This is a genomic window from Cupriavidus sp. FW305-26, from assembly GCF_058787975.1.
Window position 1 is genome coordinate 1 of record NZ_JBYTAH010000029.1, and the last position, 54,967, is coordinate 54,967.

A 54,967-nucleotide genomic window follows, 5' to 3' on the forward strand; every position below is an offset into this window, starting at 1 on the left:
CCCCACTTCTCCTCCCCCACCCCTTGCCAGCAACCCCGACGCGCTGCTGCCGCTGTACCAGGCGATGGTGCTGACGCGCCAGTTCGACCTGAAAGCGATTGCGCTGCAGCGCACCGGCAAGATCGGCACCTTTGCCTCGGCCCTCGGCCAGGAAGCCATCGGCGTGGGCGTGGCCTTTGCGATGCGGCCCGAAGACGTGCTGGTGCCCTCGTACCGCGACCACGCGGCGCAGTTTGTGCGGGGCGTCACGATGGCCGAGAGCCTGCTCTACTGGGGCGGCGACGAACGCGGCAGCGGCTTTGCGGCGGCGCCGCATGACTTTGCCAACTGCGTGCCGATCGGCACCCAGGTCTGCCACGCGGCCGGCGCCGCCTATGCGTTCCAGCTGCGCGGCGAGCCGCGCGTGGCGGTCTGCCTGCTGGGCGACGGCGGCACCTCCAAGGGCGATTTCTATGAGGGCATGAACATGGCCGGCGCGTGGCACGCGCCGCTGGTGATCGTGATCAACAACAACCAGTGGGCAATCTCGATGCCGCGCAGCGGCCAGACCGCGGCGCAGACGCTGGCGCAGAAGGCCATTGCCGCCGGCATCCCCGGTGAGCAGGTCGACGGCAACGACGTGGTCGCGGTGCGGCACCGCGTCGGCGAGGCCATCGCGCGCGCGCGCGACGGCGGCGGCCCGGCGCTGATCGAGGCCATCACCTATCGCCTGGGCGACCACACCACCGCCGACGACGCCTCGCGCTACCGCGACGAGGCCAGCGTCAAGGCGCACTGGCAGGAAGAGCCGCTGCTGCGGCTGCGCACGCACCTGCTGGCGCTGCACGCGTGGGACGCGGCGCGCGAGGAAGCGCTGGTCAAGGCCTGCTCACAGCAGGTGGCGCAGGCCGTGGAGACTTACCTGGCCGTGCCGCAGCCGGACCCGGCCGCGATGTTCGACTGCCTGTACGCAACCATGCCGGCCGAATTGCAGGCGCAGCTGGAGATTGCCCGGCGCTTCCTGGCGCCGCACGTATAACCAGCAAACCCTGCGCCTTCACCTGGCGACCACAGCGAGCGAACCATGGCGGAAATCAATCTGGTCGAAGCAGTCAACCTGGCGCTGGCCCATGCGCTCGAGCACGATCCCGATGTGCTGCTGCTGGGCGAGGATATCGGCGTCAATGGCGGCGTGTTCCGCGCCACCGCAGGCCTGCAGGCGCGCTTTGGCGCGGCGCGCGTCATGGATACGCCGCTGGCCGAAGGCGGCATCGTCGGCGCGGCGATCGGCATGGCGGCAATGGGGCTCAAGCCGGTGGCCGAGATCCAGTTCACCGGCTTTATCTACCCCGCGGTCGACCACATCATCAACCACGCCGCACGCATGCGGCATCGCACGCGCGGGCGCTTGTCATGTCCGATGGTGGTGCGCTCGCCGTGCGGTGCCGGCATCCATGCACCCGAGCATCATTCCGAAAGCCCGGAGGCGATGTTCGCGCATATGCCCGGCATCCGCGTGGTGGTGCCTTCATCGCCCGCGCGCGCGTACGGGCTGCTGCTGGCGGCCATCGCCGATCCGGACCCGGTCATCTTCCTCGAACCCACGCGGCTGTACCGCCTGTTCCGCCAGGAAGTGGCCGACGACGGCGCCGCGCTGCCGCTGGACACCTGCTTCACGCTGCGCGAAGGCAGCGACATCACGCTGGTGAGCTGGGGCGCGATGGTGCAGGAGACGCTCGCCGCCGCGGACGCACTGGCAGGCGAAGGCGTGACGGCCACGGTCATCGACGTGGCCACGCTCAAGCCGCTGGACATGCAGACCATCCTGGAATCGGTGACGCGCACGGGCCGCTGCGTGATCGTGCACGAGGCCCCGCGCACCGCCGGCTTCGGCGCCGAGATCGCGGCGCAGCTGGCCGACGCGGGCCTCTACTCACTGGCCGCGCCGGTGCAGCGCGTGACCGGCTTCGACACCGTGGTGCCGCTGGCGCGGCTGGAATACACCTACCTGCCTGGCGTCGCCCGCATCGTCGACGCGGCGCGCAAGGCGATGGCAGCGTAATGCGAGAGTTGCCGACGATAGGCAAGGAGTGCCGATGAGAGTCTTCAAGCTGCCCGACCTGGGCGAAGGCCTGCAGGAGGCCGAGATCGTGACCTGGCACGTCAAGACCGGCGACACCGTGGCCGCTGACCAGCCGCTGCTGTCGGTGGAGACGGCCAAGGCCATCGTGGAAATCCCGTCGCCCTATGCAGGCACCATCGCCAAGCTGTTTGCCCAGCCCGGCGATATCGTCCACCTGGGCGCGCCGCTGGTCGGCGTCGAGGGTGCGGGCGAGGATGCCGACGCCGGCACCGTGGTGGGCTCGGTCCAGGTCGGCACGCACGTGGTCAATGAAGCCGCGCCCGCGGGCTCCGCGGCACCCGCCGCGGCCATGGCCGCCCGCGTCAAGGCCACGCCGGCGGTGCGCGCGCTGGCGCGCCGGCTCGGGGTGGACCTGGCAATGGCCACGGCATCGGGCCCCGAGGGCGTCGTCACCGCCGCCGACGTGGAACGGGTAGCCAGCACGCTGGCCGAACTGGGCGCGCCGGAACAGCTGCGCGGCGTGCGCCGGGCGATGGCGCAGAACATGGCGCGTGCACAAGCCGAAGTGGCCGCCGCCACCGTGATGGACGACGCCGACATCCACGCCTGGCAGCCCGGCGCCGATGTCACCATCCGGCTGGTGCGCGCCCTGGTGGCCGGCTGCCGCGCCGAACCCGGCCTCAATGCCTGGTACGAAGGCCAGACCGCCCGCCGCCACGTACTGAAGAAGATCGACGTCGGCATCGCGGCCGACCTGCCCGAAGGCCTGTTCGTGCCGGTGCTGCGCGACGTCGGCAACCGCGATGCCGCAGACCTGCGCCACGGCCTGGACCGCATGCGCGCCGACATCCGCGCGCGCACCATCGCGCCGGAGGAGATGCGCGGCAACACCATCACGCTGTCCAACTTCGGCATGATCGCGGGGCGCTATGCCGCGCCAATCGTGGTGCCGCCGACCGTGGCAATCCTGGGTGCGGGGCGCGTGCGCGAGGAAGTGGTAGCAGCCGGCGGCGTGCCGGCGGTGCACCGGGTGATGCCGCTGAGCCTGACCTTTGACCATCGCGTGGTGACGGGTGGGGAGGCGGCGCGGTTTCTGGCGGCGGTGATTGCGGATCTGGAGATGGCGGTGTAGCGGTCGAAGACAACAGGGAGCCGACGAGCAAATAGCCTCGGAGAATACTGCCGCCCCTCGTGTACGCTCCCCTCTCCCGCAAGCGGAAGAGGGGAGCAAACCGCCGGTGTGCTGGCACCGATCGGGAATCGGGCGCTGCGGTGGCCCTGTATATAATGCGTTTCCGATCGCCGCTGCCGTCAAGCCGGACCTATCCGGACAGCCGGACCCCCCCTCATGGAATCCAAGACCGCCCGCCTTACCATCCTGATCGATCCGGTCAAGAAGAAGGCCTTTGAAACCCTGTGCGCCTCACAGGACCTGACACCGTCGCAGGTCGTGCGCCAGCTGATCCGCGAATACCTGGCCCAGCATGGCGTGGAATACGCCACCACGGCCAAGCCTGCGGGCAGCACGCGGCAGAAGAAGTAACTCAGCGCGGGGCGTCGCCCTCGCCTGCACCTTCGCCTGCCAGCTCGCCGCAGCGCTGCACCACCTGCGCCAGCGAATCCACGTAGTTGCCCTCCCCCAGCGCCGCCAGCACGCCTGCGCGCGCCAGCTTTTCCCTGACCCGCTCGTTGGCTTCGGCCAGCACCACCGGCACGCCGCGCTTCTGCAGCGTCACGATCACGGCCTCCAGCGTCTGCAGTCCGGTCATGTCCATGAAGGGCACGCGGCCCAGGCGGATCAGCAGCACGCGCGGCTCGGTATGGGTCTGCACCAGTGCGCGCTCGCACGCTTCCACGGCACCGAAGAAGAACGGTCCGTCGATGGCATAGACCAGCACGCCCGGCGGCATCCGCGCGGGCAGGCCGGCGCCGGTATCGCCCAGTTCGCGCTCTACGTCCACGACATCCTGGCGCGCCACCTCCACTGACGCCGACATGCGCCGCAGGAACTGCAGCATGGCCAGGATCACCCCGATATTGACCGCCACCACCAGGTCGGTCAGCACGGTCAGGGTGAAGGTGATCAGCAGGATGGCCACGTCGGCGCGCGGCGCGCGGCGGGCCATGCGCGCGAACTGGCGCCCCTCGCTCATGTTGTAGGCCACCACGAACAGGATCGCGGCCAGCGTCGCCAGCGGCACGCTGGCCGCGAGCGGCGCCAGGAACAGCAGCACCATTACCAGCGTGAGCGCATGCACCACGCCGGCCAGCGGGCTGTTGCCGCCATTGCGGATATTGGTGGCGGTGCGGGCGATGGCGCCGGTGGCGGCAAACCCGCCGAACAGCGGCGCCAGGATATTGGCGATGCCCTGGCCGACCAGCTCCTGGTTGGAATCGTGCCGCGTGCCAGCCATGCCGTCGGCCACCACCGAGGACAGCAATGACTCGATCGCGCCCAGCATGGCGATGGTGAATGCCGGCCCGGCCAGCTCCAGCACGCGTGCCAGCGTGATGTCCGGCAGCGCGGGCACGGGCAGCCCGCGCGGCAGGCCGCCAAAGGCGGTGCCGATGGTGGCGACGCCGTCAAAGCGGAACAGCGCCTGCACCGCGGTGGCAACCAGCAGCGCCACCAGCGGCCCGGGGATGCGCCGCAGCCAGCGCACGCGCGGCGCGCCCACTACCAGCGCCAGGCTGCCCAGCGCCAGCGCGGTGGTGGCCGGGTGCCATTGCGGCAGCGCCTGCAGCAGGTGCCAGAGTTTTTCGTGGAAATGCTCGCCGGCGACCGGCGGCAGACCGAAGAAATCGCGCCACTGGCCGACAAAGATGATCACGCCGATGCCAGCCGTGAAGCCGACGATCACCGGCGCGGGAACGAACCGGATCACGCTGCCCAGCCGCGTCAGCCCCATCGCCAGCAGGATCAGCCCCGCCATCAGGGTGGCGATCTGCAAGCCGTCGATGCCATGGCGCGCGGTCACGGCGGACAGCACCACGATAAACGCGCCGGTGGGCCCCGCGATCTGCAGCCGGCTGCCGCCGAACAGCGACACCGCCAGCCCGGCGACGATGGCCGTGTACAGGCCCTGCTCCGGCTTGGCGCCTGACGCGATCGCAAACGCCATGGCCAGCGGCAGCGCCACCACCCCGACGATCACGCCCGACACGATGTTCGGCAGCCAGTTGCCGCGTCGGAACAGTCCGGCCAGCCAAGCTTCGCGCAGCGCGATCATGCGTCAATCCCTCGGGTTCGTGCAGGATGATGATGGTGAATTGGATGATAACAGCATGTTAATGCCCGCCGGCTTGCGGCTCGCGCCGTGATATTCGCCACGCCTGCACTGTCGCTTATGCCACTCAATTCCTATACTGGATTGGCTCGCCCGGGCGTACGGGGTATGGGCCAGGGCGGACGCGGCAATCTTCTGCAATCGGAGGCCCATCATGTTCAAGCACCTCCTTGTGCCTACCGACGGCTCCGCACGCGCCGACGCGATGGCGGCCCGCGCCATGGCCTTTGCCAGCCGCATCGGCGCCCGCGTGACCGGGCTGCATGTGATTCCCGAGTACCACGTACTGACCTACCGGCTGACCAGCCTGCAGGACACCAAGGACACCTTTGCCGCAGAAGCAGCGCGCCACGCGGATACCTTCCTGGCCGCGCTCAGCCACACCGCGGCGCAGGCCGGCGTGGCCTGCGAGACCGTTACGGCCACCGACGACCATCCCTGGCAGGCCATCATCCAGTGCGCGCAGCAGCGCGACTGCGACCTGATCGTGATGTCGTCGCATGGCAAGCGCGGGCTGCAGGCGCTGCTGATCGGCAGCGAAACCCACAAGGTCCTGACCCACAGCACGATCCCGGTGCTGGTCTTCCGCTAGGCGGCCGGGCGAACAACGAGACAGCGCGATAGCGGGCAACAGTGCGCGGCGACGCGCGTTTCCAAACCACGCCAACTGCAAGGAGCGCAACCATGGCGATTCGACTGGGCGAGCAAGCCCCTGATTTCACCGCCGACACCACGGAAGGCAAGATCAGCTTCCATGAATGGATCGGCGACAACTGGGCCATCCTGTTCTCGCATCCCAAGGACTTCACGCCGGTGTGCACCACCGAACTGGGCTATATGGCCCGGCTCAAGCCCGAATTCGACAAGCGCAACACCAAGATCATCGGCCTGAGCATCGACCCGGTCGGCGACCACCAGCGCTGGGTCAAGGACATCGAGGAAACGCAGAACTGCACCATCAACTATCCGATGATCGGCGACGCAGACCTGAAGGTGGCCAAGCTCTACGACATGATCCACCCCGAGGCCAGTGGCAGCGGCCCGCGCACGGCGGTAGACAACGCCACCATCCGCTCGGTGTTCATCATCGGCCCGGACAAGAAGGTCAAGGCCATGCTGGTGTACCCGATGAGCGCCGGGCGCAATTTCGACGAGGTGCTGCGCCTGCTGGATTCGCTGCAGCTCAATGCCAAGCACACCGTGGCCACGCCGGTGAACTGGAAGCCGGGCGAGGACGTCATCATCCCGACATCGGTCTCGGACGAGGAGGCCAAGAAGAAGTACCCGCAGGGCTTCAAGACCCTGAAGCCCTACCTGCGCACGGTGGAGCAGCCCAAGTAAGGGGAGCGAGAAGCGCCAGCACCAGGGAGTGCGGGCGGGGGGGGGGGGGGCGCCCGCCGCCTCCCGGGCAGTCACGGCCGGGAGGCCCGACTTGTCCACAGGAACTATCCACAGCTTCAGTGGATATCCCCCCTCTTGACAACCGCAAAGGGCGCGCCGGTGCTGGAATTCACTGGAGTGCCCGTTTTATAGGCAACCCTCCGGGCTACGGGAATGGTTGCGGGCGTTCGAATTTTGTGCCTGTTGCGATTCTTCCGCCACCGGGCGCTCAGCGCGTCAGCACCTCGCGGATGGTGTCGGCCAGTTCCTTGGCCACGAATTTCGCTACATAAGCGTCCGCGCCCACCTTGCGCACATGCTCCTCGCTGGCCTCTCCCGACAGTGACGAGTGAATCACCACCGGCAGCGACTTCAGCCGGCTGTCCGCCTTGATCTTGCGGGTCAGGGTGAAACCGTCCATCTCCGGCATCTCCAGGTCGGTCAGCACCAGCGCCACCTCGTCCTGCACTGACCTGCCATGGCTGGCCGCCTCGGCGGCGATGCGGTCGAGCAGCTCCCACGCCTCCTTGCCGGACTTGGTCATCACCACCGGCGCGCCCAGCGCCTTCAGCCCCTGCTCGATCAGGCCGCGCGCCAGTGCCGAATCGTCGGCGGCAATGACCTTGGCGCCGGGGCGCAGGCTCAACTGCGGGCCGACCGTGCCCGGGTCCACGTCCGGCTGCCGCGTCGGCAGCACATCGCGCAGGATCTGCTCGACGTCCAGCACCTGCACCAGCCGCGACGGGTCCGCGCCCCCGGCGGTGTCCCCGTCCAGCTTGGCGATGCTGGTGACGTGGCCGGTCCGCACGCTGGCCTCGGCCGAATGCACCTGGTTCCACTCCAGGCGCACAATTTCCTCCACTGCCTCTACCGCGAAGCCCTGCGTCGAACGTGCATATTCCGTCACCAGCAGGATGCCCAGGCCGCTGCGCGGCTTGCAGCCCACCAGCCGGGGCAGGTCGATCACCGGGATCACCTGGCCGCGGATATCCGCCATGCCCAGGATCGACGGGTCGGCCCCCACCACGGTCGTCACGTGCGGCATCACCAGGATCTCGCGCACCTTGAAGACATTGATCCCGAACAGCTCCGTCTGGCCGGAATGCTCGGCTTCGCCAAGCCGGAACAGCAGCAGCTCGAACTGGTTGTTGTTGGTCAGGTTGGTCCGTTCGTCGATGTCCCTCATGGAACTGCTCATGCTGCGCTCCCGTGCCGTGCGTGTGGTTTTTACCGCCGTCGTTGTCATCAGCCTGCGGCCGCGGCGGATGGCGGACGGCAGGGTTCATGACTGGATATCGGCGCGGGGCAACGGGAGTTGAGAGGCGCACGCAGCGCGTGTTCGGATTTCATCCTTGCATATCCGGATTGCTTCGTTCCTCCGGCGCAGCGTCGTCCATATAGTGGTTCCCAACTTGTCATAACACGCTATGTCGATCCCCATGACGACCCGGACCAACGTGGTACCCGTCCCCGCCGCCGCAGCCATGCCGGCACCGATCCCGCTGCCGCTCTATACGCAAATCAAGGACGCCTTGCGCGCCAGCATCCTGGACGGCACCTATCCGCCGCACCACCAGATGCCGTCGGAAAGCGAGCTGGGCGAGCGCTTTCGCGCCAGCCGCATCACCGTGCGCCAGGCGCTGGGCGACCTGCAGAAGGAGGGGCTGATCTTCAAGATCCATGGCAAGGGCACCTTCGTCTCCAAGCCCCGCGCCTTCCAGAACGTGACTTCGCTGCAAGGCTTTGCCGAGGCCATGTCGAGCATGGGCTACGAGATCCTGAACCAGATACGCAACTGCAAATGCGTACCTGCCAGCCGTCACGTTGCCACGCAACTGCGGCTGCGCGAAGGCGATCCGGTGGTGGAGATCCGGCGCGTGCGCCTGCTCAACCGCGAGCCGGTGTCGCTGGAGCTGACCTGGGTGTCCGAGGCCGTCGGCCGCCGCCTGCTCACTGCCGACCTGGCCACGCGCGACATCTTCCTGATCCTGGAAAACGACTGTGGCGTGAAGCTCGGCCATGCCGACCTGAGTGTCGACGCCATCCTCGCCGACGACGAGCTGACCCAGGCCCTGCGCATCGAGGAAGGCGCGCCGGTGCTGCGCATCGAACGCCTGACCCATGACGCGCAAGGCACGCCTATCGATTACGAGTTCCTCTACTTCCGCGGCGACGCGTTCCAGTACCGGCTGCGCGCAGACCGGCACAAGACCGCGCCAGCCGCCAGCGTCACCAGCCCAGCCGGCCATGCACGGCCCCGCAAACCAGCCAGCAAGGGGAAGCCCTCCGCATGAATACCCTGACTCACGAATACGACATCGTTGTCGTCGGCGGCGGCACCGCCGGCCCGATGGCCGCGATCAAGGCCAAGGAACGCAACCCCGCGCTGCGCGTGCTGCTGCTCGACAAGGCGCACGTCAAGCGCAGCGGCGCCATCTCGATGGGCATGGACGGGCTGAACAATGCCGTGATCCCCGGCCACGCCACGCCCGAGCAGTACACCCGCGAGATCACCGTGGCCAACGACGGCATCGTCGACCAGTCCACCGTTTATGCCTACGCGCGCCACAGCTTTGCCACCATCGAGCAGCTGGATCGCTGGGGCGTCAGGTTCGAGAAGGACGAGACCGGCGACTACGCAGTGAAGAAGGTCCATCACATGGGCTCCTATGTGCTGCCGATGCCGGAAGGACACAACGTCAAGAAGGTGCTGTACCGCCAGCTCAAGCGCGCGCGGGTAGAGATCACCAACCGCATCGTCGCCACGCGCGTGCTGACCGACGCCAGCGGCGCCGCCGGCGGCGTGATGGGCTTCGACTGCCGCAGCGCGGACTTCCACGTGATCCGCGCGCGCGCCGTGATCCTGTGCTGCGGCGCGGCCGGCCGCCTGGGCCTGCCCGCTTCCGGCTACCTGATGGGCACCTACGAGAACCCGACCAATGCCGGCGACGGCTATGCCATGGCCTATCACGCCGGCGCCGCGCTGGCCAACCTGGAGTGCTTCCAGATCAATCCGCTGATCAAGGACTACAACGGCCCGGCCTGCGCCTACGTGACCGGCCCGCTGGGCGGCTATACCGCCAACGGCAAGGGCGAGCGCTTTATCGAATGCGACTACTGGAGCGGCCAGATGATGTGGGAGTTCTACCAGGAGCTCCAGGGCGGCAACGGCCCGGTGTTTCTGAAGCTTGACCACCTGGCGGAAGAAACCATCCAGACCATCGAGACGATCCTGCACACCAACGAACGGCCCAGCCGCGGCCAGTTCCACGCCGGGCGCGGCACCGACTACCGCAGGCAGATGGTGGAGATGCATATCTCGGAGATCGGCTTCTGCAGCGGCCACAGCGCTTCCGGCGTGCATGTGAACGAGCGCGCCGAGACTACCGTGCCGGGCCTGTACGCGGCCGGAGACATGGCCGCCGTGCCGCACAACTACATGCTGGGCGCCTTCACCTATGGCTGGTTTGCCGGGCACAACGCGGCCGACTACGTCGCCGGCCGCGGCCTGCCTGAAGCCGATGCGGCCCAGGTCGAGGCGGAGCGCGCGCGCGTGTTCGCACCGCTGGCGCGCGAGAGTGGGCTGCCGCCCGCCCAGGTGGAATACAAGCTGCGCCGCATGGTCAACGACTACCTGCAGCCGCCCAAGGTCACGCGCAAGATGGAAATCGGCCTGCAGCGCTTTGACGCCATCGCCGAGGACATCGGCCAGATCCGCGCCGCCAATCCGCACGAGCTGATGCGCGCGGTCGAGGTGATGGCAATCCGCGACTGCGCCGAGATGGCGGCACGCGCCTCCCTGTTCCGCACCGAGAGCCGCTGGGGTCTCTACCACCATCGCGTCGACTATCCGCAGCGCAATGATGCGGACTGGTTCTGCCATACGCACCTGAGCAAGGATGAAGCCGGGCGCATGGTCAGCCACAAGCGCGCGATCGAGCCGTACATCGTCCCGGTGGCAGGCGACGACGCCACCGCCTACCAGCGGCTGCGCGTCAGCCGCGGCCAGGCCGCCGCCACGGCCGCCACTGCCGAACCCGCCACCCTGGCTGCCGCCTGAAGGAACCCACGCCATGGCCTACACCCCGCATGAGATCGCCCAGCGCAGCAGCGCGCCGGTCACCATCGATGAAGACAAGTGCATTGCCGACAAGGGCTGCACGGTCTGCGTCGATGTCTGCCCGATGGACCTGCTGGCCATCGACCTGACCAAAGGCAAGGCATTCATGCAGTTCGACGAGTGCTGGTACTGCATGCCCTGCGAGAAGGATTGCCCGACGGGCGCGGTCAGGGTCGAGATCCCGTACCTGCTGCGTTGATTGCCCCGCTTCATGACAACAGCACCACAGAGATAACCCCATGAAAGCCTCCACCAGCATCCACCTGCTCCTGGCACTGGCCGCCGCCAGCCTGGCCGGCACGGCCAGTGCCGAAACCATCCGCGTTGCCATCGGCACGCAGGACACCACCATCAACTGCGCCACCGGCGGCCTGCTGATCCGCGAACTGAAGCTGCTCGACAAGTACCTGCCGCGCACCGGCAAGTACAAGGACGTCACCTACGACGTGCAATGGAAGAACTTCACCTCCGGCCCGCCGCTGACCAACGAGATGGTGGCCGACAAGCTGGATATCGGCGCCATGGCGGACTTCCCCGGCTCGCTCAATGCCGCGGCCTTCCAGAAGGCCGGCAAGAAGAGCCTGTTCATCGCGCCGCTGTCGGGCAACGCGATCGGCACCGGCAACGGCATCGTGGTGCCGGCGGATTCGCCGGTCCAGTCGCTGGCGGAACTCAGGGGCAAGACCATCTCGGTGCCGTTCGGCTCCACCGCGCACGGCATGCTGCTGCGCGCGATCAAGCGCCAGGGCTGGGACCCGGACAAGGACGTGACCCTGGTGTCGCAGTCGCCCGAGGTCGGCGGCTCGGCGCTGCAGGCACACAAGGTGGACGGCCATGCCAACTTCGTGCCCTTCCCCGAGCTCCTTGTCTTCCGCGGCTTTGCCCGCAAGATCTATGACGGCGCCCAGGCCGAGGCCCCCACCTTCCACGGCGCGCTGGTGAACGCGGAATACGCGCAGAAGTACCCGGAGATCGTGGTGGCCTACCTGCGCGCCGCGATCGAGGCCGACCGCCTGATGGCGGCGGAGCCCGAGAAATACAGCGAGCTGATTGCCCGGGTGACCGGCATCGACGCCGAGGTGGACTACCTGTTCCATGGCCCGCTCGGCCTGCAGAACCGCGACTACACCTGGAAGCCGGAGTACCGCCAGGCGCTGCAGACCTCGATCGAGACGCTGAAGCTGCTCAAGCGCACCGATGCCGACCTCAGCGCCGACACCGTGATCGACGAGCGCTACATCCGCGAAGCCTTCAGGCTGGAGGGGCTGGACTATGAAGCGCGCCTGAAGTCCTACGACAAACAGCCCCTCGCGGCGAAGGACGCGGGCAGCGGCAAACCCATCGCCGAACCGAAGCTGGCCGCGCAGCTGTGGCTGCGGGGCGAGTCCAGGGTGCGCGCCTATGCCTCGCCGGCTGCAGCATTCGCCGCGCTCAGGCAGGCTGCAAAAGAGGGCAAGCAGGCGCGCGTGCTGTATGTGCATGACCGCAATACCGGCCTGAAGCTGCTGGCCAGCAAGGCGTGGTACGTGCAGGACGGCAAGGGGCAGGTGAGCGCCTTCCTGCTCAAGGGCTCAGCGGATGGCTGGGCAAAGGCCAATGGTGGCAATGTGCGGGACTTTGCCGCAGTCAGCGGCGCCGCGGTCGCCGTGGCCAGCAACTGACGCGGAGCGCGCCCATGACCTCGATCAGCCTTGAAGCGGGGGCGCCCCCGGTGGCACCGGCCGCGCCGGGCGCGGCACGCGTGCGGCTGGTACGCTGGCTGGTGCGCCTGGCCGCGCTGGCCAGCTGCATCGTGCTGTGGCAGCTGGCCTCGTCCCACCGGGCCCACCTCGGCCTCGTCACCTTCGCCAACGTGCCCGCGCCCAGCGACGTGGTTCCGGCGGCCTGGCAACTGCTGCAGTCACCCAAGCTGGTGCTGCACCTGAGCAACAGCCTGTACCGCGTGTTTGCCGGCTTTGGCGCGGCGGCCGTGGCTGGCATCGTGCTCGGCATGGCGATCGGCCGCTCGCGCTGGCTGGAAGACCTGCTGCTGCCACCGCTGGAGGTGCTGCGCCCGATCCCCGGCGTGGCGTGGATTCCGCTGGCAATCCTGATGTTCCCGTCTTCGGAGCTGAGCATGATCTTCATCACCTTCATCGGGGCGCTGTTCCCGATCCTGCTCAACACCATCCACGGCGTGGAGCGCACCGACCCGCGCCTGGTCGCCACGGCGCGCAGCCTGGGCGCGCGCCGCTGGACCGTGTTCCCCGAGGTGCTGCTGCCCGCGGCGCTGCCGAGTATCGTCACCGGGCTGGCGATCGGCATGGGCACGTCCTGGTTCTGCCTGGTCACCGCCGAGATGATCGCCGGCCAGTACGGCATCGGCTACTACACGTGGGAGGCCTACAACCTGCAGAACTATGCAGACATCGTCGTCGGCATGCTCCTGATCGGTGCCTTCGGCATGGGCAGCAGCGCGCTGATCAAGCGCCTCGGCGCGTGGCTGATGCCGTGGACCCGCCTGCAGCAGGTGCGCGCATGACGAGCCAACCGATCCGCGCGGGCCGCCTGCAGGTGCGCGGCCTGGATGTGGCGCTGGGCCAGGGCGATGCCGCCTTCACCGCCGTGCACCAGCTATCCATCGACATTCCCGCCGGGCAGTTCGTCTGCATCCTGGGGCCGTCGGGCTGCGGCAAGTCCACGCTGCTGGGCGCCATCGCCGGACACCTGCCGGCGGCGGCGGGCGAGATCCTGCTCGACGGGGCGCCGGTGCGCGGCCCCGCGCCGGAGCGCGGGCTGGTGTTCCAGCAGCACTCGCTGTTCCCGTGGAAGCGCGTGCTCGACAACGTCGCCTTCGGCCTGAAGATGCAGGGCGTGCCCACCGCCGAGCGCAAGCGCGAGGCGCAGGCCCTGCTGGACCTGGTCGGCCTGAGCGGCTTCGCGCAGCGCTACCCCGCCCAGCTTTCCGGCGGCATGCAGCAGCGCGCGGAGATTGCGCGCGTGCTGATCAACCGGCCGCGCGTGCTGCTGATGGACGAGCCCTTCGGTGCGCTCGACGCGCAGACCCGCGCCCATATGCAAGCCCTGCTGCTCGAGGTCTGGGCGCGGATGCGCACCACCGTGGTCTTCGTCACCCATGACATCGACGAGGCGCTGTTCCTGGCCGACCGCGTGCTGGTGATGTCGCCACGGCCCGGACGCATCCTTGAAGATATCGCTATCCCCTTCGAGCGGCCCCGCCGCGCCGAGTTGATGACCGATGACGATTTCATCCGGCTCAAGCGCCGCTGCCGCGACCTGCTGCACGACCACACCCAGGCCAGCGCGCTCGCGACCGCCGCCTGACCGCTATCGACCTGACTGCCATCCATGCCGCAAGCTTCCACCCTGCCTGACGAATCCCTGTTTGATCTCGATCCCTCCATCGGCGCGCTGACGCTGCGCCTGGCCGACCCCGACCCCGCGGTGCGACGCGTGGCCGTGCTGCAACTTGCCGACCTGGAGGATGAAGACGGCGTGCCGCTGCTGCTGCAGCGCCTGCAATCGGACCCTGCCGAATCCGTGCGCGCGGAAGCCGCGCGCACGCTGGCCAGCTGGGAACAGGAAGCGGTCGTCCCGGCGCTGGCCGCGGCACTGGCCGACCCCAGCCGCGAAGTGGCCGAAGCGGCAGCACAGGGATTGTCGGAACTGAAGGCGCCCGCCTCCGGTGCCGCCTTGCTGCCGTGGGTCACGCACGGCGATCCCTTTGTCCGGGCGGCCGCGTGGCGCGGCCTGCGCGAGCTGCGCTATGCGGCCGGCTTCGATGCGGCCATGGCGGCCCTGTCCGACGCGGCCGCCCCGGTGCGCCGCGAAGCCGTGGCCGTGCTGGGCTGGCTCAGGCGCAGCGAAGCCCTGCCCGCGCTGGCACAAGCTGCGACCAGCGATGCCGATACCGACGTCAGGCGCGCCGCCGCCGGCGCGCTCGGCCTGGCTGCCGACCCGTCGGCGCGCGATGCGTTGCTGGCGGCCCTGCGCGACGGCGCCTGGCAGGTGCGGGAAGAAGCCGCGCAGACGCTGGGAAAACTGAAATTCCCTGAAGCCGTGGGCCCGTTGATCGACGCGCTGGAGGACCGCTACTGGCAGGTCCGCCTGCAGGCCGCCAGGGCTCTCGGCAAGCTGCGCGACCGCGCGGCGCTGGTGCCGCTGACGATGCAGCTGGCCCACGCCATCAGCAACCTGCGCAAGGAGGCCGCGCTGTCGCTGGGGAGCCTGCGGGATGCAGCAGCCGTGCCGGCCCTTGCCTCGGCCGCCGACGATGCCGATCCGGAGGTACGCAAGGCCGTGCGCATTGCGCTGGCGCAGATCGGCGCGCCGGAGGCTCATGCATGAGCGGCGGCATGGTCGTACCCACGCGCCTGGAGCTCTCCCGCGCCAACGGCGCGCTGCGCGTCTACTGGCCAGACGGCCAGTGCCAGTCGCTGGACCCGGGCCGCTTGCGCGCAGCCTGCCGTTGCGCCGCCTGCCGCGGCAAGCCCTCGGAGGCCGGGCCGGGCGACACGCAAATCGTCGCCCTCGGCGAAATGGGCTATGGTGTGCAGATCGTGTTCAGCGACGGGCACGACCGCGGCATCTACCCGTGGCCGTACCTGCAGGCGCTGTAGCCGGGCGCTTACCCGCCCGCCAGCGCCTGCAGGATATGCACCTCGTCGGTTTCCTTCAACGGCGCGTCCAGCCGCATCAGCTGCGTGCGGTTGACGAAGACGCGGATATACGGCCGCAGCTTGCCCTGCTCATCGACGATGCGAAAGCGCATGCCGGGGAACTGGCGGTCAAGGTCGTCGAGCAGCTCGGCGATGCTGGCGCCACGGGCCTCGACGTATTCGCGCTGTCCGGTATAGGAGAAGAGCGGCGTCGCGATACGGACCTGCATGGAAGTTCTCCGGTCGGCTGATGGCATTCAGGCAGGGCGCGCCACGGTAACCGCGTAGACCTGCGGCAGGTTGCGGGCGATGCATTGCCAGCCCTCGCCTTCATCGGCACTGGCCCAGATCTCGCCGCCGGTGGTGCCGAAGTACACGCCCACCGGCGCGTGGCCGTCGGTGGCCATGGCCTGGCGCTTGACCGTGAACCAGCCTTGTTCGGCGGGCAGGCCGCGGTCCTGGCGCTGCCAGGTTTCGCCGGCATCGCGCGTGACATACGCTGCCGGGCGGCCGCCCGGGCTGACGCGCGGCCAGACGTCGCTGCCATCCATCGGGAACACCCAGACCGTGCGCGGATCGCGGCGGTGGGCGACGATGGGGAAGCCGATATCGCCCACTTCCGCCGGCATGGCTTCGCCGATGCGTTTCCACACGCCTTCGCGGCGGTCCATGCGGTAGATGCCGCAATGGTTCTGCTGGTACAGGATGTCCGGGTCGGCGGGATGCTGCAGCATGCAGTGCGGATCCTGGCCGTACTCGGGATTGGGATCGGGCAGGAAGGTGGCGAGGCTGCCGCGGTTCAGCGGCTTCCAGTCCGCGCCGCCGTCGGTGCTCTCGAACACGCCGCCGCTGGACATGCCGATATACAGGTGGCGCGCGTCGCGCGGATCGACCAGCACGGAATGCATCTTGGGGCCGTCGGGCGTGCCGTCCTGCTCGCCGCCGGTCCAGGTGCGCCAGTTCGGGTGGTCGTTGAAGCCTGATACCGGCTCCCAGGTCACGCCGTGGTCGGCGCTGCGGAACAGGCCCTGCGGCGAGGTGCCGGCATACCAGGTGCCGGGCTCGCTGGCATGGCCGGGCGTGAGCCAGAACACGTGGTCGACGACGCGGCCGGTCTCGCCCTCCGGGGCCTTGTCGAAGGCGGGCGGGCGCGCGGCTTCGGTCCAGTTGCGGCCGCCGTCGGTGGAGCGGAACACGGTCGGGCCCAGGTGGCCGGTGCGCGCCGCCATCAGCATGCGCGACGGGTCGCGCGGGTCCTGCACGATATGGTGGATGGTATGGCCGAGGAACGTCGGGCCCTCGATCTGCCAGCTGCGGCGCGCGGCGTCGCTGGTCAGGAACCAGGCGCCCTTGGTGGTGGCCACCAGCAGCCTGACGGGGCCGGTGTCGGTTTCGGGTGTGGGGGAAGTCGTCATCTTGGCTCCTGCAAGAAGGCCGGTGAACGATGCTTTCTGAGTCTAGTACATGTAGACAGTGTTCACAATTAAAGATGGCGGAGCTGTGGCCGGCAGGCCGGCCACAGCCACCATGATTACGAAGTAGCACGGAGTTAAAAGCGGAAGCCCGCAACTTGCCTGGACATTGCGCGCGAAGTGTGGCATAAGCAATGTTCCCCCGATGCTTTCGCGCCCCGACACCCATGCTTCGCACTGTCCGCTTCGCCACCCTGAACCGCCCGGCCCTGCCGGCGGCAGGCGTGCGCGCCGCGCAGCGCCCGGGCGCCGCCATCGACCTGGCCGACCGCTTCCACGCGTACGCCCAGGTCCGCCGCGCCGTGCTTTTCCTGGCCGTGCGGGCAGCTCGGGGCGCCACCCTCCAGTCCTGAGCTTTCCCGCACGGCCCATGTCGCGGATGCCATCCGGCACCCGCTTGATCATGCAGCCAGGAGAAAGCCAGACATGTCCCCGCTCTACCGCCATACCTTCTGCGCCATGGTGGCGCTTGCCGCCCTCTACCTGATCCTCAATCCCTGAGCCCCAGTGGAGTCTTGCCATGGTGCATTTCCATGCCCTGCGCCTGCCGGCGCCGGCCCTGCCGCGCGCGCTCGAACTGCGCATCGACGTTGAGCTCGCGCCGGGCGATATCGAGCGCGAGCTGGGTGCCCTGCACGACCGCATCGGCCAACCCGGCGACTGCCTGCATGCGATGCCGGCGCTGCCCGCGGGCGCGCCAGGCCTGCGCCTGCGCTATCGCGAGGCCGACGGCGAGTACTACGTGTATGTGGAAGATGTGATGCAGCGCCGGCTGGCCGGTTATACCGTCTTCAACCGGCTGATCGAGGTCGGCCGCCGGGCCGACCCATGGGTACGGGCGCCGCACACAAAGTTTGCGCCCGCTTACCAGCGCCGCGGCCTGGCTCGGGCGCTGTACCGCTGGGCGCTGGATGGCGGGCTGTGCCTGCTGAGCGGGGCGCGCCAGTCAGCCGGCGCCAACGCCCTATGGCAGGCGCTGGCCGCCGATTACCCGATGGGCTATGTGGACTTGCGCCACAAGACGCTGACCTGGCTGGGCCAGGCCGTCGACGCGCCAGTGCGTGAGGGCCTGCATACGCGCATGCTGCTGCTCGGGCGCGGCTGGACCCTGGACGCGTTCATGGCCCGCACCGGCATGTACTGAGGCAGCGCGCCCGCTTACAGCCAGCGGATCGGCGCGGCCCCGCGTGCGTTGGCTACGTACAGGGTCCAGCCCTGGGCAAAGTAGGCGCGCACCCGCGCGGCCAGCGATTGGCCGCCGCCCACGCGGGCGTAGTAGGCAACATCGCGTGCCGGCTGGGCGGCGGGCTTCGATGCCTTGGCTTGGGCGGGCTGGCGATAGAGGGTGTCGGCGAGTACTTGCATGGCGAATATCCTTTCCGGTTGGATGGAAGTTGGTGCGCCTCACGAGGCACATCCAGCCGTGGTTCGGCCCGGATCGGGAGGCAGTTCAGGGTTATCCCTAGTATAGAGAAGTTGCGCCTGAATCATCCGGGTCTGTACCTATAGGCCGTATATTGGGTGCGTGATAATGACCGCCTGCCGCACGCGCCACCTGATGCCAATCCGCCAATCCAAGGTGTCCAATCGTCACATTCGATATTCCTCGATGCACATGCCGCGCATTGCCTGCCGGTGATGATGCATGGCGCGTGGTCACCTAGCCTTCAGCCTTGCCCGGATCGCGCCCGCAGAGGCACCGACAAGCGGCACACCGATAACAGCGGGTTGGCCAGGTTTGCGCCTCCAGCCCAGACCAGAACCACGTGAGACACGCCTGACGACAGTCCGTACGACGGACGTTGCCGCGCCCGCAAGGAGACAGCTCATCATGATCGAACAGCCCTATCCGTCGTCCGCGACGGAAGCCGATGCTGCACGCCCCCAAGTCCCCGAAGTCCGGAGCCGGATCGACGCGTTTTTCGAGATCACCGCGCGCGGCAGCACCCAGCGCAAGGAAGTGGTCGCCGGGGTGACCACCTTCATGGCGATGGTCTACGCCGTCTTTGTCGTTCCCGGCATGCTGGGCAAGGCCGGCTTCGACACCAGCGCGGTCTTTGTCGCGGTGTGCCTGACCACCGCCTTCGGCTCCCTGCTGATGGGCCTGTGGGCCAAGCTGCCGATCGCCATCGGCTGCGCCATCTCGCTGACCGCATTCATGGCCTTCGGGCTGGTGCTGGGGCAGGGCCTGTCGCCGGCGGTCGCGCTCGGCGCCGTGTTCCTGATGGGCGTGATCTTCACCGCGATCTCCGTCACCGGCGTGCGCTCCTGGATCCTGCGCAACCTGCCCGCCGGCGTGGCGCACGGCACCGGCATCGGCATCGGCCTGTTCCTGCTGTTGATCGCCTCGAATGAAGTCGGCCTGGTGGTCAAGAACGCTCACCCCGGCCTGCCGGTGTCACTGGGCAAGATCACCTCGTTCCCGGTGGTGATGTCGGTGCTGGGCCTGGCCGCGATCTTCGGCCTGGAGCGCCGCAAGGTGCCGGGCGGCATCCTGCTGGTGATCATCGCGATCTCCGCGCTGGGCCTGGCCTTCGACCCGGCGGTGAAGTTCACCGGCGTGTTCGCGCTGCCGTCGCTGAGCGCACCCGGCCATGAATCGCTGATCGGCGCCATGGACGTGCGCGGCGCGCTGACGGCAGCAGTGCTGCCGAGCGTGCTGGCCCTGGTGATGACCGCGGTGTTCGATGCCACCGGCACGATCCGCGCGGTCGCCGGACAAGCCGGCCAGCTCAACGCTGCCGGCCATATCCACAATGGCGGGCGCGCGCTGGCCGCGGATTCGGTCAGCTCGATCTTCTCGGGGATGTTCGGCGGCGCTCCGGCTGCAGCCTACATCGAGTCGACCGTCGGCGTTGCGGCCGGCGCCAAGACCGGCCTGACCGCCGTGGTGGTGGGCCTGCTGTTCGTTGCGGTGATGTTCTTCTCGCCGCTGGCCGGGCTGGTGCCGTCGTACGCCACCGCGCCCGCGCTGATGTACGTGGGCCTGCTGATGCTGTCGAGCGTGAGCCGCCTGCACATGGACGACCTGGTCGACGCGATGGCTGGCCTGGTCTGCGCCGTGTTCATCGTGCTGACCTGCAATATCGTGACCGGCATCATGCTGGGCTTCTGCACCCTGGTGGTGGGCCGCGTGGTGGCTGGCGAATGGCGCAAGCTCAATGTCGGCACGGTGGCCATCGCGGTCGTGCTGGCTGCGTTCTATGCCGGGGGCTGGGCCATCTGATCCTGCCGAAAGCTACTGCCGCGTCCCGGGCGCCACGCCCGGGACGCTGACAACCAGATGTCTCCTCCACCGTGATCCAGGTGGATTTCAAGCCCGGGCTTCCTGCTTTCCCGGGCTGTTTTTTTGGTGGCTTGCCTGAAAGGTCCCGCGCTTGGCGAATAGCGTTTCGCTAAATCGCCTTCATTGCCCGGCCTGCATTGCCGCCACATCCATGTACACCAGTTCCCAGACATGGCCATCGGGATCCTGGAATCCATGCCCGTACATGAATCCCAAATCCATCGGCGGCTTGTAGGTATTGCCACCCGCCGCGACCGCGGCATTGACCATTTCATCCACGCGCGCGCGGGTTTCCATCGACAGGCAAACCAGCACCTCAGTCGATTTCCGTGCATCGCAGATTTCATTGGGCGAGAAGCTGCGGAACTTGGCTTCGGTCAGCAGCATCACGAAAATGTTTTCGCCGACGATCATGCAGGTGGCAGTGTCGTCGGTAAATTGCGGATTGAAGGAAAAACCCAACTGCGTAAAGAAGGCAATCGACTTTTGCAGGTCGCGGACGGGCAAATTGACAAAAATCTGCTGGCTCATCAGGGGCTCCGGTAGTCGTGTCAGAGGGGGCTGCGCCGGGCGCAGACAAGCAGTCTAGGCGCTAAAGGCCGGGGGCGTGCGTATTTTCATTGTCCTTAAATGCGGGCAATACGGGCGATGCTCAGCCCAATACCGGCTGCATCGTGGGCTGTGCGACCGTCAATTCAGGCCGGCAAACAATCAGTCCGTGCAATCTCCGTTATTTTTTGTAAAATTTTTTTAGGTGAACCGACACCACACTTCTAGTACCATGCAGCGGCCTATTTGCAGAAAGGGGATATAAATGGCGACATACAAGCAACTCCTGGCTGAGAAGGAAGCGCTGGAAGCCAAGCTGAATGAAGTGCGTGCGACGGAAGTCGCCGGCGTGATCGACAAAATCCGGGACCTGATGACTGAATACGGCCTGACCGCCGAAGACATCCTGCCGCGCCGCAAGCGTGGCCGCCCGGCTGGTTCGAGTGCCAAGAAGCCCGCATCCGCCTTGCCGCCGAAGTACATGGACCCCAAGACCGGCAAGACCTGGTCGGGCCGCGGCCGCGCGCCGGCATGGTTGGGCAAGCGCCCGGAGCGTTTCCTGATCGAGCAGTAAGCCGCCAGCGCGGCCAGCGCGCGCCCGTCTCACGCGCCCGCTTCAATCGATGGTGCCATCGGCCTGCCGGGCGCGTCACTGCGCCTGGCAGACATACTCCTTGCGCAGCGCCCTGAAGCCCTGCTGGGTCGGCTCCGCCGTCAGGCGCGCGCCGCCACCGGCCAGCGGCTGCATGCGCAATACCTGCGCCGAGCACTGGCTCGCGGTTTCGTCCCGCTGGTAGCGGATCTCATACTGGCCGCCGGCAACCGGCACGAATGACACGCCCGCCGCGCAACGCAGCTCGGGCAGCGGCGGCGCCGCGGCCGAGGTCACCGCCACGTAGATGCGCCGGCCCGCCTCCACCAGCCGCTCGCGCGTGCGCGCCGGCGGCTCGGGCGAGCGCCCGGCCATGTCCAGGCTCCGGTCCCGACCCATCGCAGACAACTGCCTGCCGGTTCCCGCCAGCACCAGCGGCCGCGCGGGCACCGGGCATTTGGCCGGATCGACCACGGTGAACGAAGTGTTGTCGTCGGTGCTGGTCAGCAGCCGCACGCTGGCGGCCGGGGCGCCGGCAGGCACCCGGTATTGCGCCACGCAGCCGGACAGCGCCACGGCGGCGGCAAGCATCGGCAACAAGGCAAGACGAGGCAGGACTGCGGACGACCGGTCATGGCGCATGGCGGCGGGCAGGTAGAACGATTGGGCCAACAGCGGACGTTGGCGGCACGATGGCGGCAAATCCGGCAGGGATGCCGCACGATGACGGCGCGGCCAGGCAACACGCCGCGCCCTCAAACCAACCAGCATACCTGCATCCGGCGCTTGGCGGCAGCCGCATAAACCCATGTTGAAAACCTGCGTGTGATATCCACAGAATCTGTGGATATCCTGGCCCTACATTCCCCGAAAGCCCCGGTCTGTGCGGCAACCCACCGGAGCGCCCAAATTTTAGGCAACGGGTTGCAGGCGCCCCGGAACCCGGCAACGGTGCGGCACCCCCGCCGCCAGCACGCCGTTGCGCTGCCCAGGCCACACTTCATCCCCCCGCACTCCCTTGAAGGGGGCACCGGCACCGCGTAATCTCAGTGTTACCGGGGGCTGCACTGGCGCACTTGCGCCAACTTGCCAGCCAGATAATGACAATGACACAACAAGAGCCTATCCAGGCCGGGCCGTTGCCTCGTGACCTGCTGCACGCACTGCGTGACGGCGGCTACGACGTATCGGGACTCGCGCCTGCCCCGGAATCCGACACCGACTCCGACCCCAGCGACCTCAGGCCCGCCATGCCGGCGGCCGGCCCGCAACAGGCCTGCCACGTGCTCTGCGCGGTCTACCGTGCCACCGGCGATCCAACCATCGGCCTGTGGCTGGGCAGCCGGATGCAGACCGACCTGCTCGGGCTGGCGGGCCTGACGGCCATGGCCGGGCCGTCGCTGGGCACCGCGCTGCGGCGCATCGCGCGCTACCAGAAGCTGCTCGCCGGCGACCGCATCGAACTGCGCCGCCAGGGCGACGAAGCCTGGGTCTGTATCCGCCCGAGCGATCCCGAGGCGCCCGACACCCGACCGCGCATCGACATGGAGCTGTGCTCGCTGCTGGCCTTCGGGCGCCAGTTCACGCGCAAGCCGCTGCATCCGCTGCGGGTGTCGCTGCGCATCGGCCAGCCGGACTGGCACCTGCGCTATACCGAGGCATTCGACTGCCCGGTGCGCTTTGGCGAGCCCGAAGACGCCATCGTGTTCGGCCGCCGCGACCTGGCCTTGCGCCTGGCTGCCCGCGTGCGCAGCGGACCGGCCGGCGCGGGCGCGGGCCATGCCGCGCGCGAAGCGCGGCCGGCGTCCGCGTCGCTGGACGACGTGCGCGCGGCCCTGCAGGCGCTGGCCGGCGACCGCGCCCTCAGCCTGGCCGCGGTGGCACGCCACCTGGACATCAGCGAGCGCACGCTGCAGCGCCGGCTGATGGCGGCGGGCACGAGTTTCCGCACGCTGTGTGAAGAGGCGCGCCGCGAGCTGGCTGGCGGCTACCTGGCCGGAGGCGCGATGTCGCTCGGAGAAATCGCGTTCCGGCTCGGCTTTGACGATGCCAACTCGTTCTTCCGCGCCTTCCGCCGCTGGACCGGCATGACCCCGGGCGACTACCGGCGCGCGGCGGCGCCTCCACCCGCGTAGGGCAGGCCGGCTCACCCGCCGTGGGGTTGCTCCCACGGCGGGGTGTCGCCGAAGCGCCCGGCCAGGAAATCGACAAAGGCGCGCACGCGCGGGGGCACCAGCCGCCGCTGCGGCATCACGGCGTAGATGCCGGTGTCGGCGAGCGGGTAATCGGGCAGCACCTGCACCAGCCGCCCGGCGCGCAGGTCGGCGCAGACATGCCAGGTGGAATGCAGGGCGATGCCAAAGCCCGCCAGCGCCGCATCGGACAACAGCTCGCCGGTATTGGCCTCGATCCGGCCGCGCACGCGCACGGCAATCTCCCCGCCGGCGCCGTCGCCCAGGCGCCAGACATCCTGCCGGCCCTGGCTGCCCACCAGCACCAGGCAATCGTGCCGCGCCAGGTCCTGCGGGGTGCGCGGCGTGCCGCGCCGGCGCAGGTAGTCCGGCGCGGCACACAGCAGCCGCCGGTTGTTGGCCAGCCGCCGCGCGACCAGCGTCGAATCGTCCAGCACACCGATGCGGATGGCCAGGTCGAAACCCGCGCTGACCAGGTCCAGCACGTTGTCGGTCAGGTTGACGCTGAGCGTCAGGCCGGGATGCAGCGCCAGGAATTCCGGCAACAGCGGCGAGATATAGAGCCGCCCGAACGAGGACGACGTGGTCACCCGCAGCGTGCCCGATACCCCGGTGCCGGCCTGCCGCAACGAGGTGCCCAGCGCTTCCAGGTCGTCCACCAGCGCACGCCCCTGCTCGGCCAGCACCACGCCTTCCGGGGTGGCGTGCAGCCGCCGCGTGGTGCGATGCAGCAGGCGCACGCCCAGTTCACGCTCCAGCCGCTGCAGCCGCTGGCTGGCCACCGCCACCGACAGGTCCAGGCTGCGTGCCGCGGCGCTGATCGAACCCAGGTCGAGCACGCGCAGGAACAGGCCGATATCGCCGATCCGGTCCATGATTTTCAAGATTCCATTGAAACTGATTATGGATCATGCCGGTTTTTACTGAAGACGGAAAGGCACAGACTGCGGGCTTCCTTCCTTTTGCCGACGCATCCCCCGAACATGGCCCCCCCAGTCTCCACCAACTCCACACCCGGCGCTGCATCCGCCCGCGGCCGGCTGCCGGTTGCGCTCTACGCGCTCACCGCCGGTTCCTTCGGCATCGGCTGCGCCGAATTCGTGATCATGGGCCTGCTGCTTCAGGTTGCCGCCGACCTGCGGGTGACCATCGCCGCCGCCGGCATGCTGGTGTCCGGCTACGCGCTGGGCGTCTTCGCCGGCGCGCCGGTGCTGACCCTGCTGACGCGGCGCATGCCGCGCAAGGCCGTGCTGCTGGCGCTGATGGTGATCTACACCGTCGGCAATGCCGCCTGCGCGCTGGCGCCCGACTACACCACGCTGATGATCGCGCGCGTGCTGACCTCGCTCACGCATGGCACCTTCTTCGGCGTCGGCGCGGTGGTGGCCACCGGGCTGGTGCCGGAGGACCGCCGCGCCTCCGCGATCTCGGTGATGTTCTCCGGCCTGACGCTGGCCACGCTGCTGGGCATGCCCGCCGGCGCCTGGCTGGGCCTGCACCTGGGCTGGCGCTCGACCTTCTGGGCGATGACCGTGATCGGGCTGCTGTCGCTGGCGGTGATCGCGCTGCTGGTGCAGAAGAGCCAGGACCACGGCGCCCCCGTGGCCCTGCGCGACGAACTGGCCACCATCGGCCGCCCGCAGGTGCTGCTGGGCCTGTTGATGACGGTGCTGCAGTCGATGGGCATCTTTGCCGTGATCACCTACGTGCAGCCGCTGCTGACGCGCGTGTCCGGCTTTGGCGAAGCGGCGGTGTCACCGATCCTGCTGCTGTTCGGCGCCGGCATGATCCTTGGCAACGTGCTCGGCGGCCGCTTTGCCGACCGCACCCCGACGCGCGCGGTGCTGGCCACGCTGACCACGCTGACGCTGGTGCTGGCGGCGATGACGCTGGCCATCCACAGCCAGGTGCTGGTGGTGGCCTTCGTCGGCATCCTTGGCATCGCAGCCTTTGCCACGGTCTCGCCGCTGCAGCTGCGCGTGCTGCGCCACGCCCAGGGCGCGGGACAGAACCTGGCCTCGAGCTTCAATATCGCGGCATTCAACCTGGGCAACGGCCTGGGTGCGTGGATGGGCGGCGTGGTGGTCGATCACGGACCGGGTCTGGCGGCATTGCCGTGGGTTGCGGCACTGGCGCCGATGGCTGCGCTGGGGGTGGCGCTATTCAGTGTGCGGCTGGAACTGGGGTCAGCGAAAGTAGCGCCGATTCCGGAATCGATTTGACGTTTCGCGGAACTTAGACCACAAGTCGCAGCGTCATGTCATCGGCCCGTTGGTTGGCGCCCGCGCGGTAATGCTCATTCATCCTCCGGCGAGGATTCCAGCTGTTCTAACGTTGGCAGCGCCCCGTGCAAATCTTCGGGCAGCGTTTCCGTCATTCGCACAATGTAGTCGAGGCAATAGTGCAACAACCTGTTGCACTATTGCCTCGTCTGGCCAAGCTGCAGCGAACGTCCGAATGTATTTCAGGCTTCGCGATGAAAAACCAGCCATCTCGGGGAACGATTGACGCAAATCGCCCGCAAGCCTGTCGATCACCTTTGTCCCCCAGCCTGCTGCTGTCTGCTGCGGGAGAATCGAACGCCCAAGCCTCCAGTAGAGCAGGATCAGTTCGCGGTTTACTGAAAGCGACGCGGCAAGGCGAGTACGGTGGACTTCTTCCTTGAGACGGCCCAGCCAAGCAGCATATTCGGCAGCGCCGGGCATGGCATTGCGCTGCGATGCGAGACGTTTCGACATGGCGGCCATTCTTTCATGGCGCCACAGCGGCCTGTAGGGCAAGACGCAGAAATCAGACTACTCCACTCACTCAGCCGGGCTTGCCATCGACCCGCCGCCGAATCAGGCGCGGCGCATACGCCAGCGCATAGAGGCCGAACCCGGTCACCCAGCACGCCCCGGCTCCCCACACCCAGTGCAGGTAGCCACCCGGCCAGGCCATCGGCCCGAACACCCGCAACACCGCCGCCGTGGCCACCAGCCAGTACGCCGCGGTTTCCGCGCGGCCGGCCACCAGCATGCGGCCGGTGTGACCCAGTGCGGTGCGCGTGATCATGGCGATGATCGCCACGCCAAGCACGCCGACAGTGAAGGCATGCGTCGCCAGCCCCGCCATCACCAGCCCCAGCGCACCCAGCGCCTGCAGCAGCAGCGCCACCGGCAGCCACGCATAGGCCAGGTGCAGCACCCACAGGATCGGCCGGTTGCCTACCGCATGGCTGCGCCAGCCAGCCACGCGCACGGCCAGCACCGCCGCGGCCAGCAATGACAGCGCCACCGCCAGCCAGACCGGCAAGGGCAGCACCCCCGCAGCCAGTCCCAGCACCGCGGCCGGCACCACCATGCGCTCCACCTGCCGGTATTGCCGCAGGCGGAACCCCGGGATCGCGTTGGTCGTGAACATCGGGATGACGCGCCCGCCGATCACCACCACGAACAGCGTGACCAGCGCCACGCCCGCGCGGCAGGCCAGCATCGCACCGGCGTCATGGCCGCGCGCCTGCAGCCACAGGCTGGCGACATCGGCCGCGCCCAGCAGCCACAGCGCCAGGGCCAGCGGATAGTTGCGGCGGTTGCCGGCGCGGGCCAGCGTGCGCGTGAAGGCCAGCGCGGCCAGCGGCAGGAACGCGCCCTCGATCACGAAGGCCGCCGTTCCCGGCGCCACCCACATGCCCACGCGCCCGGCCAGCCACAGCAGGAACAGCGCGGCAAGCGCGGCGCCAGTGGGCGTCGGCTGGCCGGTCCAGGCCCGCCCCGCGGTGAACAGGAAGCCCACCACGATGGCCGCGGCAAAGCCGAACACCATCTCGTGCGCGTGCCAGAACATCGCCGGCATCACCGGCGCCGGGCCGACTGCGGCGGCGCCCGCCAGCATCGCCGACCACGCCGCGATGGCCAGCGCGGCGAACACCGCCCCGCCCAGGTAGAACGGCCGGAAGCCCAGTGCAAACAAGGCAAAGCCGCGCGGCGGCGGTCCGGCGGGCGCCTTGCCAGGCGGTGGCGAGCGCCGCGCGGGAAGAATGGGAATGGTGTCCATGGCTGGCTACGGGAATCGGGTGGTGCGGCGCGCGCCGGCTTCTTGATCCGGCGCACGGTCTGCCGCAGGTGCGCAAACGGATGCCATTCACGCTGACTGCACGATAGCACCGCCGCCGCGCCGGCGACCTCCGCCGGTAGAACTACCTCCAAAGGCAGGCTGCGCGCCCGCGTGCGCTGTACGGCCGGCGAATAGGCAGCACCAGTGGCGGCCCCTACTCTGGCATCACCCCCGCCAAAGTTGACACAGGAGCATGGCCATGGCCACCCACCCACGCGCGCCGGAGCCCATTGCGCCCGGCGCCGCAATCACGCTGGCGTCCAGCACTTTCGCCTTCACCATCTGCTTTGCCGTCTGGATGCTGTTCGCGGTCCTCGGCATCCCGCTCAAGCAGGAGCTTGGCCTGAGCGACACTGAATTCGGCCTGCTGGCCGCCACGCCGGTCCTCAGCGGCTCGCTGATCCGGGTGCCGCTGGGCATCTGGACCGACCGCTACGGCGGGCGCATCGTCTTCTTCGTGCTGATGCTGGCCACCGTGATCCCGATCTGGCTGATCTCGTATGCGCACACGCTGTGGCAGCTGCTGGTGCTGGGCTTGTTCGTCGGCCTGGCGGGCGGCTCGTTCTCGGTCGGCACGCCGTATGTGGCGCGCTGGTTCCCGCGCTCGCGCCAGGGCCTGGCGATGGGCATCTTCGGCGCCGGCAACTCGGGCGCGGCGCTGACCAAGTTCGTCGCGCCGGCGATGATCCTGGCCGCCGGCACCTGGACCGTGGTGCCGCGCGTGTATTCGGTGGCGATGCTGGTCACAGCGCTGCTGTTCTGGGTGTTCTCGCGCAGCAACCCGGCGCACCTGGTCAAGTCCAGCGTCGGCTGGCGCGAGCAGCTCGCCGTGATGCGCGACCCGCGCGTGTGGCGCTACTCGCAGTACTACTCGGTGGTGTTCGGCGGCTATGTCGGCCTGTCGCTGTGGATGACCAAGTACTACATCGGCGAATACGGCTTCGACATCAAGACCGCCGCCTTCCTGGCCGCGTGCTTCTCGCTGCCCGGCGGCGTGCTGCGCGCCATCGGCGGCTGGATCTCCGACCGCTACGGCGCGCACCGCACCACCTGGTGGGTGATGTGGGTGAGCTGGGTCGGCTTCTTCCTGCTGAGCTACCCGCAGACCGATTTCATCGTCCAGACCACCAGCGGCCCGCAGGGTTTTCGCATCGCGCTGACGCCCACGGTCTTCACCTTCCTGCTGTTCGTGGTCGGCATCGCCTTTGCCATCGGCAAGGCCTCGGTATTCAAGTTCATCTCCAACGACTTCACGCACAACATCGGCGCGGTTTCCGGTGTGGTCGGCTTGGCTGGCGGGCTGGGCGGCTTCGTGCTGCCGGTGCTGTTCGGCATGCTGGCCGACCTGACCGGCGTGCGCAGCAGCTGCTTCATGCTGATGTACGGCACCGTGTGCGTGAGCCTGGTGTGGATGCACTACAGCCAGCGCGCTGAACGCCAGCGCAAGGCACAGGCCGTCGGCCTCACGCAGGCCGCCTGAGCGACGGCCCCTGTTACGCACAACAACCAAGGCACACTGTCATGTCCTCTTCCGTACTGACCCGCTGGGAGCCCGAGAATAAGGTCTTCTGGAAAAGCCAGGGCGAGCGCATCGCCTACCGCAACCTGTGGATCTCGATCCCGGCGCTGATGCTGGCCTTCGTGGTCTGGATGCTGTGGAGCGTGGTCGCGGTCAACCTCGACCGCGCCGGCTTCCAGTTCACCAAGAACCAGCTGTTCTGGCTGACCGCGCTGCCGGCGCTGTCCGGCGCCACGCTGCGCATCTTCTATTCGTTCCTGGTGCCGGTGTTCGGCGGGCGGCGCTTCACCGCGATCTCCACCGCACTGCTGCTGATCCCGGCGCTGGGCATGGGCTTCGCGCTGCGCGACCCGTCCACCGGCTATCCGACGCTGCTGGTGCTGGCGCTGCTGTGCGGGCTGGGCGGCGCCAACTTCAGCTCCTCAATGGCCAATATCAGCTTCTTCTTCCCCAAGGCGAAGAAGGGGCTGGCCACCGGGCTGAACGCGGGCATCGGCAACCTCGGCGTGTCGGTGGTGCAGTTCGTCACGCCGCTGGTGGTGTCGATCGCAGTGTTCGGCGCGCTCGGCGGCGAGCCGCAGCAGTACACGGCCAACGGCGCCACGCATGACCTGTGGCTGCAGAACGCGGGCTTTGTCTGGGTGCCGTTCATCATCGTGTCGGCACTGGCGGCGTGGTTCGGCATGCATGACATCGCGGATGCCAAGGCATCGTTTGCCGAGCAGGCGGTGATCTTCAAGCGCAAGCACAACTGGCTGATGTGCTGGCTGTACGTGGGCACCTTCGGTTCGTTCATCGGCTTCTCGGCGGGGCTGGCGCTGCTGACCAAGTCGCAGTTCCCCGGCGTCAATCCCACCGCTTATGCCTTCCTGGGGCCGCTGGTAGGCGCGCTGACGCGTCCCGTGGGTGGCTGGATCTCCGACAAGCTGGGCGGCGCGCGGGTCACGCTGTGGACCTTCGTCGGCATGATCGCCGCGGTGTTCGCGGTGCTGGCGGCGCTGCCGCATGACGGCGCCGGCGGCAACTTCACATTCTTCCTGGCCGCCTTTATCGCGTTGTTCGCGCTGACCGGCATCGGCAACGGTTCGACCTTCCGCATGATTCCGGTGATCTTCCTGACCGAGCGCCAGCGCGCTGCCGCGGGCAAGGGCGACGCGGCACAGAAGCAGGCATTGCAGGACGCCGGCAAGGAATCCGCCGCGGTGCTGGGCTTCTCCGGTGCGATCGGCGCCTACGGCGGCTTCTTTATCCCCAAGAGCTTCGGCACCTCGCTGGAGTTGACCGGCGCCGCCGACGCCGCGCTGTATTGCTTTATCGCCTTCTACCTCAGCTGCGTGCTGGTGACTTGGTGGCACTACGCGCGCCGCAACGCGCCCATGCCCTGCTGACCCTGTCACCAGTCCCGCCGGCCGGGCTAGTTCTTCCGAACTAGTCCCGTGCCCGGCGCCTAGCCCGATCGCCATGCGGCGGCTGTTCCACCAGCGAATTGGCTGCCGCCCGCCTCCCCCATAAGCTGAGAGTGTCCCTGCAAAGCTCCTGAAACCACCGGAGCGCCCGCAGCAAAGCACTCGCGGAGAACAAAGCAATGAGTCATTTCCTGGATCGACTGAAGTTCATGTCGCGCGTCAAGTCCACCTATGCGGATGGCCACGGCGCGGTGGTGAACGAAGACCGCAAGTGGGAAGACGGCTATCGCAGCCGCTGGCAGCACGACAAGATCGTGCGCTCGACCCACGGCGTGAACTGCACCGGCTCCTGCTCGTGGAAGGTCTACGTGAAGAATGGCCTGATCACGTGGGAAACCCAGCAGACCGACTACCCGCGCACGCGCCCGGACCTGCCCAACCATGAGCCGCGCGGCTGCCCGCGCGGGGCCTCGTACAGCTGGTACGTCTACTCCGCGCAGCGCGTCAAGTACCCGATGATCCGCGGCCGCCTGATGGAGATGTGGCGCGAGGCCCGCAAGACCATGGACCCGATCGCCGCGTGGGAATCGATCAGCCAGGATCCGAAGAAGGCCGCGCGCTACAAGAGCGTGCGCGGCCAGGGCGGCTTCGTGCGCGCCGACTGGAACACCGCCACCGAGATCATCGCCGCGGCCAACGCCTTTACCGTGAAGAAATTCGGCCCGGACCGCGTGATCGGCTTCTCGCCGATCCCGGCCATGTCGATGGTGTCGTATGCCGCCGGCGCACGCTACCTGAGCCTGCTCGGCGGCGCCTGCCTGTCGTTCTACGACTGGTACTGCGACCTGCCGCCGGCCAGCCCGCAAGTGTGGGGGGAGCAGACCGACGTGCCGGAATCGGCCGACTGGTACAACTCCACCTACCTGATGGTGTGGGGCTCGAACGTGCCGCAGACCCGCACGCCCGACGCGCACTTCTACACCGAGGTCCGCTACAAGGGCACCAAGACCGTGGCGGTGTCATCCGACTTCGGCGAGATGGTCAAGTTCGGCGACATCTGGCTGGCGCCGAAGCAAGGCACCGACGCCGCACTGGCGATGGCCATGGGCCACGTCGTGCTGAAGGAATTCCACGCCAGCGGCAAGTCCGCCTACTTCCGCGATTACGTGAAGCAGTACACCGACATGCCGATGCTGGTGCTGCTGCGTGACAACCAGGGCACGCTGGTGCCCGACCACTTCCTGCGCGCCTCGCACCTGGCCGATAACCTCGGCGAAGCCAACCATCCCGAGTGGAAGACCCTGCTGGTCGACGACGCCACCGGCGAGATCGTCGCGCCCAACGGCTCGATCGGCTTCCGCTGGGGCGAAGGCGCCCACAACGGCGGCGAGAAGGTCGGCCGCTGGAACCTGGAGATGAAGGACGGCGGCAGCGGCCGCCCGGTCGAGCCGCGCCTGTCGCTGCTCGGCAAGGAAGACGAGGTGGTGGAAGTGGGCTTCCCCTACTTCGGCCGCGAACACGATGAACTGCTGCGCCGCCGCGTGCCGGCACGCCGGCTGACGCTGGCCGATGGCAGCACTGCGCTGGTGGCGACCGTGTATGACCTGCAGATGGCCAACTACGGCGTGGATCAGGGACTCGGCGGGCCGAACGTCGCCGCCTCGTACGACGATGACGTGCCCTACACCCCCGCCTGGCAGGAAAAGCACACCTCCGTCCCGGCCCGCCTGGTGACGCAGGTTGCGCGCGAATTCGCCGACAACGCCGACCGCACGCAAGGCAAGAGCATGGTCATCGTTGGTGCCGCGCTCAACCACTGGTACCACAACGACATGATCTACCGCGGCATCATCAACCTGCTGATGATGTGCGGCTGCATCGGCAAGAGCGGCGGCGGCTGGGCCCACTACGTCGGCCAGGAAAAGCTGCGCCCGCAGTTCGGCTGGGCCCCGCTCGCCTTCGGCCTGGACTGGTCGCGCCCGCCGCGCCAGATGAACGGTACTTCGTTCTTCTACAACCACACCAGCCAGTGGCGCCACGAGAAGCTGGCCGTCGACGAGATCCTGTCGCCGACTGCCGACCGCAAGCGCTATGACGGCCTGTCGCTGCTGGACCTGAACGCGAAGTCCGAACGGATGGGCTGGCTGCCGTCGGCCCCGCAACTGGGCACCAATCCGCTCGACGTGGTCGATGCGGCCGAGCGCGCCGGACAGGACCCGGTCGCCTACACGGTCGAGCAACTGAAGTCCGGCAAGCTGCAGTTCGCCTGCGACGATCCCGACAACCCGGCCAACTTCCCGCGCAATATGTTCGTGTGGCGCTCCAACATCCTGGGCAGCTCGGGCAAGGGGCATGAGTACTTCCTGAAGTACCTGCTGGGCACGCAGAACGCCGTGTTCGGCGACGAGAACGACGCGATCAAGCCAAGCGAAGTCAACGTGCGCCCGGCCGCCGAAGGCAAGCTGGACCTGCTGACTGTGCTGGATTTCCGCATGAGCACCACCTGCCTGTACGGCGACATCGTGCTGCCCACCGCCACCTGGTACGAGAAGGACGACCTCAACACCTCCGACATGCACCCGTTCATCCACCCGCTGTCCGAAGCCGTGCAGCCGCTGTGGGAAAGCAAGACCGACTGGGAGATCTACAAGGCCATCGCGAAGAAATTCAGCGAGATCGCCGGGCCCTATCTCGGCACGCGCAAGGACCTGGTGTGCACGCCGCTGCTGCACGACACCCCGGGCGAACTCGGCCAGCCGTTCGAACCGAAGGACTGGAAGGCCGGCGAGTGCGACCTGGTCCCCGGCAAGACCGCGCCGTCGATGACCGTGGTCGAACGCAACTACGCCGACATCTACAAGAAATTCACCTCGATCGGGCCGCTGCTGGACAAGCTCGGCAATGGCGGCAAGGGCATCAACTGGAACACCCAGCATGAAGTCAAGGAGATCGGCCAGCTCAGCCACACCGTCAAGGAGCCCGGCGTCAGCCAGGGCCGCCCGCGGCTGGAGAGCGCGATCGATGCCGCCGAGATGATCCTGACCTTCGCGCCCGAGACCAACGGCCATGTCGCCGTCAAGGCATGGGAAGCGCTGTCGAAGATCACCGGCCGCGACCACACCCACCTGGCCGAAGGCCGCGAGCACGACAAGATCCGCTTCCGCGACGTGCAGGCGCAGCCGCGCAAGATCATCTCCGCGCCGACCTGGTCGGGCCTGGAATCGGAAGAGGTCAGCTACAACGCCGGCTACACCAACGTGCACGAGCTGATCCCCTGGCGCACGCTGACCGGCCGCCAGCAGTTCTGGCAGGACCACCGCTGGATGCTGGACTTCGGCGAAGGCGCGTGCGTGTACAAGCCGGCCATCGACACCAAGACGGTGGCGCCGATGCTGGGCAAGAAGCCCAACGGCAACCCGGAGCTGGTGCTGAACTGGATCACGCCGCACCAGAAGTGGGGCATCCACTCCACCTACTCGGACAACCTGCGCATGCTGACGCTGTCGCGCGGCGGCCCGCACGTGTGGATCTCGGAAACCGAGGCCAAGGCAAACGGCATCCGCGACAACGATTGGGTGGAAGTGTTCAACGTCAACGGCACGCTGACCGCCCGCGTGGTGGTGTCGCAGCGCGTGCCCAAGGGCATGTGTCTGATGTACCACGCCCAGGAAAAAATCGTGAACGTGCCCGGCGCCGAGACCAGCGGCATGCGCGGCGGCATCCATAACTCGGTCACGCGCGCCGTGACCAAGCCCACTCACATGATCGGCGGCTACGCGCAGCTGGCCTACGGCTTCAACTACTACGGCACCGTGGGCAGCAACCGCGACGAGTTCGTGATCCTGCGCAAGATGAAGAGGGTCGACTGGCTGGAAGGGCCGCTCGTGGAAAAGACTAAGGAAGGAGCCTCGCAATGAAGATCCGTGCCCAGGTGGCCATGGTGCTGAACCTCGACAAGTGCATCGGCTGCCATACCTGCTCCGTGACCTGCAAGAACGTCTGGACCAGCCGCGACGGTGTCGAGTACGCGTGGTTCAACAACGTCGAGACCAAGCCCGGCATCGGCTACCCCAAGGAATGGGAGAACCAGGACAAGTGGCAGGGTGGCTGGAAGCGCAACGCCGACGGCACGCTGGAGCCGCGCCAGGGCGGCAAGCTGAAGATCCTGGCGAACCTGTTCGCCAACCCCAACCTGCCGCAGATCGACGAGTACTACGAGCCCTTCACCTACGACTACGAGCACCTGCAGAAGGCGCCGCTGGTGCAGACCCCGCCCACCGCGCGCCCGGTCTCGGTGCTGACGGGCCGCAAGATGGAGAAGATCGAGTGGGGCCCGAACTGGGAAGACGACCTCGGCGGCGAGTTCAGCTCGCGCGGTCGCGACAAGCTCTTCGACGACGTGCAGAAGGAGATGTACTCGACCTTCGAGAACACCTTCATGATGTACCTGCCGCGCCTGTGCGAGCACTGCCTGAACCCGGCCTGCGTGGCCTCGTGCCCGTCGGGCTCGATCTACAAGCGCGAGGACGACGGCATCGTGCTGGTCGACCAGGACAAGTGCCGCGGCTGGCGCATGTGCATCTCGGGCTGCCCGTACAAGAAGATCTACTTCAACTGGCAGAGCGGCAAGGCCGAGAAGTGCCTGTTCTGCTATCCGCGCATCGAGGCCGGCCAGCCCACGGTCTGCTCCGAGACCTGCGTCGGCCGCATCCGCTACCTCGGCGTGATGCTGTACGACGCCGACCGCATCGAGCAGGCGGCGTCGGTGGCCGATGAGCGCGACCTGTACCAGTCGCAGCTCGACGTCTTCCTCGATCCGCACGACCCGGCGGTGCAGGCCGAGGCGCTGCGCCAGGGCATCCCGCAAACCTGGCTCGATGCCGCGCGCAAGTCGCCGGTCTACAAGATGGCATGCGAGTGGAAGATCGCCTTCCCGCTGCACCCGGAGTACCGCACCCTGCCGATGGTCTGGTATGTCCCGCCGCTGTCGCCGATCCAGTCCGCGGCCGAGGCCGGCCACATGGGCATGAACGGCGTGATCCCGGACGTGAAGAGCCTGCGCATCCCGGTGAAGTACCTGGCCAACCTGCTGACCGCGGGCGACGTGATGCCGGTACTGTCCGCGCTGGACCGCATGCTGGCGATGCGCGCCTACAAGCGCTCGCAGGTGGTGGACGGCGTGCAGGACCTGGGGGTGCTGGAGCAGGTGGGCCTGACGCCCGCGCAGGTCGAGGACATGTACCAGACCATGGCCATCGCCAACTACGAGGACCGCTTCGTGATCCCGTCCTCGCACAAGGAGATGGTCGAGGACAGCTTCAACGACAAGGCCAGCTGCGGCTTCACCTTCGGCAACGGCTGCTCGGGCGGCGCCTCGGACGGCTCGCTGTTCGGCAAGAAGCCACAGGGCAGCGTCCACTTCGCCGACATGCCCAAGTCGCGCAAGAAGGCAGTGATGAGCTGATGCCTGCCACGAACCGCACGGAGAACAACATGCCCCTCTATCCCATCCTCAGCGCCCTGCTCGGCTATCCCGAGCAGGAACTGCTCGACGCCCTGCCCGAGATCGACGCCGCGCTGGCCGAATGGCCGCAGGCGCGCGCGCTGCTGGCCCCCGTGACCGGCCTGCTGCGCAGCGAGTCGCTGATCGCGCTGCAGGAGAACTACGTCGCCACCTTCGACCGCAACCCGGCGCACTCGCTGCACCTGTTCGAGCACGTGCACGGCGAAAGCCGCGACCGCGGCCAGGCCATGGTCGACCTGATCGACGAGTACCGGCGCGAAGGCTTTGAACCCGCCGCGTCCGAGCTGCCCGACTACGTGCCGCTGTTCCTGGAGTTCCTCGGCGCGCTGGTGGCCGACGGCAAGGAAGCGCGCGCCGAGCAATTGCTGGGCGACGCGATCCACGTGCTGGCCGCGATCGGCGAGCGCCTGGCGCGCAACGAAAGCCCGTACGCCGGCGTGTTCGCGGTGCTGCGCACGCTGACCGACGTGCAGCCGCAACCGCAGCAGGAGCCGCCGGTGCGGGATATGGATGAAGCGCTGGAGACCTTCGGGCCGGGGGCTGATGGCGTGGAGCCGTTGCTGGCGCCGCAAGGCGGGCCGCAGGCGGTGAAGTTCTATCCGCGCGATCCGCGTGTCAGGGCGCCAATGCCGGCTGCCTGCTGACTCCTCATGCGGACCCGCGGTGTTCTCCCCTCTCCCGCTTGCGGGAGAGGGGCGGGGGAGAGGGCAGGAGCTTCCACGAAGCGCCGGTGCTTAAACCACCCCTCTCCCCTACCCCTCTCCCGCTGAGGGGAGAGGGGAACACAGTTGGCAATTGAGACGACCGAACCTGCCTCAAAGGCAGCTACAGAGCAAACACCATGGCAACCCTCCACCAATTCCTCTACGGCATCTATCCGTACATCGCTGCCGCCATCTTCCTGTTCGGCAGCCTGGCCCGCTTCGAGCGCGAGCAATACACCTGGAAGACCGACAGCTCGCAGGTGCTGTACCGCGGCAACCTGCGCACCGGCAACATCCTGTTCCACGTCGGCATCCTCGGCCTGTTCTTCGGCCACCTGGTCGGCCTGCTGACGCCGGTGGCGGTGTGGGATGCGCTGGGTGTCGCGCACGGCTTCAAGCAGGCCGTGGCAATGGCCGCGGGCGGCGTGATGGGCACCATGTGCCTGGCCGGACTGCTGATCCTGCTGCACCGCCGCCTGACCAACGCTCGCGTGTCGGCCGTGACCCGCACCGGCGACAAGGTGCTGCTGCTGTGGCTGCTGGTGACGCTGCTGCTGGGCCTGTCCACCATCTTCGAATCCGCCAGCCACATGGACGGCCACATGATGGTGCAACTGATGACCTGGGCCCAGCACCTCGTCACGCTGCGCGGCGACGCCGCCAGCTATATCGCCGATGCGCCGCTGCTGTTCAAGGCGCACCTGTTCATGGGCATCACGCTGTTCGCGATCTTCCCGTTCACGCGGCTGGTGCATGTGTGGAGCGGCTTCGCCTCGGTCGGCTATCTCGGCCGCGCCTGGCAACTGGTGCGCAGCCGCTGAGCGCCGCCACCCGACAAGGAGAAACAGCATGCCTGTCACCGTCAACGGCGTGGAACTGCGCGACGCCGATATCGAACGCGAGCTGGACCACCATCACGATGCCGCCAACCCGGCGCGGCTGGCCACCATCTCGGCCATCCTGCGCCAACTGGTGCGCACCGAAGCCGACCGCATCGGCCTTGCCGCCGAAGGACTGGATGACGACGCCCTGGCGCTGGCCCTGCTGGAACGCGAGGCCGGCATCCCCGAGCCCGACGAAGCCAGCTGCCGCCGCCACTACGACAGCCGCCCCGAGCGCTTTCGCGACGGCGAATGGGTCGAGGCCGACCATATCCTGTTCCAGGTCACGCCGCGCGTGCCGCTGGACGCGCTGCGCGAGATCGCCGCGCAGACGCTGGCACTGGTGCGCGGCGATCCTTCCACCTTTCCCGAGCACGCCCGCGCGCTGTCCAACTGCCCGAGCGGCGCCAACGGCGGCCGCCTTGGCCGCGTGTTCCGCGGCGAGACCGCGCCGGAATTCGAGCGCGCGCTGTTCGCGGCGCAGCAGGACGGCGTGCTGCCGCATTTGCTTGAAACCCGTTATGGCCTGCATATCGTGCGCGTACTGGAACGCTGCCCCGGCACGCGCCTGCCCTTCGATGCGGTGCGCGGCGACATTGCCCGCGCCCTGGCCAGTGCCGCGCGCGACCGAGCCTGGAAGCAGTACGCCAGCCTGCTGATCGGGCGCGCGCGCATCGAAGGCATCGAGCTGGAGGGCGCCGACAGCCCGCTGGTGCAGTAGCGCCTGGATGCCGCCATGCATCACATCGAACAACTGCTCAAAGGTTTCGAACGCTTCCAGCAACGCTATTTCGACGACGAGCCCGGGCTGTTCGACACGCTGCGCACCGGCCAGCGCCCGCCCACGCTGCTGATCGGCTGCAGCGATTCACGCGTCGATCCTGGCCTGCTGCTGGGCTGCGATCCGGGCGAGCTCTTTACCGTGCGCAATATCGGCAACCTGGTGCCACCGTGCACCGGCCGCCATGAAGGCAGCCTGCACGGCGTATGCGCGGCGATCCAGTTTGCCGTGCAGCAGCTGCGCGTGGCCCGCATCATCGTGATGGGCCACGGCGGCTGCGGCGGCATCCGCGCCTTGCTGGCGCAGCCGGCCGACGCCGGCGACCATGCGCCCGACGAAAGCGAAGACCCCGACTACATCGGCGCCTGGGTGCGCATCGCGGCACCGGCGCGCAGGCAGGTGGAGGAAGCCCTGGCCGCGGCCAGCGCCGCCGAGCGCCAGCGCGCCTGCGAACAGGCGGCGATCCTGGTGTCGCTGCGCAACCTGCAGACTTTCCCGTTCGTGCGGCGCGCACTGGAGGCCGGCACGCTGACGCTGCACGGCTGGTATTTCGACCTGCAGGCCGGCGCGCTGCTGGCCTATTCGCAGCGTGCCGACAGCTTCCTGCCGCTGGTGTGCCCGCTGCCCGCCCAAACTGAACTCCGCGAACCCTGCGAACCCTGACCCCATGCATCCCTTCATCCTTGGCATTACCGGCACCTCCGGCAGCGGCAAGACCACGCTGATCACGGCACTGCTGCCGTGGTTCCGCGCACAGGGCCTGACCGTCAACGTGATCAAGCACAGCCATCATCCGCTCGAACTGGAGCCGCCGGGCAAGGACAGCGCGCGCTTTCGCGCCGCCGGCGCGGCCGAGGTGATGGTGGCATCGCCCTATCGCTTCGCCATCGTGCGCGAACTGGCCGACGAGGCCGAGCCGACGCTGGCCGAGCAGGTGGCGCGCCTGCGGCCGGCCGATATCACGCTGGTGGAAGGCTTCCGGCGCGAGGCGATTCCGCGCATCGAGGTCTACCGGCCGGCGCACGGGCGCGCGCCCTACTACCCGGGCGATCCTTCGATCGTCGCGCTGGCCACCGACGCGCGCATGGATACGGTGCTGCCTTGCATGGCCCTTGACGACATTGCACAGGTGGGGGGCTTCATCCTCGCCATGAAGGACAAGGCGGGGGCGGCGACCGCGGCCGCCGCGTTCAGTCGCTCGCGCGACGGTGCAACGGCCAGATGACGTTCACAGCCTCGCCGTCGTTGCGGTAGGCGTGGCAGGTGTCCAGTATCCAGGGCCGGGGTACGGGCTCGTCTCCCGCCAGCTTGGCATGCCACGGCGACTGTTCGCGCTGGACCGACATGATGGTCTGCATCGCGGTGGTGGCCAGCGGCCCCAGCAGCTCGGTCAGGTGGGTACAGCCCTTGGCGCCCCCCAGGCGCGCCCTGGCCTGCTGTCGGAAGCCGCCGCCGATGCGCAGGCCCTCGAGCTGCCGATAGGCGGCGTTGATCTCCGCGCAGTATGGCGTCGGTCCGGTCTCGGTGCGGGCCTCGAAGCGCCGGATCACCAGGTCCGCGCCGATCGTCATGCACAGGCGCATCTGGTGAATGAAGCCCCCGTCGGGCACGCTGACAAAGGGCAGTTCGGTGGCGTCGGCGGAAATATCATCCATATCGGCCTCGATGTCATAGAGGCCATCGTCGCGCAGATAGCCGCGGCATTCGATCTGGCGGGTGTGACGCAGCGTGCGTCCGGGTTGGGGCGTGGGGGCTGTTTCCATGCGTGTGTCCGTCGGGCTTCTAATATTGCCGGTCATGATGGACGCTAGCGGCGCCGGAATCGCCCCCCAGTATCGGGTGGCGCGGCTCCGGTGCCGCGCAGGATCGCCGCCAGATGGCTACCAGCTGCTGTCCGAGCTGCCCGCGCCGGAGGCACGGTGGCTGGCAAAGTGTTCCAGCAGGAAGTCCACCAGCGCCCGCACCTTGTCCGGGCGATGGTTGCGCGCCGGGAACACCAGATGGATATCCGCGGGCGCGAACTGCCATTGGGGCAGCACCCGGCGCAGGGCGCCGCTGCGCAGGGGCTCCGCAACATCCCACTCGGAGCGCACGATCAGGCCCTGGCCATCGAGCGCCCAGGCCAGCGCCGATTCCCCGTCATTGGTGCTCATGGTGCCGCGGACCTTGATGGTCTCCTGCTGCGCGCCATGGCGCAGGTGCCAGGTGCCGAAGGTCTCGTCGGCTTCGCGGATGAAGATGCAGTTGTGCCGCGCCAGCTCGCGCGGGCTCGATGGCTCGCCCCGCGCTTCCAGGTAGGACGGCGCGGCACAGAGCAGGCGGCGGTTGTTGGCCAGCAGGCGCGCCGTCAGGCGCACGTCCGGCATCTCGCCAAAGTGGATCATGGCGTCCAGGCCCTGCTCGACCAGGTTCAGGGGCCGGTCGGTCAGGTAGAGCTGGACCTCGATATTCGGACAGCGGCGCGAGAACCCCGACAGCGCCGGCGCGATATGCCGCCGTCCGAAGCCGAGCGTGGCGCCGATCTTCAGCAAGCCGTGCGGGGTGCTGCCGGTGCCCGCGATCGATCGCTCCAGCGCCTCCATCTCCGCGAGGATCCGCGCTCCCTCCACCAGATAGCTCTCCCCTTCCGGCGTCAGGCTGATGCGGCGCGTGGTCCGGTGCAGCAACCGGACGCGCAGCCGTGCCTCCAGCCCCGCCAGCCGCTTGCTGACGGCGGGCGGCGTCACGCCAAGCTCCTGCGCGGCGCCGGTCAGGCTGCCCTGCTTGTTGATGCACGCAAAGAACGCGACGTCCGAGAGGTTATCCATTGGTGAATACCAGGAAACAAAGAAGTAACTGAGTTTAAATTATGTGCCCATAGGTGAATGATACGATGGTTTCCATAACGATTCCTAAACCAGGAGACACCCATGAAAGTTGCCCACCTCACGGCCTTGCTGCTGTGTGCCGCGTCGATCGGCACGGCCGCGGCGCAGTCCTATCCCCAGCGCCCGGTGCGTCTGGTCGTGCCGTACGCCCCGGGCGGCAGTGCCGACATCGCCGCCCGCCTGGTCTCGGATGCCTGGTCGAAGAGCCTGGGCGGCACCATCGTGGTCGAGAACCGTGCCGGCGCCGGCGGCAATATCGGCGTCGATGCCGTGGCCAAGGCCGCCGCCGACGGCTACACCATCGGCCTGCAGACGGTGTCCCTGGCCATCAACCCGGGTCTGTTCCCGCGCATGCCGTATGACACGCTGAAGGACCTGGCCCCGATCGGCATGGTCGCCAGTTCGCAGCACGTGCTGGTGGTCAACAACAACGTGCCCGCCAGGAACCTGCAGGAACTGATCGCCGCTGCCAGGGCCACGCCGGGCAAGCTGACCTACGGGTCCGCGGGCAACGGCAGCACCTTCCATATGTCGGCCGAGCTGTTCAAGTCGGTGGCCAACGTCTCCATCGTCCACGTGCCGTACCGCGGCGGCGGCCCGGCCCTGGTCGACACCATCGCGGGCCAGGTCGACATGAGCTTCCCGGTGATCTCGGCCGCGCAGCAGCATGTGCAGGGCGGCAAGCTCAAGGCGCTCGCCGTCACCGGCAGCAAGCGCGCGCCGCAGTTGCCCAATGTGCCGACCGCGGCCGAGGCGAGCCTGCCCGGCTATGCCTTCGAGACCTGGTTCATGGTGTTTGCCCCCGCCGGCACGCCCAGGCCCGTGATCGACAAGCTGAACGCGGCGCTGAACACCGCGCTGGCCGCGCAGGCAACCCGTGAGCGCATGCTCAAGGAAGGCTTCGAGCCCACCCCGACCACGCCCGAGGCCGCGCGCCAGCGCCTGGAAAAGGAGATGCCCGTGTGGGCCAACCTGATCAGGCAGCGCGGCATCACCGCGGAATAACGACAGACAAGGCAGTTGCCATGACCCCCAAGACGCTATACCAGAAGCTGGTCGACTCCCATACCGTGGCCAGGCTCGACGACGACAATGTGCTGTTGTACTGCGACCTGCACCTGATGAACGAGTACACCAGCCCGCAGGCCTTCGCCGGGCTGCATGAACAGGACCGCGGCGTGCTGGTGCCCGGACAGAACGTCTCGGTGGTCAGCCATATCATCCCGACGCACCCCACCGCGATCCGCGTGATCGCGGATCCGGCCTCGGCGCTGCAGGCCACCAACCTGCGTGCCAACTGCGAGCGGCACGCGATCCCGCTGTTCGACACCAACGACACGCTGCAGGGCATCGAGCATGTGATCGCGCCCGAGCACGGCATGATCCGGTCGGGCATGGTGGTGATCTGCGGCGACAGCCATACCACCACCTACGGTGCGCTCGGCGCGCTCGGCTTCGGCATCGGCACCTCCGAGGTCGAGCATGTGCTGGCCACCCAGACGCTGGTCTACCGGATGGCCAGGACCATGCGCATCCGCGTGGACGGCAAGCTGCCCGCCGGGACCACCGCCAAGGACCTGATCCTCAGGATCATCGGCGCGATCGGCGCGCAAGGTGCACGCGGCTATGTGGTGGAGTACTGCGGATCGGCGATCCGCGACCTGAGCATCGAGGCCCGCTTCACGCTGTGCAATATGACTGTGGAGGCCGCGGCGCGCGGCGCGCTGATCGCGCCGGACGCGGTCGCCACGGACTATGTGCTGCGCCGCGCCGTGGATATCGAAGGCCCGCAGCGCGACGCCGCGCTCAGCTACTGGGCGACTCTCCAAAGCGATGCGGACGCCGTGTTCGACATGGACTTCGTGTTCGACGCAAGCGAGATCGAGCCCTACGTCACCTGGGGCACCAGCCCGGACCAGGTACTGCCGGTTTCCGGCCAGATCCCGTTCCCGGAAGACCAGCTCGACGAGGCCGAGCAGCGCTCGGTCGAGCGCGCGCTGGCGTACACGCACCTGCAACCGGGCGCCGCGCTGGCAGGCACGCCGATCCAGCACGTCTTCATCGGCTCCTGCACCAACGGCCGCATCGAGGACCTGCGCGCGGTGGCCAGCGTGGTGCGCGGCCGCAAGGTGGCCGCGGGGGTCAGGGCCATGGTGGTGCCCGGGTCGGGCGCGGTCAAGGCCCAGGCCGAGCGCGAGGGCCTGGCCGAAGTCCTCACCGCCGCCGGCTTTGAATGGCGACAACCGGGCTGCTCGATGTGCCTGGCCATGAACGACGACGTGCTCGCCGACGGCGTGCGCTGCGCTTCCACCACCAACCGCAATTTCGAGGGCCGGCAGGGGCGCGGTGCCATCACCCACCTGATGAGCCCGGCCATGGCCGCTGCGGCCGCCGTCACCGGCGTCATCACCGACGTCCGCAAGCTGGAGATCACCCATGCCTGAACCCACCTGCATCGCCGGCAAAGGCGCCGCCATCCGCTTCGAGAACCTCGATACCGACCAGATCATCCCCAAGCAGTTCCTGCGCGGGATCGACAAGTCGGGGCTGGCCGAGGGCATTCTCTACGACCACCGCTTCGACGCCAGCGGCGCGCCGCGCCCTGGCTTCGTGCTGAACCGGCCCGAGTACGCCGGCGCCAGCATCCTGGTGAGCGGCGCCAACTTCGGCTGCGGCTCCAGCCGCGAGCACGCCGTCTGGGGCCTGCAGCAATTCGGCATCCGCGCCGTGATTGCGCCGAGCTTCGGCGAGATCTTCTATTCGAACGCGATGAACAACCGGCTGCTGCTGGTGATGCTGCCACGCGAGGTGATCGGGCCGTTGATGAACGACGTGGATGCGGACGCGGCCAACACCATCAGCATCGATGTCGAGGCGATGCGCGTGCGCACGCCCTCCGGCGACTACGCCTTCGAGCTGTCGGCACGGCACCGCCGCATGTTTATCGAAGGGCTGGACATGATCGGCCTGTCGCTGCGGCAGCGCGGCGAGATCGAGCAGTTCATCCAGCAATACCGGAGCGCGTTCCCGTGGACAACGAACGTGGCCAGGCGCACGCGCGACCGCCTGAGCGCGACCTGAAGCCTGCCCTGCAAGCGCGTCGCCTCCGCGGCGCGCTTGCCCCGCTGCAAACGACAAGGATCAACACCACCCCACACTTCGTTCCCGCACCGCCGCCACCGTTTGATGCCAGTCAATTCCATGTCGTCAGTGTGTCCGCATGATTTCCACACGACGACAGGTGCCCGCCACGCAGGCATGGGCACCGCGAAACAGCTTTCCTCACCGCTGATCCACGGCACCCATGAAAGCAAAAAACTGGCTGTACCCGGCAATCGCGGCATTGCCGCTCTCACTCTGGCTCGGGCTGCCACATGCAGCCACCAAGGCAGAACCGAAGGCGGAACCGAAAGCCGCCATCCCCACCCTCACTGCCGCTGAGTTCGACCACGCCCGGCAGATCTACTTCGAGCGCTGCGCCGGCTGTCACGGCGTGCTGCGCAAGGGCGCGACCGGCAAGGCGCTGACGCCGGACATCACCCGCGCACGCGGCACCGAGTACCTGAAGACCTTCATCAAGTATGGCAGCCCCGCCGGCATGCCGAACTGGGGCACCTCGGGCGATCTTACTGACCCGGAAGTCGACCTGATGGCGCGCTATATCCAGCTCGACCCGCCGACCCCGCCCGAATACTCGCTGGCCGATATCGAGAAAAGCCGCAAGGACATCCTGCCGGTGGCCCAGCGTCCGACAAAGAAGATGAACCAGTACAACCTGGACAACCTCTTCTCGGTGACGCTGCGCGATGCCGGCGAGGTCGCGCTGATCGACGGCGACAGCAAGCAGATCATCAATATCGTCAAGACCGGCTACGCGGTGCATATCTCGCGCATGTCGGCGTCCGGGCGCTACCTGTACGTGATCGGCCGCGACGCGCGGCTGGACCTGATCGACCTGTGGCTGCCCAAGCCCGATATCGTCGCGGAAGTGAAGGTCGGCATGGAGGCGCGCTCGGTCGAGACCTCCAAGTACAAGGGCTATGAAGACAAGTACGCCGTGGCCGGCTCCTACTGGCCGCCGCAGTACGTGATCATGGAAGGCGACACGCTCAAGCCGCTCAAGGTGGTCTCCACGCGCGGCATGACCGTGGACAACGAATACCACCCCGAGCCGCGCGTGGCGGCCATCGTCGCCAGCCATTTCCATCCGGAGTTCGTGATCAACGCCAAGGAGACCGGCAAGATCCTGATGGTCAACTACTCGGACTTGTCCAACCTGAAGACCACCACCATCGATTCGGCCAAGTTCCTGCATGACGGCGGCTTCGACGCCACCGGCCGCTACTTCCTGGTGGCCGCCAATGCGTCCGACAAGATTGCCGTGGTCGACACCAAGGAAGACAAGCTGGCCGCGCTGATCGACGTGGGCAAGACCCCGCATCCGGGGCGCGGCGCCAACTTCATGCATCCGAAGTTGGGCCCGGTCTGGGCCACCAGCCACCTTGGCGACGAGACCATCAGCCTGATCGGCACCGACCCGGCCGGACACCCGGCGCAGGCGTGGAAGGTGGTGCAGACCATCAAGGGCCAGGGCGGCGGCTCACTCTTCATCAAGACCCACCCGAAGTCGTCCAACCTGTGGGTCGACACGCCGCTGAACCCTGACGCCAAGCTCAACCAGTCGGTGGCGGTGTTCGACACGCGCAACCTGGAAGCCGGCTACAAGGTGCTGCCGATCGCCGACTGGGCCGGCCTGAAGGGCGCGGGCGCCAGGCGCGTGGTGCAGGCCGAGTACAACAAGGCCGGCGACGAGGTCTGGTTCTCGGTCTGGGGCACCAAGGACGGCGAGTCCGCGCTGGTGGTGGTCGACGACAAGACCCGCACGCTCAAGACCGTGATCAAGGACAAGCGCCTGATCACCCCGACCGGCAAGTTCAACGCCTATAACACGCAGCACGACGTGTACTGAGCCGGCGCCACCATGCGTAATCACATCGCCTGGCGGCGCGCTGCGCTGGCGGGGCTGGCAGCGGCCTTGCTGGGCGCAGCGCCCGGCGCGGCGGCCCAGCCCACCGCTGCCCGGCAGGCGCAGCTTGCGCACTGGCTGCGCGATGACTGCGGCGCCTGCCACGGCATGACGCTTGGCGGCGGGCTGGGCCCGCCGCTGACGCGCGAGGCACTGTCCGGCAAGCCGCCCGAGGGCCTGGTCGCCACCGTGCTGTACGGCCGCCCCGGCACCGCGATGCCGCCCTGGCAACCCTTCATGACGCAGGATGAAGCCCAATGGCTGATCGATCGACTGCAGGCCGGCAAGCCACCGGCCGCCTCGCCGCAAGGCAACTGATCCGCGGCCTGGCCGCGGCCTTGTGCGCCACCGTTGCCGCCGCGCTGGTGGCCGGTTGTGCCAGCGCCGCGCGCGGCACCGGCGACCTGGGCGTGGTGGTGGAGCGCGCCGCCGGACGGCTGCAGATCGTCGAGACCACCGGCATGACCCGGCTGGCAACCGTGGAAGGACTCGGTGATTTGTCCCATGCCAGCGTGGTGTTCTCGCGCAACACACGCTACGCCTATGTCTTCGGCCGCGACGGCGGCCTGACGCGCGTGGACCTGCTCAGCGCCCGCATCACCCACCGCGTGCTGCAGGCGGGCAACAGCATCGGCGGCGCGATCTCGCAGGACGGCCGCGTGGTGGCCACGCAGAACTACGCGCCCGGCGGCATCCGCCTGTTCGATGCCCAGACGCTTGAGCCGCTGGCTGACCTGCCGGCCATCGGCAATGACGGCCGCCGCTCCAAGGTGGTGGGCCTGGCCGACCTGCCCGGCCGCCGCTTTGCCGCCAGCCTGTTCGAATCCGGCGAAATCTGGATCATCGATGCCGGCGATCCGCGTCAGCCGCAGGTGACACGCCTGCCCGCCGGCCGCGAGCCGTACGACGGACTGGTCACGCCCGATGGCCGCTGGTACCTGGCCGGCCTGTTCGGTGAGGACGGCCTGGCGCTGGTCGACCTGTGGCAGGCGCCGCTGCAGTCGCGCCGCGTGCTGTCCGGCTACGGCCGCGGCAGCGCGCCGCTGCCGGTCTACAAGATGCCGCACCTGCGCGGCTGGGCCATGGCCCAGGGCTTGGCCTGGCTGCCGGCGATCGGCCGTCATGAGGTGCTGGTGGCCGATCCCGCCAACGGCTGGCAGCAGGCCGCGCGCGTGGCGCTGGCCGGCCAGCCGGTCTTTGTGATGGCACGCCCCGACGGGCGCCAGGTCTGGGTCAACTTCGCCTTCCCCCACAACGACACGGTGCAGGTGATCGACACCGCCACGCGCCAGGTGGTGCGCACGCTGCATCCCTGCCGCGGCGTGCTGCACATGGAGTTCACGCCCAAGGGCGAGTCCCTGTGGCTGTCCTGCCGCGACGACAACCGTGTCGAGATCTACGACACCGCCAGCCTGGCGCGAATTGCCACGCTGCCCGCCGACAGCCCCAGCGGCATCTTCTTCACCGTGCGCGCGCAACGGTTCGGCATGTAAAGGGACACCATGTACGATGAACTGAGCGTCTACGACACCCTGCAGCGCGATTTCCCGCTGCAGCCGCGGCCCTACCAGGCGCTGGCCGGCAAGCTCGGCCTGTGTGAGCACACGCTGCTGAGCCTGCTGGCGCGCGACCTGGGCAACGGGCGCATCAGCCGCGTCGGCGCGGTGTTCGCGCCCAACGTGATCGGCGTCAGCACGCTGGCGGCGCTGTCCGTGCCGCCGGCCCAGCTGGACCGCGTGGCGGCGCGCGTCAGTGCCTGCGCGGCGGTCAGCCACAACTATGCGCGCAGCGGCCATCCGTACAACCTGTGGTTCGTCGCGGGCGCGCGCGAGCGCCGCATGCTCGATGTCACGCTGGCGTCGATCGGGGAAATGACCGGCCTGGCGCCGCTGGACCTGCCCATGGCCCGCGAGTATCACATCGACCTCGGCTTCCCGCTCGCGCGCCCGGGCAGCGCACGCGCCCGCCGCGCTGCCAGCGCGGCCGCTCCCGCCGCGCCTGTCGCCCTGGACGATGACGACTGGCGCCTGGTGGCCGCACTGGAAGCCGGCCTGCCGCTGACGCCACGCCCGTTCCACGCACTGGCAGCGCAAGCGCGGATGGCGATGCCTCAGGTCCTGGAGCGGCTGACGCGCTGGTCCGCGCAGGGCGTGATCCGGCGCCTGGGCGTGGTGCTGCAGCATGGGCGCTTCGGCTTCGGCCACAACGCCATGTGCGTGTGGGATGTGCCCGACGCGCACGTGGACGCCATCGGCATGCGGCTGGCGCGGCAGGCGCGCGTGACCCTGTGCTACCGCCGCGCGCGCCGGCTGCCCGACTGGCCCTACAACCTGTTTGCGATGGTCCATGCGCGCAATGCGCAAGACTTGCTGCCCGCGCTGGCGCGCATCCATGCCACCGCCGGGCTGGAACATGCGCCCGGGACCGTGCTGGTCGGCACGCGCTGCTACAAGCAGCGCGGCACACGCTATGCCATGCAGGTGTCGGCATGACCCGTGCCATCGCCGCACTCGACCCGCTCGACCGCCGCATCATCAACGCGCTGCAGCGCGGCCTGCCCCTGGTGCCGCATCCGTATGCCGAAGCGGCGGCGGCGCTCGGCATCACCGAGGCCGAACTGCTGGAGCGGCTGCGCGCACTGCTTGCCGCAGGCGTGCTGACACGCTTCGGCCCGCTGTACCAGATCGAGCGCGCGGGCGGCAGCTTCGTGCTGTGCGCCTGCCATGCACCCGCCGAGCGGATGGACGCCGTGATCGCTGCCATCAACGCGCACCCCGAGGTCGCCCACCACTACGCGCGCACGCATCACCTGAATCTGTGGTTCGTGCTGGCGGTGGCGAGGCAGGAAGATGTCGCGCCGGTACTCGCGCGCATTGCGGCGGCGGCCGGCGTCGAGATCCTGCCGTTCCCGAAGGAACGCGAGTTCTTCGTCAACCTCTACCTGCCCGCCTGATGCCCGAGCCTGTCGATCCCGTCGACCTGGCGCTGATCCGCGCCACGCAAGCAGGACTGCCGCTGGTGCCGGCGCCCTACGCGGCAGTGGCCGGCGCACTCGGCCTGACCGAACAGGAAGTGATGGCGCGGCTCGCCGCGATGCAGGCGCGCGGCGTGCTGCGTCGTATCGGCGCCGTTCCCAACCACTACCGGCTGGGCTGGCGCGCCAACGGCATGACCGTGTGGGACGTGGACGATGCGTTCATCGACACGCTCGGCGAGCGCATCGGCGCCCTGCCCTTCGTCAGCCATTGCTATCGCCGTCCGCGCCACTTGCCGCATTGGCCCTACAACCTGTTCGCGATGGTCCATGCGCGCTCCCGCCAGGACGCCGCGCCGCAGGTTGCCGCGATCGCGGCACTGCTTGGCGACGCCTGCCGCGCGCACGACGTGCTGTGGTCCACCCGCATCCTCAAGAAAACCGGGCTGCGCCTGCCGCCGCCCGGTCCAGACCAATAGGAAACCCCGCCCATGTTCCGCCTGTCCCGCTTCATGGAAGCCCTGCGCGATGCCGGCCCGGTGCCGCCGCCGCGCAAGCCCGCCGGCCCGGTGGTGATCTGGAACCTGATCCGCCGCTGCAACCTCAACTGCCGGCACTGCTATGCCACCTCCGCCGACACGGACTTCAAGGGCGAGCTGGATACCGCCGAGGCGCTGCGCGTGCTCGACCAGTTGCGCGATGCGCGCGTGCCCGCGCTGATCCTGTCCGGGGGCGAACCGCTGCTGCGGCCGGACCTCTACGAGATTGCCGCACGGGCGCGCGCACTCGGCTTCCACCTGTCGCTGTCGTCCAACGGCACGCTGCTCAATGCGGGGCATGCCGCGCGGCTAGCGGCAGCGGGCTTCGACTACGTCGGCGTCAGCCTGGACGGCCTGCCCGCCACGCACGACCGCTTCCGCCGCAGCGACGGCGCCTTTGCGCAGGCGCTGGCGGGCCTGCGCGCCGCGCGTGCGGCCGGCCTGCGCGTGGGCGTGCGCATGACGCTGACCGAAGCCAACGCGGCGCAACTGCCCGACCTGGTGGCGCTGACCGAGCATGAGGGCATCGACAAGTTCTACCTGTCGCACTTCAACTATGCTGGCCGTGCACGCAGCCATCGCGCCGAAGACGCGCACCATGCGCGCACCCGCGCCGCGCTCGACTGGCTGTTCGACCACGTCTGGCAGCGCACGCAGCAGGGCCATGCGGGCGACTTCGTCACCGGCAACAACGATGCGGATGGCGTGTACCTGCTGTACTGGATCGCCAGGCGCTTGCCGCATCGCCTGGTGGATATGCGCCAGCGGCTGGAACACTGGGGCGGCAACGCCACCGGGGTCGGCGTGGCCAATATCGACAACCTCGGCAATGTCCATCCCGACACGATGTGGTGGCACGTGACCGTGGGCAATGTGCGCGAGCGGCCGTTCGGCGAGATCTGGGCCAGCCGCGCCGATCCGCTGATGGCGGGCCTGGCCAGCACGCCGCGTCCGCTGCAGGGGCGTTGCGCAGGCTGCGCATATCGCGCCATCTGCAACGGCAATACCCGGGTGCGCGCCTTTGCGCTGACAGGCAACGCCTGGGCGGAAGACCCGGGCTGCTACCTGAGCGATGCCGAGATCGCGCATGCGCCGCGCACGGAGGTGGCGGCATGAAGACCGTGCTCCGATGGCTGGTCGGCCTGGCCTTTGCCTGCGCCACGCAAGCCGCCATGGCCGCCGACCCCGCGGCGCTCTACAGCCAGCACTGCGCCGCCTGCCATGGCGCGGACCGCCTCGGCGCCATGGGCCCCGCGCTGCTGCCGGAAAGCCTGGAGCGCCTGCGCGCCAGCGAACTTGACCAGGTGCTGCACGCTGGCCGCGCCGCCACGCAGATGCCGGCATTCGCCGGCACGCTGGCCGAGCCCGACTTGCAGGCGCTGGCGCGCTGGCTGCGCACGGCGCCTGCAGCGATGCCGCAATGGCACGCGCAGGCCATCCGCGCCAGCCATATCGTCCACCACGCCCCCGGCAGCCTGCCGGCGCGGCCGCTGTTCGGCGCCGATCCGCAGAACCTGTTCGTGGTGGTGGAGGCCGGCAGCCATCATATGACCGTGCTCGACGGGGACCGGCTGGCACCGGTCCATCGCTTTGCCACCCGTTTTGCGCTGCACGGCGGCCCCAAGTTCAGCCGCGACGGCCGCTATGTCTACCTGGCCAGCCGCGATGGCTGGGTCAGCAAGTACGACCTGTGGAACCTGGCCTATGTGGCGGAGATCCGGGTCGGCGTGAACACGCGCAACGTCGCCGTCAGCGATGATGGCCGCTGGGTGCTGGCCGGCAATACGCTGCCGCGCACGCTGGTGCTGCTCAATGCCGAAGACCTGTCGCTGGCGCGGGTGATCGACGTGAAGGGGCGCAATGACGAGGCCTCGCGCGTCTCCGCCGTCTACGACGCCGCGCCGCGCCACAGCTTTATTGCCGCGCTGAAGGATATCGCCGAGGTCTGGGAGATTCCGTACGCCGATGCGGCCGGTGCGCCGCTGCCGGCGCTGGCACCTCGCGTGGTGGTGCTGGACGATGTGCTCGACGACTTCTTCTTCGACCAACCCTATCGCCATATCCTGGGCGCCTCGCGCAAGGGTGGCGGCCAGGTGATCGACCTGCAGCAGGGTCGAAAGGTCGCGGCGCTATCGCTTGGCGGCATGCCGCACCTGGGCAGCGGCATCACCTGGCAGCGCGACGGACGTGAGGTGATGGCCTCGCCCGACCTCGGGCAAGGGCGCATCACGGTGATCGACATGCAGGACTGGCACACGGTCGCCACCGTGCCGACCAACGGTCCGGGCTTCTTCCTGCGCAGCCATGAAAACACCCCCTACGCCTGGGCCGACGCCATGATGAGCCCGAGGCGCGACACGCTGCAGGTGATCGACAAGCAAAGCCTGCGGGTGGTCGGCAGCGTTACGCCGAGCGCGGGGCGCACCGCTGCCCACGTCGAATTCACGCGCGACGGGCGCTACGCGCTGGTCAGCCTGATGGAGCGCGACGGCGCCATCGTGGTGTACGACGCGGCCACCTTGCAGGAGGTCAGGCGCCTGCCGATGGACAAGCCCATCGGCAAGTACAACGTCTTCAACAAGACCACGCGCTCGGCCGGCACCAGCCACTGAGCCGGCGTGGTGATGCCCGATCGCAGGAGCCCGAGATGAATCCACCCCTGAAACCCGGCAAGGTCTGGCTGGTCGGCGTCGGCCCGGGCAGCCCGGACCTGGTCACGGTACGCGCCATGCGCGCGCTGGCCGCGGCCGAGGTCTGGCTGGTCGATGACCTGGTCGCGCCGGAGATGTCCTGCTATGCCAGCCCCGGCACCCATGTTGAGTGGGTCGGCAAGCGCGGCGGGCGCTGCTCGGTCAGCCAGGAACGCATCCAGCAGTTGACGCTGCAGCACGCGCTGGCCGGCCGCAGCGTGGCGCGCGTCAAGGGCGGCGATCCGCTGCTGTTCGGGCGCGGCGGCGAAGAAGCCGCCTTCCTGCGCGGCCACGGCGTGGCCGTCGAGATCGTCAATGGCATCAGCAGCGGCATGGCCGCCGCGCAGGCACTGGGGATTGCGCTGACGCACCGCGCGCACTGCCACGGCGTGACCTTCGTGACCGGCCATACCAGCGCGCACGGCTCGCCCGACTGGCAAGCGCTGGTGCGTGGCGGCACCACGCTGGTGATCTATATGGGCATGAGCCGGCTCGGGGCGATCCGCGACGGCTTGCTGGCGGCGGGCATGCGCAGCGACATGCCGGCGGCGGTGGTGATGCATGCCGGCAGCGAGCAGGCACGCAGCTGGACCGGCACGCTCGGCACGCTCGCCGAATCGCTCGCGGCGGGGCTGGCCAGCCCGGCCGTGGTGCTGGTGGGTGGGGTGGTCGGAGACACGCTGCAGGCAGTGCAGGCGATGGTCTCGGGCGCCGGCGCGCTGGCCGCGTAGCGTCGACTGTCGGCAGGTTCTACCGGGCTTCAGCGAGCCGACTGTGTGCTCCCCTCTCCCGCTTGCGGGAGAGGGGAGCAAGCCCGCAGCATGCGGATGCTGTCAGCAATCGCGCAGTGCACTCAGCTCAATATGGCAACCCCACATAATTCTCCGCCAGCACCCGCGACGCCGCCTCCGACCCCACCAGGTAATCCAGCTCCGCCCGCTGCATCCGCAACGAGAACGCATCCGCATCTGGAAACCGGTGCAACAGCGAGGTCATCCACCACGAGAAACGCTCGGCCTTCCACACACGCTGCAGGCAACGCGCGGAATAGCCATCGAGGCCGCTGGCATCGGCATGGCGGTAACGGGCCTCAAAGCCCTCTGACAACGCCAGCACATCACTGGCCGCCAGGTTCAACCCCTTGGCCCCGGTAGGCGGCACGATATGCGCCGCGTCGCCCGCCAGGAACAGCCGGCCAAAACGCATCGGCTCGGACACAAAGCTGCGCAGCGGCGCAATGCTTTTCTCGATGCTGGGCCCGGTCACCAGCGCGCTTGCCGTCTGCGGATCGAGCCGGCTACGCAGCTCCTGCCAGAAGCGCTCGTCTGACCAGTCTTCCACGCGCTCGCTAGCCGCCACCTGCACGTAGTAGCGGCTGCGGTGGCGCGAACGCATGCTGCACAGCGCGAAGCCGCGCTCATGGCTGGCATAGACCAGCTCATCGGCAACGGGTGGCGTCTCCGACAACAGCCCCAGCCAGCCAAACGGATAGACCCGCTCGAACACCTGCCGCGCCGCCACCGGCACGCTCTCGCGGCAGATGCCGTGAAAACCGTCGCAGCCGGCGATGTAGTCGCAGGCCACCTCGTGCATGACGCCATCCTTGCGATAGCGCACCGACGGCGTGCTGCCGTCGAAACCGTGCACGCTCACCTCCTGCGCTTCATAGACGGTGGGGGTGTCATCGGCGCGGCGCGCATCCATCAGGTCGCGCGTGACCTCGGTCTGCCCGTACACCGTGACGCTGCGCCCGATCAGCGCATGCAGGTCGATATGGTGGCGCTGCCCGCCGTACGACAGGGCGATACCGTGGTGGACCAGGCCTTCCGCATGCAGCCGCCCGGCCACGCCGGCGCGTTCCAGCGCGTCGACGGTGACGCTCTCCAGGATGCCCGCGCGGATGCGGCCAAGCACGTATTCGGGGCTGCGTTGTTCGATGATGATGTTGTCGATGCCGGCGCGTGTCAGCAACTGGCCGAGCAGCAGGCCGGCCGGGCCGGCGCCGATGATGGCAACCTGGGTGCGCATGTCTTGTCTCCTTGTGGGTATCGGTCTTCTGCCGCTAAAGATAGTCGGCGCAGACCCGCCAAGGAATGGACAGATCGAACCAATGGCAGGACAATCGGAACATCGATGGTAAACACCTAAGCCACCGTGAAACCTGTCCCGACGTACTCGCTGTATGGCATCAATCCCTCGGAACTGCTGGAAAACCAGCTCCATTTCGAATCCATTGCCGCACGCAGCCGCCTGCACGGATGGGAGATCAAGCCCCATCGGCATGATCGTTTCCTGCAAATTCTGTACATTCACTCAGGCGCCGGCGAAGCCCTGCTGGAGGAGCGGCGCGAACGGCTGCGCAG

Annotated in this window: 55 protein-coding genes (1 of these 55 cut by a window edge); 42 read left to right on the plus strand and 13 right to left on the minus strand. The window is 68.2% G+C overall.

Features of this window, described 5'->3' with window-relative positions; translation table 11 throughout:
* The 4 genes from pdhA to AC3WQZ_RS17050 form a co-directional block, all read left to right on the plus strand.
* Positions 1-1,018: pyruvate dehydrogenase (acetyl-transferring) E1 component subunit alpha (gene pdhA, locus AC3WQZ_RS17035; protein WP_492300910.1), on the plus strand; the 1,018-nt coding region annotated here is incomplete at its 5' end.
* A gap of 45 nt (positions 1,019-1,063) precedes the next feature.
* A complete protein-coding gene (locus AC3WQZ_RS17040; protein ID WP_010810902.1) occupies positions 1,064-2,041 on the plus strand; it encodes an alpha-ketoacid dehydrogenase subunit beta in 978 nt (325 codons plus the stop codon).
* A gap of 34 nt (positions 2,042-2,075) precedes the next feature.
* Entirely contained in the window at positions 2,076-3,194 is a 1,119-nt protein-coding gene (locus AC3WQZ_RS17045) for a dihydrolipoamide acetyltransferase family protein (protein ID WP_010810901.1), read from the plus strand.
* Between the two features lie 216 nt (positions 3,195-3,410).
* Positions 3,411-3,605, plus strand: a complete 195-nt coding sequence (locus tag AC3WQZ_RS17050; protein WP_058697310.1) for a ribbon-helix-helix domain-containing protein — start codon at positions 3,411-3,413, stop codon at positions 3,603-3,605.
* Between the two features lies 1 nt (position 3,606).
* Here the strand turns inward: AC3WQZ_RS17050 and AC3WQZ_RS17055 are convergent, their stop codons facing one another.
* Complete coding sequence (locus AC3WQZ_RS17055; protein ID WP_492300911.1) at positions 3,607-5,292, minus strand: SulP family inorganic anion transporter; 1,686 nt, start codon at positions 5,290-5,292, stop codon at positions 3,607-3,609.
* Positions 5,293-5,503: 211 nt separating this feature from the next.
* Here AC3WQZ_RS17055 and AC3WQZ_RS17060 point away from each other — a divergent pair, with 211 nt between their 5' ends.
* Both AC3WQZ_RS17060 and AC3WQZ_RS17065 read left to right on the plus strand, forming a co-directional pair.
* On the plus strand, positions 5,504-5,941 hold the full coding sequence (locus AC3WQZ_RS17060) for a universal stress protein (RefSeq protein ID WP_011617733.1): 438 nt from the start codon (positions 5,504-5,506) through the stop codon (positions 5,939-5,941).
* Between the two features lie 92 nt (positions 5,942-6,033).
* The gene (locus AC3WQZ_RS17065; RefSeq protein ID WP_010810897.1) at positions 6,034-6,690 is read left to right on the plus strand and encodes a peroxiredoxin; all 657 of its coding nucleotides are present in this window, start codon (positions 6,034-6,036) and stop codon (positions 6,688-6,690) included.
* 268 nt (positions 6,691-6,958) lie between these two features.
* Here the strand turns inward: AC3WQZ_RS17065 and AC3WQZ_RS17070 are convergent, their stop codons facing one another.
* Complete coding sequence (locus tag AC3WQZ_RS17070; RefSeq protein ID WP_011617734.1) at positions 6,959-7,927, minus strand: chemotaxis protein; 969 nt, start codon at positions 7,925-7,927, stop codon at positions 6,959-6,961.
* 241 nt (positions 7,928-8,168) lie between these two features.
* Here AC3WQZ_RS17070 and AC3WQZ_RS17075 point away from each other — a divergent pair, with 241 nt between their 5' ends.
* The 8 genes from AC3WQZ_RS17075 to AC3WQZ_RS17110 are packed head-to-tail and all read left to right on the plus strand — an operon-like array spanning position 8,169 to position 15,468.
* Complete coding sequence (locus AC3WQZ_RS17075) at positions 8,169-9,023, plus strand: GntR family transcriptional regulator (protein WP_371258364.1); 855 nt, start codon at positions 8,169-8,171, stop codon at positions 9,021-9,023.
* Positions 9,020-10,789, plus strand: coding sequence for a fumarate reductase/succinate dehydrogenase flavoprotein subunit (locus tag AC3WQZ_RS17080; RefSeq protein ID WP_010810894.1), 1,770 nt, complete (start codon positions 9,020-9,022; stop codon positions 10,787-10,789). The genes AC3WQZ_RS17075 and AC3WQZ_RS17080 overlap by 4 nt, the downstream gene beginning before the upstream one ends.
* A gap of 13 nt (positions 10,790-10,802) precedes the next feature.
* Complete coding sequence (locus tag AC3WQZ_RS17085; protein ID WP_010810893.1) at positions 10,803-11,048, plus strand: 4Fe-4S dicluster domain-containing protein; 246 nt, start codon at positions 10,803-10,805, stop codon at positions 11,046-11,048.
* 40 nt (positions 11,049-11,088) lie between these two features.
* Entirely contained in the window at positions 11,089-12,510 is a 1,422-nt protein-coding gene (locus tag AC3WQZ_RS17090) for an ABC transporter substrate-binding protein (RefSeq protein ID WP_492300912.1), read from the plus strand.
* Positions 12,511-12,524: 14 nt separating this feature from the next.
* Positions 12,525-13,370 carry an ABC transporter permease gene (locus AC3WQZ_RS17095; protein WP_492300913.1) on the plus strand — a complete coding sequence of 282 codons (846 nt, stop codon included), beginning with the start codon at positions 12,525-12,527 and terminating at the stop codon, positions 13,368-13,370.
* Positions 13,367-14,173 carry an ABC transporter ATP-binding protein gene (locus AC3WQZ_RS17100; protein ID WP_492300914.1) on the plus strand — a complete coding sequence of 269 codons (807 nt, stop codon included), beginning with the start codon at positions 13,367-13,369 and terminating at the stop codon, positions 14,171-14,173. Before AC3WQZ_RS17095 ends, AC3WQZ_RS17100 begins: the two co-directional genes overlap by 4 nt.
* A 24-nt stretch (positions 14,174-14,197) precedes the next feature.
* Positions 14,198-15,196 carry a HEAT repeat domain-containing protein gene (locus AC3WQZ_RS17105; protein ID WP_010810889.1) on the plus strand — a complete coding sequence of 333 codons (999 nt, stop codon included), beginning with the start codon at positions 14,198-14,200 and terminating at the stop codon, positions 15,194-15,196.
* Between the two features lie 8 nt (positions 15,197-15,204).
* On the plus strand, positions 15,205-15,468 hold the full coding sequence (locus AC3WQZ_RS17110) for a gamma-butyrobetaine hydroxylase-like domain-containing protein (protein WP_035823310.1): 264 nt from the start codon (positions 15,205-15,207) through the stop codon (positions 15,466-15,468).
* Between the two features lie 8 nt (positions 15,469-15,476).
* Here AC3WQZ_RS17110 and AC3WQZ_RS17115 read toward each other — a convergent pair whose 3' ends face one another.
* Together AC3WQZ_RS17115 and AC3WQZ_RS17120 are read right to left on the minus strand one after the other, a co-directional pair.
* Complete coding sequence (locus tag AC3WQZ_RS17115) at positions 15,477-15,737, minus strand: MoaD/ThiS family protein (protein ID WP_010810887.1); 261 nt, start codon at positions 15,735-15,737, stop codon at positions 15,477-15,479.
* Between the two features lie 27 nt (positions 15,738-15,764).
* Positions 15,765-16,922: a beta propeller repeat protein gene (locus tag AC3WQZ_RS17120; RefSeq protein ID WP_010810886.1), complete on the minus strand. Its 1,158-nt coding sequence runs from the start codon at positions 16,920-16,922 to the stop codon at positions 15,765-15,767.
* Between the two features lie 224 nt (positions 16,923-17,146).
* Between AC3WQZ_RS17120 and AC3WQZ_RS17125 the strand changes: the two genes are divergently transcribed.
* The gene (locus AC3WQZ_RS17125) at positions 17,147-17,332 is read left to right on the plus strand and encodes a hypothetical protein (RefSeq protein ID WP_010810885.1); all 186 of its coding nucleotides are present in this window, start codon (positions 17,147-17,149) and stop codon (positions 17,330-17,332) included.
* 167 nt (positions 17,333-17,499) lie between these two features.
* Positions 17,500-18,123 carry an N-acetyltransferase gene (locus tag AC3WQZ_RS17130; protein ID WP_492293627.1) on the plus strand — a complete coding sequence of 208 codons (624 nt, stop codon included), beginning with the start codon at positions 17,500-17,502 and terminating at the stop codon, positions 18,121-18,123.
* A gap of 14 nt (positions 18,124-18,137) precedes the next feature.
* On the opposite strand, the gene AC3WQZ_RS17135 is transcribed toward AC3WQZ_RS17130, so the two are convergent.
* Positions 18,138-18,344, minus strand: a complete 207-nt coding sequence (locus AC3WQZ_RS17135; RefSeq protein WP_492300916.1) for a hypothetical protein — start codon at positions 18,342-18,344, stop codon at positions 18,138-18,140.
* A 466-nt stretch (positions 18,345-18,810) separates the two neighbouring features.
* On the opposite strand from AC3WQZ_RS17135, the gene AC3WQZ_RS17140 reads away from it, so the two are divergent.
* On the plus strand, positions 18,811-20,205 hold the full coding sequence (locus AC3WQZ_RS17140) for an NCS2 family permease (RefSeq protein ID WP_492300918.1): 1,395 nt from the start codon (positions 18,811-18,813) through the stop codon (positions 20,203-20,205).
* Positions 20,206-20,385: 180 nt separating this feature from the next.
* Here AC3WQZ_RS17140 and AC3WQZ_RS17145 read toward each other — a convergent pair whose 3' ends face one another.
* On the minus strand, positions 20,386-20,796 hold the full coding sequence (locus tag AC3WQZ_RS17145; RefSeq protein ID WP_010810881.1) for a VOC family protein: 411 nt from the start codon (positions 20,794-20,796) through the stop codon (positions 20,386-20,388).
* Positions 20,797-21,079: 283 nt separating this feature from the next.
* Between AC3WQZ_RS17145 and AC3WQZ_RS17150 the strand changes: the two genes are divergently transcribed.
* Positions 21,080-21,388, plus strand: coding sequence for an H-NS histone family protein (locus AC3WQZ_RS17150; RefSeq protein ID WP_010810880.1), 309 nt, complete (start codon positions 21,080-21,082; stop codon positions 21,386-21,388).
* A 75-nt stretch (positions 21,389-21,463) separates the two neighbouring features.
* Here the strand turns inward: AC3WQZ_RS17150 and AC3WQZ_RS17155 are convergent, their stop codons facing one another.
* Positions 21,464-22,078, minus strand: a complete 615-nt coding sequence (locus tag AC3WQZ_RS17155; RefSeq protein ID WP_231881462.1) for a hypothetical protein — start codon at positions 22,076-22,078, stop codon at positions 21,464-21,466.
* 434 nt (positions 22,079-22,512) lie between these two features.
* Here AC3WQZ_RS17155 and AC3WQZ_RS17160 point away from each other — a divergent pair, with 434 nt between their 5' ends.
* Positions 22,513-23,541 carry an AraC family transcriptional regulator gene (locus tag AC3WQZ_RS17160; protein WP_231881463.1) on the plus strand — a complete coding sequence of 343 codons (1,029 nt, stop codon included), beginning with the start codon at positions 22,513-22,515 and terminating at the stop codon, positions 23,539-23,541.
* 11 nt (positions 23,542-23,552) lie between these two features.
* On the opposite strand, the gene AC3WQZ_RS17165 is transcribed toward AC3WQZ_RS17160, so the two are convergent.
* Positions 23,553-24,473 carry a LysR family transcriptional regulator gene (locus AC3WQZ_RS17165; RefSeq protein WP_492300919.1) on the minus strand — a complete coding sequence of 307 codons (921 nt, stop codon included), beginning with the start codon at positions 24,471-24,473 and terminating at the stop codon, positions 23,553-23,555.
* 108 nt (positions 24,474-24,581) lie between these two features.
* Between AC3WQZ_RS17165 and AC3WQZ_RS17170 the strand changes: the two genes are divergently transcribed.
* A complete protein-coding gene (locus tag AC3WQZ_RS17170; RefSeq protein WP_011617744.1) occupies positions 24,582-25,820 on the plus strand; it encodes an MFS transporter in 1,239 nt (412 codons plus the stop codon).
* A 78-nt stretch (positions 25,821-25,898) separates the two neighbouring features.
* Here AC3WQZ_RS17170 and AC3WQZ_RS17175 read toward each other — a convergent pair whose 3' ends face one another.
* Together AC3WQZ_RS17175 and AC3WQZ_RS17180 are read right to left on the minus strand one after the other, a co-directional pair.
* Positions 25,899-26,336 (minus strand): DUF1016 N-terminal domain-containing protein, encoded by a 438-nt coding sequence (locus tag AC3WQZ_RS17175; protein ID WP_010810875.1) that lies wholly within the window; start codon positions 26,334-26,336, stop codon positions 25,899-25,901.
* 70 nt (positions 26,337-26,406) lie between these two features.
* Complete coding sequence (locus AC3WQZ_RS17180) at positions 26,407-27,633, minus strand: NnrS family protein (RefSeq protein WP_492300921.1); 1,227 nt, start codon at positions 27,631-27,633, stop codon at positions 26,407-26,409.
* Between the two features lie 259 nt (positions 27,634-27,892).
* Between AC3WQZ_RS17180 and AC3WQZ_RS17185 the strand changes: the two genes are divergently transcribed.
* From AC3WQZ_RS17185 to mobB, 9 genes are all read left to right on the plus strand, one after another.
* On the plus strand, positions 27,893-29,173 hold the full coding sequence (locus tag AC3WQZ_RS17185; protein ID WP_010810873.1) for an MFS transporter: 1,281 nt from the start codon (positions 27,893-27,895) through the stop codon (positions 29,171-29,173).
* Positions 29,174-29,214: 41 nt separating this feature from the next.
* Positions 29,215-30,600, plus strand: a complete 1,386-nt coding sequence (locus AC3WQZ_RS17190) for a NarK family nitrate/nitrite MFS transporter (protein WP_010810872.1) — start codon at positions 29,215-29,217, stop codon at positions 30,598-30,600.
* Positions 30,601-30,797: 197 nt separating this feature from the next.
* Positions 30,798-34,535, plus strand: coding sequence for a nitrate reductase subunit alpha (locus AC3WQZ_RS17195; RefSeq protein ID WP_439669387.1), 3,738 nt, complete (start codon positions 30,798-30,800; stop codon positions 34,533-34,535).
* A complete protein-coding gene (gene narH, locus AC3WQZ_RS17200) occupies positions 34,532-36,082 on the plus strand; it encodes a nitrate reductase subunit beta (protein ID WP_010810870.1) in 1,551 nt (516 codons plus the stop codon). Before AC3WQZ_RS17195 ends, narH begins: the two co-directional genes overlap by 4 nt.
* 29 nt (positions 36,083-36,111) lie before the next feature.
* Positions 36,112-36,786, plus strand: coding sequence for a nitrate reductase molybdenum cofactor assembly chaperone (gene narJ, locus AC3WQZ_RS17205; protein ID WP_492300922.1), 675 nt, complete (start codon positions 36,112-36,114; stop codon positions 36,784-36,786).
* A 197-nt stretch (positions 36,787-36,983) separates the two neighbouring features.
* On the plus strand, positions 36,984-37,667 hold the full coding sequence (gene narI / locus AC3WQZ_RS17210; RefSeq protein WP_010810868.1) for a respiratory nitrate reductase subunit gamma: 684 nt from the start codon (positions 36,984-36,986) through the stop codon (positions 37,665-37,667).
* A gap of 28 nt (positions 37,668-37,695) precedes the next feature.
* Positions 37,696-38,448, plus strand: a complete 753-nt coding sequence (locus AC3WQZ_RS17215) for a peptidylprolyl isomerase (RefSeq protein ID WP_010810867.1) — start codon at positions 37,696-37,698, stop codon at positions 38,446-38,448.
* A gap of 15 nt (positions 38,449-38,463) precedes the next feature.
* Positions 38,464-39,171, plus strand: a complete 708-nt coding sequence (locus AC3WQZ_RS17220; protein ID WP_010810866.1) for a carbonic anhydrase — start codon at positions 38,464-38,466, stop codon at positions 39,169-39,171.
* A 4-nt stretch (positions 39,172-39,175) separates the two neighbouring features.
* Positions 39,176-39,733: a molybdopterin-guanine dinucleotide biosynthesis protein B gene (gene mobB / locus AC3WQZ_RS17225; protein ID WP_492300924.1), complete on the plus strand. Its 558-nt coding sequence runs from the start codon at positions 39,176-39,178 to the stop codon at positions 39,731-39,733.
* On the opposite strand, the gene AC3WQZ_RS17230 is transcribed toward mobB, so the two are convergent.
* Positions 39,699-40,271 carry a DUF2889 domain-containing protein gene (locus AC3WQZ_RS17230; protein ID WP_011617751.1) on the minus strand — a complete coding sequence of 191 codons (573 nt, stop codon included), beginning with the start codon at positions 40,269-40,271 and terminating at the stop codon, positions 39,699-39,701. The genes mobB and AC3WQZ_RS17230 overlap by 35 nt on opposite strands.
* Before the next feature lie 117 nt (positions 40,272-40,388).
* Entirely contained in the window at positions 40,389-41,315 is a 927-nt protein-coding gene (locus tag AC3WQZ_RS17235) for a LysR family transcriptional regulator (RefSeq protein WP_010810863.1), read from the minus strand.
* A 102-nt stretch (positions 41,316-41,417) separates the two neighbouring features.
* On the opposite strand from AC3WQZ_RS17235, the gene AC3WQZ_RS17240 reads away from it, so the two are divergent.
* The 12 genes from AC3WQZ_RS17240 (at position 41,418) to cobA (ending at position 53,335) form a co-directional block, all read left to right on the plus strand.
* Positions 41,418-42,380 (plus strand): tripartite tricarboxylate transporter substrate binding protein, encoded by a 963-nt coding sequence (locus AC3WQZ_RS17240; protein ID WP_492300925.1) that lies wholly within the window; start codon positions 41,418-41,420, stop codon positions 42,378-42,380.
* Between the two features lie 20 nt (positions 42,381-42,400).
* Positions 42,401-43,819, plus strand: coding sequence for a 3-isopropylmalate dehydratase large subunit (gene leuC / locus AC3WQZ_RS17245; RefSeq protein ID WP_492300926.1), 1,419 nt, complete (start codon positions 42,401-42,403; stop codon positions 43,817-43,819).
* The gene (gene leuD, locus AC3WQZ_RS17250) at positions 43,812-44,456 is read left to right on the plus strand and encodes a 3-isopropylmalate dehydratase small subunit (RefSeq protein WP_010810860.1); all 645 of its coding nucleotides are present in this window, start codon (positions 43,812-43,814) and stop codon (positions 44,454-44,456) included. The genes leuC and leuD overlap by 8 nt, the downstream gene beginning before the upstream one ends.
* A gap of 223 nt (positions 44,457-44,679) precedes the next feature.
* Positions 44,680-46,344, plus strand: a complete 1,665-nt coding sequence (locus AC3WQZ_RS17255) for a cytochrome D1 domain-containing protein (protein ID WP_439669393.1) — start codon at positions 44,680-44,682, stop codon at positions 46,342-46,344.
* A 12-nt stretch (positions 46,345-46,356) separates the two neighbouring features.
* Entirely contained in the window at positions 46,357-46,719 is a 363-nt protein-coding gene (locus AC3WQZ_RS17260; RefSeq protein WP_010810858.1) for a c-type cytochrome, read from the plus strand.
* Positions 46,659-47,894, plus strand: a complete 1,236-nt coding sequence (locus AC3WQZ_RS17265) for a cytochrome D1 domain-containing protein (RefSeq protein ID WP_010810857.1) — start codon at positions 46,659-46,661, stop codon at positions 47,892-47,894. The genes AC3WQZ_RS17260 and AC3WQZ_RS17265 overlap by 61 nt, the downstream gene beginning before the upstream one ends.
* A gap of 9 nt (positions 47,895-47,903) precedes the next feature.
* On the plus strand, positions 47,904-48,893 hold the full coding sequence (ahbB, locus tag AC3WQZ_RS17270; protein ID WP_010810856.1) for a siroheme decarboxylase subunit beta: 990 nt from the start codon (positions 47,904-47,906) through the stop codon (positions 48,891-48,893).
* On the plus strand, positions 48,890-49,354 hold the full coding sequence (locus AC3WQZ_RS17275) for an Lrp/AsnC family transcriptional regulator (RefSeq protein ID WP_010810855.1): 465 nt from the start codon (positions 48,890-48,892) through the stop codon (positions 49,352-49,354). Before ahbB (AC3WQZ_RS17270) ends, AC3WQZ_RS17275 begins: the two co-directional genes overlap by 4 nt.
* Positions 49,354-49,854, plus strand: coding sequence for a siroheme decarboxylase subunit beta (gene ahbB / locus AC3WQZ_RS17280; protein ID WP_439669395.1), 501 nt, complete (start codon positions 49,354-49,356; stop codon positions 49,852-49,854). Before AC3WQZ_RS17275 ends, ahbB (AC3WQZ_RS17280) begins: the two co-directional genes overlap by 1 nt.
* 12 nt (positions 49,855-49,866) lie before the next feature.
* On the plus strand, positions 49,867-51,030 hold the full coding sequence (gene nirJ, locus AC3WQZ_RS17285) for a heme d1 biosynthesis radical SAM protein NirJ (protein ID WP_439669396.1): 1,164 nt from the start codon (positions 49,867-49,869) through the stop codon (positions 51,028-51,030).
* Positions 51,027-52,526: a cytochrome D1 domain-containing protein gene (locus tag AC3WQZ_RS17290; RefSeq protein ID WP_439669397.1), complete on the plus strand. Its 1,500-nt coding sequence runs from the start codon at positions 51,027-51,029 to the stop codon at positions 52,524-52,526. The genes nirJ and AC3WQZ_RS17290 overlap by 4 nt, the downstream gene beginning before the upstream one ends.
* Positions 52,527-52,561: 35 nt before the next feature.
* Entirely contained in the window at positions 52,562-53,335 is a 774-nt protein-coding gene (gene cobA / locus AC3WQZ_RS17295) for a uroporphyrinogen-III C-methyltransferase (protein WP_439669398.1), read from the plus strand.
* A 127-nt stretch (positions 53,336-53,462) separates the two neighbouring features.
* On the opposite strand, the gene pobA is transcribed toward cobA, so the two are convergent.
* Positions 53,463-54,632 (minus strand): 4-hydroxybenzoate 3-monooxygenase, encoded by a 1,170-nt coding sequence (pobA, locus tag AC3WQZ_RS17300; protein ID WP_492300927.1) that lies wholly within the window; start codon positions 54,630-54,632, stop codon positions 53,463-53,465.
* 126 nt (positions 54,633-54,758) lie between these two features.
* On the opposite strand from pobA, the gene AC3WQZ_RS17305 reads away from it, so the two are divergent.
* Positions 54,759-54,967, plus strand: the start of a protein-coding gene (locus AC3WQZ_RS17305; protein ID WP_492300929.1) for a helix-turn-helix domain-containing protein. It continues 700 nt past the right edge of the window; only the first 209 of its 909 coding nucleotides appear in the window; its start codon is at positions 54,759-54,761; its stop codon lies beyond the right edge, outside the window.

Bases quoted from the DNA above. Each gene is read 5' to 3' on its own strand.
- AC3WQZ_RS17230 (WP_011617751.1), bottom strand. From the start codon at position 40,271: ATGGAAACAGCCCCCACGCCCCAACCCGGACGCACGCTGCGTCACACC.
- AC3WQZ_RS17150 (WP_010810880.1), top strand. From the start codon at position 21,080: ATGGCGACATACAAGCAACTCCTGGCTGAGAAGGAAGCGCTGGAAGCC.
- leuD (WP_010810860.1), top strand. From the start codon at position 43,812: ATGCCTGAACCCACCTGCATCGCCGGCAAAGGCGCCGCCATCCGCTTC.
- AC3WQZ_RS17240 (WP_492300925.1), top strand. From the start codon at position 41,418: ATGAAAGTTGCCCACCTCACGGCCTTGCTGCTGTGTGCCGCGTCGATC.
- AC3WQZ_RS17085 (WP_010810893.1), top strand. From the start codon at position 10,803: ATGGCCTACACCCCGCATGAGATCGCCCAGCGCAGCAGCGCGCCGGTC.
- ahbB (WP_439669395.1), top strand. From the start codon at position 49,354: ATGCCCGAGCCTGTCGATCCCGTCGACCTGGCGCTGATCCGCGCCACG.
- AC3WQZ_RS17290 (WP_439669397.1), top strand. From the start codon at position 51,027: ATGAAGACCGTGCTCCGATGGCTGGTCGGCCTGGCCTTTGCCTGCGCC.
- AC3WQZ_RS17215 (WP_010810867.1), top strand. From the start codon at position 37,696: ATGCCTGTCACCGTCAACGGCGTGGAACTGCGCGACGCCGATATCGAA.
- AC3WQZ_RS17120 (WP_010810886.1), bottom strand. From the start codon at position 16,922: ATGACGACTTCCCCCACACCCGAAACCGACACCGGCCCCGTCAGGCTG.
- AC3WQZ_RS17080 (WP_010810894.1), top strand. From the start codon at position 9,020: ATGAATACCCTGACTCACGAATACGACATCGTTGTCGTCGGCGGCGGC.
- AC3WQZ_RS17105 (WP_010810889.1), top strand. From the start codon at position 14,198: ATGCCGCAAGCTTCCACCCTGCCTGACGAATCCCTGTTTGATCTCGAT.
- AC3WQZ_RS17125 (WP_010810885.1), top strand. From the start codon at position 17,147: ATGCTTCGCACTGTCCGCTTCGCCACCCTGAACCGCCCGGCCCTGCCG.
- leuC (WP_492300926.1), top strand. From the start codon at position 42,401: ATGACCCCCAAGACGCTATACCAGAAGCTGGTCGACTCCCATACCGTG.
- AC3WQZ_RS17220 (WP_010810866.1), top strand. From the start codon at position 38,464: ATGCATCACATCGAACAACTGCTCAAAGGTTTCGAACGCTTCCAGCAA.
- AC3WQZ_RS17255 (WP_439669393.1), top strand. From the start codon at position 44,680: ATGAAAGCAAAAAACTGGCTGTACCCGGCAATCGCGGCATTGCCGCTC.
- AC3WQZ_RS17135 (WP_492300916.1), bottom strand. From the start codon at position 18,344: ATGCAAGTACTCGCCGACACCCTCTATCGCCAGCCCGCCCAAGCCAAG.
- AC3WQZ_RS17260 (WP_010810858.1), top strand. From the start codon at position 46,357: ATGCGTAATCACATCGCCTGGCGGCGCGCTGCGCTGGCGGGGCTGGCA.
- AC3WQZ_RS17040 (WP_010810902.1), top strand. From the start codon at position 1,064: ATGGCGGAAATCAATCTGGTCGAAGCAGTCAACCTGGCGCTGGCCCAT.
- AC3WQZ_RS17090 (WP_492300912.1), top strand. From the start codon at position 11,089: ATGAAAGCCTCCACCAGCATCCACCTGCTCCTGGCACTGGCCGCCGCC.
- AC3WQZ_RS17185 (WP_010810873.1), top strand. From the start codon at position 27,893: ATGGCCACCCACCCACGCGCGCCGGAGCCCATTGCGCCCGGCGCCGCA.
- narH (WP_010810870.1), top strand. From the start codon at position 34,532: ATGAAGATCCGTGCCCAGGTGGCCATGGTGCTGAACCTCGACAAGTGC.
- AC3WQZ_RS17045 (WP_010810901.1), top strand. From the start codon at position 2,076: ATGAGAGTCTTCAAGCTGCCCGACCTGGGCGAAGGCCTGCAGGAGGCC.
- AC3WQZ_RS17050 (WP_058697310.1), top strand. From the start codon at position 3,411: ATGGAATCCAAGACCGCCCGCCTTACCATCCTGATCGATCCGGTCAAG.
- AC3WQZ_RS17075 (WP_371258364.1), top strand. From the start codon at position 8,169: ATGACGACCCGGACCAACGTGGTACCCGTCCCCGCCGCCGCAGCCATG.
- AC3WQZ_RS17160 (WP_231881463.1), top strand. From the start codon at position 22,513: ATGACACAACAAGAGCCTATCCAGGCCGGGCCGTTGCCTCGTGACCTG.
- pobA (WP_492300927.1), bottom strand. From the start codon at position 54,632: ATGCGCACCCAGGTTGCCATCATCGGCGCCGGCCCGGCCGGCCTGCTG.
- AC3WQZ_RS17055 (WP_492300911.1), bottom strand. From the start codon at position 5,292: ATGATCGCGCTGCGCGAAGCTTGGCTGGCCGGACTGTTCCGACGCGGC.
- AC3WQZ_RS17180 (WP_492300921.1), bottom strand. From the start codon at position 27,633: ATGGACACCATTCCCATTCTTCCCGCGCGGCGCTCGCCACCGCCTGGC.
- AC3WQZ_RS17175 (WP_010810875.1), bottom strand. From the start codon at position 26,336: ATGTCGAAACGTCTCGCATCGCAGCGCAATGCCATGCCCGGCGCTGCC.
- AC3WQZ_RS17265 (WP_010810857.1), top strand. From the start codon at position 46,659: ATGGCTGATCGATCGACTGCAGGCCGGCAAGCCACCGGCCGCCTCGCC.
- AC3WQZ_RS17235 (WP_010810863.1), bottom strand. From the start codon at position 41,315: ATGGATAACCTCTCGGACGTCGCGTTCTTTGCGTGCATCAACAAGCAG.
- AC3WQZ_RS17065 (WP_010810897.1), top strand. From the start codon at position 6,034: ATGGCGATTCGACTGGGCGAGCAAGCCCCTGATTTCACCGCCGACACC.
- AC3WQZ_RS17100 (WP_492300914.1), top strand. From the start codon at position 13,367: ATGACGAGCCAACCGATCCGCGCGGGCCGCCTGCAGGTGCGCGGCCTG.
- narI (WP_010810868.1), top strand. From the start codon at position 36,984: ATGGCAACCCTCCACCAATTCCTCTACGGCATCTATCCGTACATCGCT.
- ahbB (WP_010810856.1), top strand. From the start codon at position 47,904: ATGTACGATGAACTGAGCGTCTACGACACCCTGCAGCGCGATTTCCCG.
- cobA (WP_439669398.1), top strand. From the start codon at position 52,562: ATGAATCCACCCCTGAAACCCGGCAAGGTCTGGCTGGTCGGCGTCGGC.
- AC3WQZ_RS17195 (WP_439669387.1), top strand. From the start codon at position 30,798: ATGAGTCATTTCCTGGATCGACTGAAGTTCATGTCGCGCGTCAAGTCC.
- AC3WQZ_RS17060 (WP_011617733.1), top strand. From the start codon at position 5,504: ATGTTCAAGCACCTCCTTGTGCCTACCGACGGCTCCGCACGCGCCGAC.
- AC3WQZ_RS17170 (WP_011617744.1), top strand. From the start codon at position 24,582: ATGGCCCCCCCAGTCTCCACCAACTCCACACCCGGCGCTGCATCCGCC.
- AC3WQZ_RS17115 (WP_010810887.1), bottom strand. From the start codon at position 15,737: ATGCAGGTCCGTATCGCGACGCCGCTCTTCTCCTATACCGGACAGCGC.
- AC3WQZ_RS17190 (WP_010810872.1), top strand. From the start codon at position 29,215: ATGTCCTCTTCCGTACTGACCCGCTGGGAGCCCGAGAATAAGGTCTTC.
- AC3WQZ_RS17145 (WP_010810881.1), bottom strand. From the start codon at position 20,796: ATGAGCCAGCAGATTTTTGTCAATTTGCCCGTCCGCGACCTGCAAAAG.
- AC3WQZ_RS17110 (WP_035823310.1), top strand. From the start codon at position 15,205: ATGGTCGTACCCACGCGCCTGGAGCTCTCCCGCGCCAACGGCGCGCTG.
- AC3WQZ_RS17130 (WP_492293627.1), top strand. From the start codon at position 17,500: ATGGTGCATTTCCATGCCCTGCGCCTGCCGGCGCCGGCCCTGCCGCGC.
- AC3WQZ_RS17140 (WP_492300918.1), top strand. From the start codon at position 18,811: ATGATCGAACAGCCCTATCCGTCGTCCGCGACGGAAGCCGATGCTGCA.
- AC3WQZ_RS17070 (WP_011617734.1), bottom strand. From the start codon at position 7,927: ATGAGCAGTTCCATGAGGGACATCGACGAACGGACCAACCTGACCAAC.
- AC3WQZ_RS17165 (WP_492300919.1), bottom strand. From the start codon at position 24,473: ATGGACCGGATCGGCGATATCGGCCTGTTCCTGCGCGTGCTCGACCTG.
- nirJ (WP_439669396.1), top strand. From the start codon at position 49,867: ATGTTCCGCCTGTCCCGCTTCATGGAAGCCCTGCGCGATGCCGGCCCG.
- mobB (WP_492300924.1), top strand. From the start codon at position 39,176: ATGCATCCCTTCATCCTTGGCATTACCGGCACCTCCGGCAGCGGCAAG.
- AC3WQZ_RS17095 (WP_492300913.1), top strand. From the start codon at position 12,525: ATGACCTCGATCAGCCTTGAAGCGGGGGCGCCCCCGGTGGCACCGGCC.
- narJ (WP_492300922.1), top strand. From the start codon at position 36,112: ATGCCCCTCTATCCCATCCTCAGCGCCCTGCTCGGCTATCCCGAGCAG.
- AC3WQZ_RS17275 (WP_010810855.1), top strand. From the start codon at position 48,890: ATGACCCGTGCCATCGCCGCACTCGACCCGCTCGACCGCCGCATCATC.